Source organism: Aeromonas sp. s10 (assembly GCF_040907975.1).
GTDB lineage: Bacteria > Pseudomonadota > Gammaproteobacteria > Enterobacterales > Aeromonadaceae > Aeromonas > Aeromonas caviae.
The window spans coordinates 1-57,671 of record NZ_JBFOCV010000025.1 but is presented as its reverse complement, the minus strand read 5'-3'; the positions used below and the strand labels follow the sequence as shown (position 1 = coordinate 57,671).

47 protein-coding genes (1 of these 47 running past the window's edge) are annotated in these 57,671 nt (G+C 61.2%); 24 read left to right on the top strand and 23 right to left on the bottom strand.

Annotated features, from left to right (window positions below; translation table 11 throughout):
- Positions 1–2,005, top strand: partial view of an ATP-binding cassette domain-containing protein gene (locus tag AB5Y59_RS05840; RefSeq protein ID WP_368211647.1) — the 3' portion only. The gene continues 1,556 nt to the left of window position 1, outside the view; only the last 2,005 of its 3,561 coding nucleotides appear in the window; the start codon falls outside the window, past its left edge; it ends in the stop codon at positions 2,003–2,005.
- Between the two features lie 55 nt (positions 2,006–2,060).
- On the opposite strand, the gene AB5Y59_RS05835 is transcribed toward AB5Y59_RS05840, so the two are convergent.
- Complete coding sequence (locus AB5Y59_RS05835) at positions 2,061–2,267, bottom strand: YgdI/YgdR family lipoprotein (RefSeq protein ID WP_041215736.1); 207 nt, start codon at positions 2,265–2,267, stop codon at positions 2,061–2,063.
- Between the two features lie 879 nt (positions 2,268–3,146).
- Between AB5Y59_RS05835 and AB5Y59_RS05830 the strand changes: the two genes are divergently transcribed.
- The 6 genes from AB5Y59_RS05830 (at position 3,147) to AB5Y59_RS05805 (ending at position 10,591) form a co-directional block, all read left to right on the top strand.
- The gene (locus AB5Y59_RS05830) at positions 3,147–5,687 is read left to right on the top strand and encodes an SLBB domain-containing protein (protein ID WP_261999409.1); all 2,541 of its coding nucleotides are present in this window, start codon (positions 3,147–3,149) and stop codon (positions 5,685–5,687) included.
- 47 nt (positions 5,688–5,734) lie between these two features.
- Positions 5,735–6,694, top strand: coding sequence for a Wzz/FepE/Etk N-terminal domain-containing protein (locus AB5Y59_RS05825; RefSeq protein WP_261999410.1), 960 nt, complete (start codon positions 5,735–5,737; stop codon positions 6,692–6,694).
- A gap of 107 nt (positions 6,695–6,801) precedes the next feature.
- Entirely contained in the window at positions 6,802–7,047 is a 246-nt protein-coding gene (locus AB5Y59_RS05820; RefSeq protein ID WP_319859048.1) for a hypothetical protein, read from the top strand.
- A gap of 66 nt (positions 7,048–7,113) precedes the next feature.
- Positions 7,114–7,758 carry a YjbF family lipoprotein gene (locus AB5Y59_RS05815; protein ID WP_319859047.1) on the top strand — a complete coding sequence of 215 codons (645 nt, stop codon included), beginning with the start codon at positions 7,114–7,116 and terminating at the stop codon, positions 7,756–7,758.
- On the top strand, positions 7,755–8,504 hold the full coding sequence (locus AB5Y59_RS05810; protein ID WP_041212433.1) for a capsule biosynthesis GfcC family protein: 750 nt from the start codon (positions 7,755–7,757) through the stop codon (positions 8,502–8,504). The genes AB5Y59_RS05815 and AB5Y59_RS05810 overlap by 4 nt, the downstream gene beginning before the upstream one ends.
- Positions 8,504–10,591 (top strand): YjbH domain-containing protein, encoded by a 2,088-nt coding sequence (locus tag AB5Y59_RS05805; RefSeq protein ID WP_319859046.1) that lies wholly within the window; start codon positions 8,504–8,506, stop codon positions 10,589–10,591. The genes AB5Y59_RS05810 and AB5Y59_RS05805 overlap by 1 nt, the downstream gene beginning before the upstream one ends.
- An 82-nt stretch (positions 10,592–10,673) precedes the next feature.
- On the opposite strand, the gene AB5Y59_RS05800 is transcribed toward AB5Y59_RS05805, so the two are convergent.
- The 4 genes from AB5Y59_RS05800 to trmB all read right to left on the bottom strand — a co-directional run bounded on the left by AB5Y59_RS05800 (position 10,674) and on the right by trmB (position 14,085).
- Positions 10,674–11,966: a rhodanese-like domain-containing protein gene (locus AB5Y59_RS05800; RefSeq protein ID WP_319895454.1), complete on the bottom strand. Its 1,293-nt coding sequence runs from the start codon at positions 11,964–11,966 to the stop codon at positions 10,674–10,676.
- Positions 11,967–11,995: 29 nt separating this feature from the next.
- Complete coding sequence (gene glsB / locus AB5Y59_RS05795) at positions 11,996–12,916, bottom strand: glutaminase B (RefSeq protein ID WP_010675499.1); 921 nt, start codon at positions 12,914–12,916, stop codon at positions 11,996–11,998.
- A gap of 96 nt (positions 12,917–13,012) precedes the next feature.
- Positions 13,013–13,345: a YggL family protein gene (locus tag AB5Y59_RS05790; RefSeq protein WP_039040181.1), complete on the bottom strand. Its 333-nt coding sequence runs from the start codon at positions 13,343–13,345 to the stop codon at positions 13,013–13,015.
- A 26-nt stretch (positions 13,346–13,371) separates the two neighbouring features.
- The gene (trmB, locus tag AB5Y59_RS05785; RefSeq protein WP_010675501.1) at positions 13,372–14,085 is read right to left on the bottom strand and encodes a tRNA (guanosine(46)-N7)-methyltransferase TrmB; all 714 of its coding nucleotides are present in this window, start codon (positions 14,083–14,085) and stop codon (positions 13,372–13,374) included.
- 260 nt (positions 14,086–14,345) lie between these two features.
- Here trmB and AB5Y59_RS05780 point away from each other — a divergent pair, with 260 nt between their 5' ends.
- Both AB5Y59_RS05780 and AB5Y59_RS05775 read left to right on the top strand, forming a co-directional pair.
- Complete coding sequence (locus tag AB5Y59_RS05780; RefSeq protein WP_368211644.1) at positions 14,346–15,413, top strand: M28 family metallopeptidase; 1,068 nt, start codon at positions 14,346–14,348, stop codon at positions 15,411–15,413.
- Positions 15,414–15,612: 199 nt separating this feature from the next.
- Complete coding sequence (locus AB5Y59_RS05775; protein ID WP_041215746.1) at positions 15,613–16,794, top strand: PLP-dependent aminotransferase family protein; 1,182 nt, start codon at positions 15,613–15,615, stop codon at positions 16,792–16,794.
- Between the two features lie 66 nt (positions 16,795–16,860).
- Here AB5Y59_RS05775 and AB5Y59_RS05770 read toward each other — a convergent pair whose 3' ends face one another.
- Positions 16,861–18,402 (bottom strand): cyclic diguanylate phosphodiesterase, encoded by a 1,542-nt coding sequence (locus AB5Y59_RS05770; protein ID WP_139738017.1) that lies wholly within the window; start codon positions 18,400–18,402, stop codon positions 16,861–16,863.
- 245 nt (positions 18,403–18,647) lie between these two features.
- On the opposite strand from AB5Y59_RS05770, the gene AB5Y59_RS05765 reads away from it, so the two are divergent.
- Positions 18,648–19,553: a TIGR01777 family oxidoreductase gene (locus AB5Y59_RS05765; protein WP_368211641.1), complete on the top strand. Its 906-nt coding sequence runs from the start codon at positions 18,648–18,650 to the stop codon at positions 19,551–19,553.
- A 42-nt stretch (positions 19,554–19,595) separates the two neighbouring features.
- On the opposite strand, the gene AB5Y59_RS05760 is transcribed toward AB5Y59_RS05765, so the two are convergent.
- Together AB5Y59_RS05760 and AB5Y59_RS05755 are read right to left on the bottom strand one after the other, a co-directional pair.
- On the bottom strand, positions 19,596–22,037 hold the full coding sequence (locus tag AB5Y59_RS05760; protein WP_368211639.1) for an ABC transporter permease: 2,442 nt from the start codon (positions 22,035–22,037) through the stop codon (positions 19,596–19,598).
- 64 nt (positions 22,038–22,101) lie between these two features.
- Entirely contained in the window at positions 22,102–22,812 is a 711-nt protein-coding gene (locus AB5Y59_RS05755; protein ID WP_128297568.1) for an ABC transporter ATP-binding protein, read from the bottom strand.
- A 57-nt stretch (positions 22,813–22,869) separates the two neighbouring features.
- Between AB5Y59_RS05755 and AB5Y59_RS05750 the strand changes: the two genes are divergently transcribed.
- Positions 22,870–23,478, top strand: a complete 609-nt coding sequence (locus AB5Y59_RS05750; protein ID WP_039040186.1) for an arylesterase — start codon at positions 22,870–22,872, stop codon at positions 23,476–23,478.
- An 87-nt stretch (positions 23,479–23,565) separates the two neighbouring features.
- Here AB5Y59_RS05750 and AB5Y59_RS05745 read toward each other — a convergent pair whose 3' ends face one another.
- The 3 genes from AB5Y59_RS05745 to AB5Y59_RS05735 form a co-directional block, all read right to left on the bottom strand.
- A complete protein-coding gene (locus AB5Y59_RS05745; RefSeq protein WP_041212426.1) occupies positions 23,566–24,510 on the bottom strand; it encodes a chemotaxis protein CheV in 945 nt (314 codons plus the stop codon).
- A 322-nt stretch (positions 24,511–24,832) separates the two neighbouring features.
- A complete protein-coding gene (locus AB5Y59_RS05740; protein WP_029314791.1) occupies positions 24,833–25,933 on the bottom strand; it encodes a porin in 1,101 nt (366 codons plus the stop codon).
- Positions 25,934–26,260: 327 nt separating this feature from the next.
- Positions 26,261–26,671 carry a CBS domain-containing protein gene (locus tag AB5Y59_RS05735; protein WP_010675511.1) on the bottom strand — a complete coding sequence of 137 codons (411 nt, stop codon included), beginning with the start codon at positions 26,669–26,671 and terminating at the stop codon, positions 26,261–26,263.
- A gap of 147 nt (positions 26,672–26,818) precedes the next feature.
- Between AB5Y59_RS05735 and AB5Y59_RS05730 the strand changes: the two genes are divergently transcribed.
- The 3 genes from AB5Y59_RS05730 to AB5Y59_RS05720 are packed head-to-tail and all read left to right on the top strand — an operon-like array spanning position 26,819 to position 30,031.
- Positions 26,819–28,729: an ABC transporter ATP-binding protein gene (locus AB5Y59_RS05730; RefSeq protein ID WP_041215749.1), complete on the top strand. Its 1,911-nt coding sequence runs from the start codon at positions 26,819–26,821 to the stop codon at positions 28,727–28,729.
- On the top strand, positions 28,722–29,183 hold the full coding sequence (locus tag AB5Y59_RS05725; protein WP_039040190.1) for a DUF2390 domain-containing protein: 462 nt from the start codon (positions 28,722–28,724) through the stop codon (positions 29,181–29,183). The genes AB5Y59_RS05730 and AB5Y59_RS05725 overlap by 8 nt, the downstream gene beginning before the upstream one ends.
- Positions 29,177–30,031: a 23S rRNA (adenine(2030)-N(6))-methyltransferase RlmJ gene (locus AB5Y59_RS05720; RefSeq protein ID WP_042879855.1), complete on the top strand. Its 855-nt coding sequence runs from the start codon at positions 29,177–29,179 to the stop codon at positions 30,029–30,031. The genes AB5Y59_RS05725 and AB5Y59_RS05720 overlap by 7 nt, the downstream gene beginning before the upstream one ends.
- Positions 30,032–30,081: 50 nt before the next feature.
- Here AB5Y59_RS05720 and AB5Y59_RS05715 read toward each other — a convergent pair whose 3' ends face one another.
- Positions 30,082–31,011, bottom strand: a complete 930-nt coding sequence (locus AB5Y59_RS05715; RefSeq protein ID WP_042016054.1) for a LysR family transcriptional regulator — start codon at positions 31,009–31,011, stop codon at positions 30,082–30,084.
- A 109-nt stretch (positions 31,012–31,120) separates the two neighbouring features.
- Between AB5Y59_RS05715 and AB5Y59_RS05710 the strand changes: the two genes are divergently transcribed.
- Entirely contained in the window at positions 31,121–31,720 is a 600-nt protein-coding gene (locus AB5Y59_RS05710) for an NAD(P)H-dependent oxidoreductase (protein WP_323919984.1), read from the top strand.
- A 114-nt stretch (positions 31,721–31,834) separates the two neighbouring features.
- On the opposite strand, the gene AB5Y59_RS05705 is transcribed toward AB5Y59_RS05710, so the two are convergent.
- Entirely contained in the window at positions 31,835–32,056 is a 222-nt protein-coding gene (locus AB5Y59_RS05705) for a hypothetical protein (RefSeq protein WP_010675517.1), read from the bottom strand.
- Positions 32,057–32,236: 180 nt separating this feature from the next.
- Here AB5Y59_RS05705 and AB5Y59_RS05700 point away from each other — a divergent pair, with 180 nt between their 5' ends.
- The 7 genes from AB5Y59_RS05700 to AB5Y59_RS05670 all read left to right on the top strand — a co-directional run bounded on the left by AB5Y59_RS05700 (position 32,237) and on the right by AB5Y59_RS05670 (position 38,043).
- Positions 32,237–32,605, top strand: coding sequence for a DUF2061 domain-containing protein (locus AB5Y59_RS05700; RefSeq protein WP_041215753.1), 369 nt, complete (start codon positions 32,237–32,239; stop codon positions 32,603–32,605).
- Positions 32,606–32,715: 110 nt separating this feature from the next.
- The gene (locus tag AB5Y59_RS05695; RefSeq protein ID WP_041215754.1) at positions 32,716–33,309 is read left to right on the top strand and encodes an MliC family protein; all 594 of its coding nucleotides are present in this window, start codon (positions 32,716–32,718) and stop codon (positions 33,307–33,309) included.
- Positions 33,310–33,952: 643 nt separating this feature from the next.
- Positions 33,953–34,369, top strand: coding sequence for a hypothetical protein (locus AB5Y59_RS05690; RefSeq protein WP_324022312.1), 417 nt, complete (start codon positions 33,953–33,955; stop codon positions 34,367–34,369).
- 130 nt (positions 34,370–34,499) lie between these two features.
- Entirely contained in the window at positions 34,500–35,063 is a 564-nt protein-coding gene (locus tag AB5Y59_RS05685; RefSeq protein WP_127464682.1) for a hypothetical protein, read from the top strand.
- Positions 35,064–35,088: 25 nt separating this feature from the next.
- Positions 35,089–35,574, top strand: coding sequence for a hypothetical protein (locus AB5Y59_RS05680; protein ID WP_041215755.1), 486 nt, complete (start codon positions 35,089–35,091; stop codon positions 35,572–35,574).
- A gap of 1,377 nt (positions 35,575–36,951) precedes the next feature.
- A complete protein-coding gene (locus AB5Y59_RS05675; RefSeq protein WP_041215756.1) occupies positions 36,952–37,383 on the top strand; it encodes a MerR family transcriptional regulator in 432 nt (143 codons plus the stop codon).
- Between the two features lie 54 nt (positions 37,384–37,437).
- The gene (locus AB5Y59_RS05670) at positions 37,438–38,043 is read left to right on the top strand and encodes an NAD(P)H-dependent oxidoreductase (protein WP_041215757.1); all 606 of its coding nucleotides are present in this window, start codon (positions 37,438–37,440) and stop codon (positions 38,041–38,043) included.
- A gap of 71 nt (positions 38,044–38,114) precedes the next feature.
- Here the strand turns inward: AB5Y59_RS05670 and putP are convergent, their stop codons facing one another.
- From putP to AB5Y59_RS05630, 8 genes are all read right to left on the bottom strand, one after another.
- Positions 38,115–39,623, bottom strand: coding sequence for a sodium/proline symporter PutP (putP, locus tag AB5Y59_RS05665; protein ID WP_041215758.1), 1,509 nt, complete (start codon positions 39,621–39,623; stop codon positions 38,115–38,117).
- Positions 39,624–39,897: 274 nt separating this feature from the next.
- Positions 39,898–40,824, bottom strand: coding sequence for a L,D-transpeptidase family protein (locus AB5Y59_RS05660; RefSeq protein ID WP_010675523.1), 927 nt, complete (start codon positions 40,822–40,824; stop codon positions 39,898–39,900).
- A gap of 185 nt (positions 40,825–41,009) precedes the next feature.
- The gene (locus AB5Y59_RS05655) at positions 41,010–42,251 is read right to left on the bottom strand and encodes a mechanosensitive ion channel family protein (RefSeq protein WP_010675524.1); all 1,242 of its coding nucleotides are present in this window, start codon (positions 42,249–42,251) and stop codon (positions 41,010–41,012) included.
- A 131-nt stretch (positions 42,252–42,382) separates the two neighbouring features.
- Positions 42,383–43,582, bottom strand: coding sequence for an acetate kinase (locus AB5Y59_RS05650; RefSeq protein WP_368211636.1), 1,200 nt, complete (start codon positions 43,580–43,582; stop codon positions 42,383–42,385).
- Positions 43,583–43,800: 218 nt separating this feature from the next.
- Positions 43,801–44,271, bottom strand: a complete 471-nt coding sequence (locus AB5Y59_RS05645) for a YhcH/YjgK/YiaL family protein (protein WP_042016044.1) — start codon at positions 44,269–44,271, stop codon at positions 43,801–43,803.
- A gap of 309 nt (positions 44,272–44,580) precedes the next feature.
- A complete protein-coding gene (locus tag AB5Y59_RS05640; RefSeq protein WP_010675527.1) occupies positions 44,581–45,687 on the bottom strand; it encodes a 1-acyl-sn-glycerol-3-phosphate acyltransferase in 1,107 nt (368 codons plus the stop codon).
- 174 nt (positions 45,688–45,861) lie between these two features.
- Positions 45,862–46,416 carry a GNAT family N-acetyltransferase gene (locus AB5Y59_RS05635; RefSeq protein WP_201900627.1) on the bottom strand — a complete coding sequence of 185 codons (555 nt, stop codon included), beginning with the start codon at positions 46,414–46,416 and terminating at the stop codon, positions 45,862–45,864.
- A gap of 37 nt (positions 46,417–46,453) precedes the next feature.
- Positions 46,454–47,008 (bottom strand): GNAT family N-acetyltransferase, encoded by a 555-nt coding sequence (locus AB5Y59_RS05630; RefSeq protein WP_010675529.1) that lies wholly within the window; start codon positions 47,006–47,008, stop codon positions 46,454–46,456.
- 351 nt (positions 47,009–47,359) lie between these two features.
- On the opposite strand from AB5Y59_RS05630, the gene AB5Y59_RS05625 reads away from it, so the two are divergent.
- Complete coding sequence (locus tag AB5Y59_RS05625) at positions 47,360–49,132, top strand: M4 family metallopeptidase (RefSeq protein ID WP_368211634.1); 1,773 nt, start codon at positions 47,360–47,362, stop codon at positions 49,130–49,132.
- Between the two features lie 57 nt (positions 49,133–49,189).
- Here the strand turns inward: AB5Y59_RS05625 and AB5Y59_RS05620 are convergent, their stop codons facing one another.
- Entirely contained in the window at positions 49,190–50,089 is a 900-nt protein-coding gene (locus AB5Y59_RS05620) for a LysR family transcriptional regulator (RefSeq protein ID WP_029314793.1), read from the bottom strand.
- A 202-nt stretch (positions 50,090–50,291) separates the two neighbouring features.
- Between AB5Y59_RS05620 and mdtH the strand changes: the two genes are divergently transcribed.
- On the top strand, positions 50,292–51,485 hold the full coding sequence (mdtH, locus tag AB5Y59_RS05615; protein ID WP_029314794.1) for a multidrug efflux MFS transporter MdtH: 1,194 nt from the start codon (positions 50,292–50,294) through the stop codon (positions 51,483–51,485).
- A 168-nt stretch (positions 51,486–51,653) separates the two neighbouring features.
- Here mdtH and AB5Y59_RS05610 read toward each other — a convergent pair.
- A partial coding sequence (locus AB5Y59_RS05610) for an Ig-like domain-containing protein (protein WP_368211633.1) occupies positions 51,654–57,671 on the bottom strand: 6,018 nt, incomplete at its 5' end.

The following is a 57,671-nucleotide window of genomic DNA, read 5'->3' as shown; positions in this document are numbered from 1 at the left end:
GGTCGCCCTGGCTCGCGCCCTCTACGCCCGGGCCGATATCCTGCTGCTGGACAACCCCTTGTCTGCGCTCGACCCCATGGTCGCGGCCCAGGTACTGGAGCAGGGGCTCGCCTTCAAGCCGGGGCCAACTCGGCTCCTGGTAAGCCACGACCCGGATGTGCTGGCCAGGTGCGATCGGGTGATCCGCATCGAGCAGGGGCGCCTGGTGGAGCTCGATGCCCACCAGTTGGCGGATCTTGTCCAGCATCCCCAGCCCGCCCCGCCGGTGCCCCCTCAGGAGGCGGAGCAGTTCAGCGAGGAGAAAGTGGTGGAGGGCAAGGTGGACTGGGGGCTGTTTGGCTTCATGTGGCAGCGCCTCGCCGCCCCCGGTGCCATCCTGCTCGTCCTGCTGCTCACCCTGGGCCAGGAAGGGCTGCGCATCGCCTCGGATCTCTGGCTCGGCGGCAAGGCCGAGGTGAGCGACGTCAAGACCCTGCTCGGCATCTATGTGCTGCTGGGGGCGGGCTCCCTCGCCTGCATCATGGCGGTGCGGGTCATCAACTACAAACTCGGCCTCAAGCTGGCCTGGACCCTGTTTGACGGCATGCTGGGGCGCATCAGCCGCGCCCCCATGGCCTTCTTCGACAAGGTGCCCCAGGGGCGCATCCTCAACCGCTTCGACCGGGATCTGGGGGAGGCGCAAGAGATGCTGCTCTCCATGCTGGTGGGACTGTTCGGCATGCTGGTGTCCGTGGCCTTGCAGGTGGTGGTGATCGGCATCAATATTCCCCTGCTGCTGCTCATCGCCCCCCTGGTGGGATGGGCGCTCTATGTGTTGCAGCGCCGCTACCGGGCGGTGCAACTCAAGCTGCGGCGCCAGTCCTCGGTGCTGCGCTCCCCGCTCTACATCAGCATCAGCGAGACCATCCGCGGCGCCCCCGCACTGCGTCTGGCCGGGGCCGAACGCTTCGCACTGGATCAGGTGCTGCATCACTATGACAACAACTTGCGCAGCTGGTACACCACCACCTCCATCAACCGCTGGCTCGGCATGCACCAGACCCTGCTCTCCGCCGCCCTGGTGGGGGCCGTGGCGCTGATGGTGGCCTTTGGCAACAGCCCGCTGCTGGGGGCCGTGGCCATCACCTACGCCTTCACCGCCTCGGCCATGCTCAACTCCCTGATCCGTACCTTCGCGGAAGTGGAGCAGGTGATGAACGCGGTGGAGAGGGTACGGGAATACAGCGAGATAGAGAGCGAACGCCAGGATGGAGAGGCCCTCGCCACCCCTCACCCCGCAGTGCGCTTCGACAACCTGGGGCTGCGCTACCCCCAAACCAGCCAGTGGGCGCTGCACAAGGTGAACTTCGAGCTGGCCCCAAGTGAAAAGGTGGGTGTGTGCGGGCGTACCGGGGCAGGCAAAAGCTCCCTGCTGGGGGTATTGCAGGCCATGTATCCCGCCTCCCAGGGGGAGATCTTCTACGGCAATCAGCCACTGTCACGACTTGCACCGGAGGCGGTGCGTGATCTCTACGACACCGTCTCCCAGATCCCGCTCACCTTCTTCGGTACCCTGCGGGCCAATCTGGCGCCCCTGACCGAGCATGAGGACGCCGTGCTTGAGCAGGCGCTTGCCCGGGTGGGCCTCGCCGAGCGCTGCGCAGGGCGGCTGGATGAGGATCTCGACAGGCTGCAACTCTCCGCCGGCGAGACCCAGCTGCTGGTGATCGCCCGCATCCTGCTGTCGCGCCGACCGCTCATCGTGCTGGACGAGGCCACCTCGGACCTCGATCACGGCGGCATGCGCAAGATGGCCGAGCTGCTCTACCGCTACCGGCCGGAGGCCAGCTATCTGGTGATCGCCCACCACCTGGAGCCGCTCTTGTCGGTGGACAAGGTGGTGGTGATGGAGGCCGGCACCGTGGTGGAGCAGGGGTCGCCGGTGAGCCTGCTGGCCAACTCCCACTCCCGCTTCCACCAGCTGTTTGCCGGCCAGGTCAACCGTCAGGTGCCCCAGACGGCATGAGCACCAACAATAACAAGGGCTGCCCCCAGGCAGCCCTTGTTGCTTGAGGAGGGCCTCAACGCTCCATGATCTGGGTGATGTCGTCCTTGTTGATGTGCACTTCCCTCCCCTCTTCATCGTAATAGCGATACATGCCTGTGGTCTCGTCCAACCTGGGTTTGCTGTCGGTGGCAATCATCTTGCCATCCTTGGTGCTCATGATGTATTGGGAGCTGCACCCCGCCAATCCCAACAGACAAACCAGCATCATCACAGCTTTCATCACTCTCCCCTTCTTCACGCTCACCCTGGCGGTGATAGATGAAGCCTAGCTCAGGGTGAGTTTCAGACTGCAGCAACCACAAAATTAGAGCAAAAAGTCAACCCCACCAGACAAAATCCATACGACACCCCCGCACAGATACCAGAAACAAAGTCATTACGCCCTGCATGTTGAATTATCCACACACAGTCACATACCCGGTCATTTATTGTGCCTTCTGTTCAAAGAAAGGAATAATCCGAGATTGGTCATAGGAATTGTCTGATATATGTTGCAAAAAAATACACTTTTGATAAATTTCCGCGCGGAAAACAAATCTCATAGTCATTGCCAATACAATCAACTATTTGACGCTTTGACCATCGGGATACGACGCACACTGTCGTCCAACCTGAAAAAAATAACAAAAAATACACATTCCATGCCGATTTGCCCTTCGGATGCGGTAGCCATGTCTTTTTATCCCTGACCAGCATGGACGTTGTGACACGCATAATGAGTGAAGGCACAATGATTGCCGTACACAGGGCAGCACACTGACCCCAAGTTCCAATCATGCCACCCCTGCCCCTGCGGGTGGTTTGCTCCTCATGCTGACAGCGCTGGGCATACCCGGACCTTCCATTACCTGGGTACCTTGCATATAAAAACGTCACACAAGCATGTTCTAATATACGGGGCTTGTTATTTTTCACGGATATATAAAGAAAGTCTAATTTACTCGATGACCGAGTAAACACCCTATTTATTACCCACCATCTTCAGCAATCTGAACAAACACATTGCAAGGCTTTACCTAAAATGAAATTTATAACAGCGCCATGGATATTAGCTGCGATTAGTTTAAATGTATTCGCTGCGCCGCAAATCAGCCCGCAGATGATGGAACAATTCAAGCGCCTGCCCGCTGATCAGCAACAGGCTCTGGCCAAGCAATACGGTATTTCTGTCGACCAGTTCCAGAATACCAGCGCCATGACCCCTGTCATCCCGTCAACACCGGTAGCGGCGCCACGGGAGGTCGACTATAGCCAGGTATCCCAGCGCCCGTTGATCGCAGGGGTAGCCCAGCCAGGGGAGCTTCAACCATTCGGTTACAATGTGTTCGCCGGTGAACCCATTCTGGATGCCCCCGTGACCGACATGCCTGTTGCTGATGATTATGTCATTGGCCCGGGGGATGAAATCCATGTGCAGCTGTATGGCAAGGAAAACGCGGTCTATGACCTGAGCGTCGGTCGCGAAGGCTTCATCGACTTCCCCAGTCTCGGTCCTATCTCTGCCAGTGGACTGACCTTCCAGCAATTCAGAAGCGACCTTGAAACCCGGATCAAGGAGCAGATGATAGGCGTCAATTCCTTCATCAGCTTTGGTTCCATGCGTGCCATGCAGGTATTTGTGATGGGGGATGCCTATCGCCCCGGTGCCTACAATGTCAGCGGCATGGCGACCGTCACCCAGGTCTTGCAGGCGGCTGGCGGCATCGACACCGTCGGCTCCCTGCGCAAGATCCAGGTCAAGCGGGCCGGACAGAAAGTCATCGATGTGGATCTGTACAAGATGCTGGTCTGGGGGGATACCAGCCAGGATATTCGCTTGCAGGCGGGGGATACCGTCTTCGTCCCGGCCAAAGGCAGTGAAGTGTCCATCAGCGGACTGGTCAAGCGCCCCGCCATCTACGAATTGAGAAATTCGGCGCCCCTGGCGGACGTGCTCGCCCTGGCCGGTGGCGTAAAGGCGTCCGCCTTGCAGGAAGTCTCGGTAGAACGTCATACAGACACCGGTCTGAAGGTCTTCAACCTGACGCTGGCCAATGGCCATGATCGTCAGTTCAGCATCCGGGACGGTGACAAGATTTCGGTCAAACCGAGCAGCACCGAGTACAGCCAGGCCATCGTCGTCAAAGGGGCCGTGGTACGTGATGGCGTCTACAGCTATACCCCGGGCACCCGCATCAGCAACCTGCTCAAGAGCGTTCAGCGGGATCTCCTATCAGCGACCGACCTGAGCTATGCCCTGGTCGTCAGGGAAGTGGATTCCCAACGCAATATCAGCGTGATCCAGTTCAACCTGGGCAAGGCGCTGCAACAGCCGGGCAGCAAAGACGACGTGGTACTCCAGGCCAGGGACCAGGTACTGGTGTTCCGCAACGATGCCACTGACCGGCTCAGAGAGACCGCCGCAACCTCGACAAGAGTGAAAGATCTCAAGACCAAGACGAGAGAGCTGGACAACGCAGCCATGATGCGGACCGACGTCTCCACAGGCGCCGATGTCAAGACCGACGAGCTCAGCAATGACTCTCAGATCAAGCTCTCCTCCCTGTCCGACAAGACCGCCACGGACGCAGTGGTCGCCGATTCACGGCAAGCCCTTCTGGCGCCTGTCATCGAGCGCCTGAAGGCACAGTCTACCCTGGGTCAGCCGGTGAAGATCATGGAAGTGCGTGGCGAAGTGAAATACCCGGGCCTCTACCCGCTGACCGACAACAGCCGCATGTCCGATGCCATCCTGGCCGCCGGCGGATTCAACGAGCAGGCCAACGTGGTCGAACTCTCCCGCGTCAATGAGCGGGGCGACAGCATCCTGGTACAGAACGAGCGATTCTCGCTGGATACCGCCAACAGCCCTTACGGTTCACCGCTGCTGCAATCCAAGGACAACATCAACGTCCTGCCCCATCCCCAATGGCGGGAAGAGGCGACCGTCCAGGTCTTCGGTGAAGTGAAATTCCCGGGCACTTACACCGTGCGCCGGGGAGAAAGTCTGCACGATCTGATCGAGCGAGTGGGTGGCATCACGACCTACGCCAACCCCAACGGGGCCATCTTCGCCCGCAAGGCCCTGCGCAAGCAGGAGGAAGAGCGGCTGGTGATGCTGCGCGATGAACTTCGCCAGGAGATCTCGACCATGACCTTGCGCAGACAGAGCACCATTGCCAACTACAGCAGCTCCCCTGCCGAAGCCATGTCGGTGGTCAACCAGCTGGAAAACAGCAAGGCCATCGGACGCATGACCATCGACATGCCAGCCCTGCTGGCCGGAGAGAAGCAGTCAGACGTCCTGCTTGAGGATGGCGACAAACTCTATATCCCGACCATGCAGAACGTGGTCTCCATCGCGGGCATGGTGCAGTTCCCCTCTTCCCATATCTACAAAGAGGAGACCAGCATCAACGAGTACATCAGCCTGGCCGGTGGTACCAAGAAGCAAGCCGATACCGATCGCGTCTATGTCATCAAGGCCAACGGCAGCGTGATGCTGCCCAGTGACAGCTGGTTTGGCGGACGCAAGAGCCTGGAGCCGGGGGACACCATCATAGTGCCGGTGGATTCCGACTATCTGGACAACCTGAGCATCATGTCTTCGGCGACCCAGATCATGTATCAGTTGGGCGTCGCCTGGTCCGCCATCAAGTAACGCGCTGGACGCGTCCAGTCATATTCCATAGGACTCATCACATCATCATGGAAGCACAAAAAGCGAACGTCATTCCCTTGCCGAGGGATCTTGCTCCGGCAAGCGATGAAATCGACCTGCGAGAGCTGGCTATTGCCCTGTGGCAAGGCAAGTGGTGGCTCCTTGCCACCACATTGATCGCGACCTGTCTCGCCGTTGCCTTCGCACTGTGGAGTCCCAACATCTATCGTGCCGAAGCGCTCCTGACCCCCTCCCTTGAACAACAGGGGGGAGGACTCTCCGCGCTGGCCTCCCGCTTCGGCGGGCTGGCCAGTCTGGCCGGGGTCGATCTGGGCAACAAAGGAGGAGACAAGGCTTCCATCGCCATCGAGGTGGGCAAGTCGCGGCTGTTTCTCGGGGAGTTCATTCGCCGCCATCAACTGGCCGTCCCCCTGATCGCCGCCACCGGCATGGATAAAACCACGGGGGAGCTGCTCATCGACCCCAAAGTCTATGACACCCAAGCCCAACAGTGGGTCCGCGAGATGCCGCCCGGCAGGTCTCCCGAGCCCACTGACTGGGAGCTCATCAAGGCGTTCAGGAGCCTGGTCAATCTCAATAGCGACCCCAAGACAGGGCTGCTGACCGTCAGCGTCGACTTCTACTCCCCGCAACTGGCAAAACAGTGGGTGGACTGGTTGATCGACGATCTCAACAGCACCATGAAACAGCGGGATCAGGAGGAGTCAAAACGTAATATCGCCTATTTGACCGAACAACTCTCCAAGACTTCCGTTGCCGATATGCAGAAAGTCTTTTATCAATTGATAGAAGAGCAGACCAAAACCTTGATGCTCGCCGAAGTCAATCAGGAATATGTCTTTAAAGTGCTTGACCCTGCCGTTATCGCCGAAGAGAAAATAAAGCCGAAACGGGCACTCATCGTCGTATTGGGTGCCCTCTTGGGCGGCATGTTGGGGGTAATGATAATTTTGGTTCGATTTGCATTCCGTCATGATAAAAAATAATGGACGCAAATTGATCAAAAACGATGGCTTGCCATCACAATAGAGTAGAACGATCGTCGACTATTCTGATTTTATAAGGGAAATATATGAAGAAGAGTGTTTTGATTATGACTGCACTGCTGGCCCTGTCCAGCCCGACCATGGCTGCTGAAGAAACCGCTGCTGGCGCAGGCTCCAGCACTGGTGGCGCCGCTGCTGGTGCCGGTGCTGCTGGCAGTGCTGCTGTCGGTGGCATCACCGCTGGTGCCATCGCCGTTGGCGTAGCCGCTGCTGCTGCCATCGGTGTTGCCGTTGCCGTTGCCAGCAACAACAACGATGACAACTCCTCGACTGTCACCAGCACAGCTCGTTGATATAATGAAATAAAGACTGCCTCAGGGCAGTCTTTATTATTTCTCTATTTATTCAGTGATGCTTTCATGCTAATCAAGCGCATTCTTTTATTGCTATCAATGTTGTTGTTTGGCTGTGCAGACAGCAACGTTGATAGCTATCAACAGCTCAAATATATCTTCACTGCGGATAATGAGATAACCATTACCCCGGAAGCCATCGAGAAGCTGCCCTATGCCAGTGCATTGCTCACCATTGACGACAGACCCACTGTATTTCTCGTGCTTGCCTTTGCCGACGGAGATCGCCTCTCCTGGGTCAGCAGCGACAGAGGCTTGATAGTGACCGAACATGGTCGAATTACCAAGACGCTCAAGCTGGATAATGATCTTCGCTATTTCGCCGCCACCATGGCTGATCCCTTGAGTCAGGCCGTCATTCCGGGCGATGCCCAATTCAGTTATCTGGCCGAATGGGCGCAACTTCGCCACAGCGGAAGAAACCTCCACACCACCTTCAAACAGCTGGCTGATGAAAATCTGGATATCAATGGCGCCGTGCTGACGACCTCCCTCTACGAAGAGACGGTCCAGTCGGGGAAGGATGACCTGACGTGGCAAAATTATTACTGGCTGGACAAAAAGACGGGCCTGGTCAGAAAAACCATTCAGCACATCGGCCCTGACAACAGCACCATCGAGATGGTCTTCACCAAGCCCTATGCACCATGAAAAAAATCATACTCTCGCTTCTGATTGGCTATGCCCCATGGCTTCATGCCGACAGCATCACCCGGGTGATGGTCGGCCATGCCAGCAAGACCACCATTTCCCTCTCCGATAGCCAGCGTCTGGAACAACTGTTGAATGCGCCCGGCTTGCCCGGCGACGTCTACTGGCCTGCCGCCATCATCTCCTCCCCCGCCCAAGATGAGTCTGCACAGCAAGCCAAAGAACAGCTGCTCAGCGATCTGAAAGCCCTCCAGGTTTTCTGGATGAGAGCGCATCAGGGCGGTCTGGTTCAGGCCACCCAGCAACTGCTGCGCGAGCTGGATCAGCTCGATGTGGCCGGCCGGATTGACATCAAGCTGGATCCGGATCTCAGCAGAGTGGAGCCTGCAAACAACCCTCGTCTGTCTGGCGACTATTCTCTCTATCTCTCTCGCAGGCCATCCAGCCTCTACCTGCTGGGATTGATCAACAGTCGCAGGTCCATGCCCCATGAACCCGCCAAGGGGCTGGCTGAATATTGGCAGGGCCACAGTCTGCTACCCGGCGCCAACCCTGGCGAGGTCTATCTCATCCAGCCGGATGGCCGCGTCCAGTTGTCCCCCGTCGCGGTGTGGAACGAATACCATATCGAGCCCATGCCGGGTGCAACCCTGTTTGCCGGTTTCGATCCGGCGCTGTTGCCTGCCCAATTCAAGAACATCAATCTCCGTATTGCCGACATGATTGCTAATCGGATACCCGAGTAATGCTGACCAGAATCGCCACTCTCTCGCTGCTTGCCTCCCCCTTCGCGTTTGCCAACACGGACAGCTTCTTGCCTCTCCTCCCCACCCAGAGTGATTTTGGTGGCGTGGGCCTGCTCCAGATGCCGACGGCACGCATGGCTCCGGAAGGCGAGTTTTCATTCAACTACATGGATGACCAGGAATACCGGCGCTGGTCCATCTCCATGCAGCCATTCTCCTGGCTGGAAGCCACCCTGAGATACACCGACATTCGCACCCGGCTCTACAGCAATGACGAGAATTTCAGTGGCGACCAGACCTACAAGGACAAGGGGCTGGATGTCAAAGCCCGACTCTGGACCGAATCCACCTGGCGCCCACAGGTCTCTGTGGGCCTGCGCGATGTGATGGGGACCGGGCTCTTTGACAGCGAATACATCGTCGCCAGCAAACGCTACAAGAACCTTGATTTCACCCTGGGAATGGCGTGGGGAAACATGGGTCAGAGCGGCAACATCAAGAACCCCTTCTGTGAAGTCCGTGAAGGCTGGTGTCAGCGTGATGACGGCTTCTCGGGCAGCGGCGGCAAGTTTGAATTCGGCAGCCTGTTCCATGGCCCGGCGGCCCTCTATGGAGGGATAGAGTACCAGACCCCCTGGCAGCCCCTCAGGCTCAAGCTCGAATACGAGGGCAACGACTACAGTCACGAGTCGGCGGGGGCCATCGTTCAGAGCACTCCCATCAATGTGGGCATTGTCTACCAACCTTACGATGTGTTCGACATGCACCTCAGCTATCAGCGCGGCAATACCCTGATGTGGGGGCTGACATGGCATACCAACTTCAACGACCCCTCCCTGTCGCTGCCCAAGGTCATGGATCCCCCCGTTCCGGCCTATCAGGCCAGCCAGGTCGACTCCCTGGAGCAGGTCGACTGGTCGACGCTCTCTTCCCAGCTGGCCAGCAATGGGGGCTGGCAACAGACCTCACTCTACAGTGATAAGGAGACCCTGACGCTGGAGGCAGAGCAGACCCGATACAGGGATCAGGCCCAAAGCGAGCAGCGAGCCACCCTGCTGGCCGTCAATGCCCTGCCTTCCACGGTGAAAGAGCTGCGCATCATCGAGCAGAAGCAGGGGATGCCCCTGCAGGAGAGCCGAGTCGATCTCGACTCCGTGCGTCGTGCCAACAGCGATCTCCCCCTCGGCCAGACACAAGAGATCGAGGTCAGCCGCCAGCCACCGGCCCCCGTCGAAGGCACACTGCGCCATGGAGCCGAACTCCGCTCATGGGACTTCAAGATAGTGCCCAAGCTGAGCCAGTCCATCGGGGGAGCCGAGAGTTTCTACATGTACCAGCTCGGGTTGAATGCCAACACCGACTGGCACATGACCGAGCACGACTGGGTGAGCAGCACCGTCTTCGTCAACCTCGTCAACAACTATGACAAGTTCAATTACACCGAGCCGCCGCCCGATGGAGAGGCCCTGCCCCGGGTCCGTACCTGGGTGCGGGAGTACGTGACGTCATCGAATGTGCTGCTCAACAACCTGCAGCTCACCCACATGGACAAGTTTGCCGATGGCTGGTACGGCCAGGCCTATGGCGGTTATCTGGAGATGATGTATGCCGGTGTTGGCGGGGAGGCCCTGTATCGCCCCTTCAACCGCAACTGGGCCATCGGCGCCGATCTCAACCTGGTCAGGCAGCGGGACTGGGAGAACACCCTCCAGCTCGCCGATTACCAGATCGCCACCGGCCATGTCACCACCTACTGGCAACCGGCGTTTCTGGACAAGGTGACCGCCCAGATCTCGGTGGGTCGCTACCTCGCGGGGGACTATGGCGCCACGTTCAACTTCGCCAAGACCTTTGATTCTGGGATCAGCGCCGGTTTCTTTGCCACCTTCACCAATGTGTCGGCAGAAGAGTACGGCGAAGGGAGCTTCACCAAGGGCCTCTACATCACCATCCCGTTCGACCTGATGATGTTCAAGTCCACCATCGACAGCGCCAACATCAGCTGGGTCCCCCTGACCCGGGACGGCGGCCAGATGCTGTCGAGGAAGTACGGCCTCTACGACCAGACCAGCGTGGCCTCCTTCTGATCCCGGTTCACCATGCCTTGCAGACAAAAAAAGCACCTTCCATGAAGGTGCTTTTTTATTTCCGCTGCTCGGCATTGCCGTCTTAGTTGCCTGGCTTGCGCTCGCCGGTGACGGTGGGGTTGGCCGGATCCATGCTCCACTCGAACCATCCGCCGTCGTAGACGCTGATCCGCTTCCAGTCCATCAGCCAGGCGTAGAAGAACGCCTCGGAGGCGCGCCAGCCGGTCCCGCAGTAGAAGGCGGCCTGCTGGGTCGGCTCGATATTCCACTCGTCCCACATGGCGAGGATCTCGCGGGCGGGCTTCATGGTGCCGTCCGGGTTGTGGAAGTCGCTCATGCTGTTGGCATCCACCCCGCCATGACCCCATCTGGCCCCGGGAATGTCCCCCTTGGGTTTGATGTAGCTGTAGCCCGAGGTATTGCCCACGAACTCGTCCCAGGTGCGCACGCTGACCAGAGCGCCGTCCGGTTGCTTGAGCAGGGCCTTGGCCTGGTCAAGGGTGGTGTAGAACTCGGGACGGGCGGGGATGGCCACGCCAAACTCCCTGGCCGGTTTGAAGGTATTGGCCAGACCGGTCTCGGTGCGCAGATGCTGCACGAACCAGGCCTCCAGCCCGCCGTCCAGCAGCCGCACATCCTCGACCCCCGCATACATCATCAGATGGGCCGCACGGGCCGCCGCCATGGTGTTGCGGCCATAGAGGATGACGGTGGTGTCATGACGGATGCCGTTCTCCAGCAGCAGCGCCTTGAGCGCCTCGTCAGAGACCTTGTTCCACAGCGGCTCCCCTTCCAGCCGGTTGGTGTCGATGTAGCCGGCTCCCGGAATGTGGCTCAGCAGATAGGCCTTGGGGGATCCCCAGTCCACCTCGAACACCTTCCACTCCCCCTTGGGGGCGGCGATGACCGGCTTGCCTGCCTGCAAGTCTGCCAGCCAGAGCGGATGGACCAGCTGCTGCCAGCGTGCCAGATGCTCCCGGGGCGCCTCTTTCCATTCCTGCAGCTCGAACAGCTGCTTGATGCCCTGCTGGCGCAGCAGACGGGCCACCTCGGCCACCTCGCGAGGGGTGCCATAGAGGGCGACGGGTTTGTCGGCCTTCAGACCCTTGCTCGCAAGCGCCACAGGCCACTCCTCGTCACTGTATTTCCACTCTGCGGAGAGCAGCTCGGCACCGGCCACATGGCCCCCCTGCTTCTCCCCGTCCATGGGCCAGCCCTGATAGAAATAGCTCGGGCGGGTATCCAGGATCACCGCCTCCTTCCCCTTGGCATCCGCCAGGGAGAGCGGGGGCAGCTCAGCGGCCAGCGCGGGCCAGGCACACCAGAGCAGCAAGGCGGTCAGGCCGCTTCGCCACAGTCCAGTCATTCGTTTCATGATGTCGTCTCGATGCATAGTGAAAAGAGTTAAAAAATGGAGCGGCCCAGGCGCTCGGCCAGCAGCTCCAGTGCCGCCGTCCCGGCCAGGGAGTTGCCCGCCTTGTTGAGCTCGGGTGACCAGACGCAGATGGAAAGCTCTCCCGGGATCAGCGCCATGATGCCGCCCCCCACTCCGGATTTCCCCGGCATGCCGACCCGGTAGGCGAAGTCGCCCGCCTCGTCATAGAGGCCGCAGGTGGCGAGCAGGGCATTGACCTGCTTGGTGGTACGGGCCGGCAGCAGGGGCGTGCTCTCGCCAAGGGGGACGCCCCGGTTGGCCAGATAGACGAAGGCTCGTGCCAGATCGACGCAGCTCATGCGGATGGCGCAGGCATTGAAGTAGCTCTGCAATACCTTGTCCACCTCGTTCTCGAAGTTGCCATAGGCCTTCATCAGATAGGCGATGGCGGCATTGCGGGCGGAGTGCTGGTACTCGGAGCGCGCCACCACCTGATCCGCCATGATGGCCGGGTTGCCGCACAGGCGGCGCACCAGTTCCAGAGTGCGTTGGCGGGGAGCGGTGAGCCGGGTTTCCAGCAGATCGCTCACCACCAGGGCACCGGCGTTGATGAAGGGGTTGCGGGGAATGCCCTGCTCGAACTCCAGCTGGACGAGGGAGTTGAACGGCTGACCGGAGGGCTCCTTGCCCACCCGGGCCCAGATCTCCTCCTCCTGATAGAGGGTCAAGGCCAGCGTGAGGCTCAGGGCCTTGGAGATACTCTGGATGGAGAAGGGCTCGAAAGCGTCACCTGCGGTGAACAATTCTCCTTCAACGGTACAGACCGCGATCCCCAGCCGGTCGGCAGGCACCTGGGCCAGGGCGGGAATGTAATCGGCCACCTTCCCCTGCCCGAGCAGCGGACGCACCTCTTCCAGGATGCCGGCCAGTAATTCGGATGACAACACCATTGGCTATTCCATGACGTGAAACGAGGCGGGGCCAGCCCACCGACAAAAATCCCGCCGGCGGCGGGATTTTCTATCTGCCCGGGAGGCAGTCAGATATCAGGCCGGCTCGCCGTACCAGAGATCGAACAGCTCGGTGACCACCACGGCCTCCAGCCCTTTGCCTTGCAGCCAGGTCTGAACGGCGGAACGGTCTTCGTCGGTGCACTTGCCGAGCTGCTGGGTGCAGATCATCCCTTCCCAGGCCAGGTGACCCGAGCCGGCGAAGGCCAGCTTGCGAGGCTCAATCACCTCGTCGATCAGCGCATCGACCACGGCATCAATGGTCTCTTCGGCGGTGCCGACCGGGAAGTTGAAACTGATGTCGAACCCCATTTCCTGGAATTCATCGACGCGCAGTTTCTTGCGCAGACGGCGGCTACGGTTGGCCATGATAGCTCCTTAGTTGATACGTTGACTCAGTTGACTCGTTTGAAAATCAGATCCCAGACACCGTGGCCCAGACGATGGCCACGCTGCTCGAATTTGGTCAGGGGGCGCCAGTCGGGACGGGGCACCCAGTTGCCGGTGGCGGAGGTGTTCTCGTACCCCTCGGCGGCACTCATCACCTCCAGCATGTGCTCGGCGTAGTTCTCCCAGTCGGTGGCCATGTGGAAGACGCCACCGATGGCAAGCTTCTGGCGGATATCCTGGGCAAAGGCAGGCTGCACGATGCGACGCTTGTGGTGGCGGCTCTTGTGCCAGGGGTCCGGGAAGAAGAGCTGCAGGCAGGAGAGAGAACCGTTCGGGATCATGTGCTCCAGCACTTCCACCGCATCGTGGCAGATGACGCGCAGGTTGGTGACGCCCGCCTCCTGGGCGGTGCCAAGGCAGGCGCCCACACCCGGAGAGTGCACCTCGATGCCGATGAAGTTCTTCTCGGGGGCGTTCTTGGCCATCTCCACCAGGGAGGCGCCCATGCCGAACCCGATCTCCAGCACCACGGGTGCCTCGCGGCCAAACAGGGCCACCATGTCGAGCGGCTCTGGTGCGAAATCGATGCCCATGACCGGCCAGAGCTCTTCCAGGGCCTTCTCCTGCCCTTTGGTCAGGCGGCCTTCGCGACGGACGAAGCTGCGGATCTTGCGCATGAACTTGCCGTCTTCGTTAAACACATCTTGGGTCACAGACATAGTAAATTGCTCGTTATTGCATCGCTCTGGAACAGAGCCGACATAAATGGATCGCTCGTTATTGCATCAGTTCGCAAAAACAGGGGAGCGAATTATCCCAAGATAGGCACAAGGCGCAAGTGTTTCCCACAACAAATCCCCCGGGACTGCCCACTTCCACCGGCAAGGTTGACAAATGCCACCCCCTTCACAGAATCTGCCGGACGTCGGGTTCATCCTGACGCGGAAAAATAAAACCATATACAACAAAGGATTGCAGTATGAAGAAAACCCTGTTGGCCCTCGTCCTGCCTGCCTTGCTGGCCGGTTGCAACCCCTCTGACAACGACTCCCAACCCCCTGCCCCCGCCGCTCAGGCCCATGAGTTTCTGGTGCAACTGAGCTCTGGCGCAGAAGGGATAGGCGCTCGTCCCACGGGCACCGAGGCCGAAACCCGCGCCGCCGCCTGGATCCAGGATCACCTGGCCGGCTGGGGTTACGAAGTGCAGAACCAGCCATTCACCTACACCCGGGGCGGCACAGACCGAACCTCCCAGAACATCGTCGCCGAGCTCAAGGGTCAGAGCGACAAGGTGATCCTCATCGGTGCCCACTATGACAGCACCGGCGAGAAGAAAGGATCCGAAGGCGCCACCGACAACGGGGCCGGCGTCGCCGCCCTGCTGGCGGTTGCCGAGGCACTCAAGGGAGAGACCCTGCCCTACACGGTGCGCTTCGCCTTCTTCGGCGCCGAGGAAAACGGCCTCAACGGCTCCAGAGCCTATGCCGCCAGTCTCGACACCGACGCCGTCGCCAAGCTGCTGGCCATGGTGAACTACGACACCATCGCCGGGGGCGACATCGTCTATGTCCACTCGGCCCACTCCGACGTGGCCGAGTACAACTGCGCCGACCCGAGCCGCTACAGCTTCGATCCCAAGGTGCGCGATCGCCTGCTGACCATCTCCCAGCAGACCGCCACCCCGTTCGCCATCCACCCCAGCTACAGCGGCTACCCGGAAGGGGAGACCGGCAGCTGGTCCGATCATGCCCCCTTTGCCTGCCTGGGGGTGCCCATCGCCTACGTGGAGGCCACCAACTTCACCATCAACGGGGAAGATGGCTATGACGGCTACTCCCAGAGCACCAATCCGGCGCTGTGGGACTGCTACGACGACGCCACCAAGAGCGCCTGCGACCGGGACAGCGAGACCCAGTGGGGCAAGATTTGGCACACGGAGCATGATCGCCTCGACAAAATGGCCGAGCTCTTCCCGGGCCGGATCGAGCAGCAGCTCGGGGCCAATACCGACCTGATGATCCGCTTCCTCAAGGCGCCGGGGCTCTGAGCCCCATCCCGCCCGATGCCCCCCTGACAGGGGTTTTTGCGCCCCTGACCGGGGTCGGGACGATAAAATTCGGGCAGGTGCCAAACCTGCCCTTTTTTATGGATTTTTGTGACAGCCATTGCCTCATTTCTGAAATCTGATACAAACGGATAACCTGGCGGTTGAATGGAGCGACCGCCACCTAGTCAGAGAGAACCCTATGCAGCCGTTTTTTGCCCAGCGCTTCGAGAAGGTCGAGCCTTCCTTTATCCGCGAAATCCTCAAAGTTGCCGCCAATCCGGAGATCATCTCCTTCGCCGGCGGCCTGCCCAACCCCCATCTGTTCCCGGTCAAGGCCATCGAGCAAGCGTGCCAGGACGTGCTGCGCGAGCAGGGAGCCGCCGCGCTGCAATACGCCACCACCGAGGGCTTTGCCCCGCTGCGCCAGTTCATCGCCGATCGCTACCTGAGCCGCCACGGCATGGCCGTCAATCCTGACAACATCCTCATCACCAGCGGCTCCCAGCAGGCGCTGGATCTGCTGGGCAAGGTGCTGGTGAACGAGGGGCAGGATCTCATCATCGAAGAGCCGGGCTACCTTGGCGCCATCCAGGCGTTCTCCGTCTATCAACCGAATTTCAAGCCCATTACCCTGGCGGAAGAGGGGCTGGATCTGGCCGCGCTGGATGCGCTGCTGGAGCAGGGCTCCAGCGCCAGGCTGCTCTACGGCGTGCCCAACTTCCAGAATCCGAGCGGTGTTTCCTACAGCCGCGCCAACCGGGAGGCCCTGGCGGAGCGCCTGGTGCGCCACGATCTGCTGATGGTGGAAGACGACCCCTATGGCGAGCTGCGCTTCGAGGGGGAACACCTCCCTCCCATCGCCAAGCTGGCCCCCCACAACACCGTGCTGCTCGGGTCCTTCTCCAAGACGGTGGTGCCCGCCTTCCGCCTGGGCTGGATGGTGGTGCCGGACTGGCTGCGCAAGAAGGTCACCATCGCCAAGCAGGCCACCGACCTGCACAGCAACGCCTTCAGCCAGCAGGTGCTGCACCGCTTCCTGACCGACAACTCCCTCGACGCTCACCTGGAGAAGATCAAGGAGGTCTATGGTCGCCAGCGTGCCGCCATGGAAGCCGCCCTTGCGCGCCACTGTCCGCCCGGCGTCAGCTACACCCGTCCCGAAGGGGGCATGTTCCTCTGGCTGACCCTGCCGCCCAGCGTCAGTGCCATGGCCCTGTTCGACGAGGCCATCAAGGAGAAGGTTGCCTTCGTGCCCGGCGCCCCCTTCTATGTGCGCCCCGAGATCCAGAACACCCTGCGCCTGAGCTTCTCCTGTGTGGATGAGGCGACCACGGAAGAGGGGGTTCAGCGTCTGTGCCGCGCCCTGGCCCGCATGCTCTGAGCCATCCGGCCATAAAAAAACCAGCGACCCGGTCGCNGCTGGTTTTTTTTGCCTCGCGCTTGCCCCTCAGCGCCCCTGCCCGGCCAGCTGGCTGACAAACTCCTTCATGGGCATGGGCCTGCCAAACAGGTAGCCCTGCAGGAAGGTCACCTCGCGGGCCTTCAGATAGTCGGCCTGCACCTGATTCTCCACCCCTTCCGCCACCAGTTGCAGACCGAGCCGGGTCGCCAGATCGATGACGTTCTCCACGATGTGGCTGGAGAGCGCGTCCGACCCAATCATGCCGACGAAGCTCTGATCGATCTTGAGGAAGTCGACCTGGAAGGTCTGCAGGTAGGTCAGGCTGGAGTGGCCGGTGCCGAAATCGTCGATGGCGATGAAGACCCCGAGGGCATGCAGCTCGGCAAAGAGCCGGTCCGTCGTCTCGTCCGCCACGATGAGCTCGCGCTCGGTCAGCTCCAGCACCAGCTTGATGGGATTCCCCTTGAAGGCGTTGATGAAATCCCGGCAATCTTCCACCAGGCTCAGATCCTTGCAGTGGCTGGCGCTGATGTTGAAGCCGAAGTGGAACCCTCGCGGCAGATAGTGCGCCTTGCCCGCAAACTGTTCGCGCACCTGCGCCATCAACAGCCGGGTCATGGGCACGATGAGGCCACTGTCCTCTGCCAGGGGAATGAAGCGATCCGGCGAGATCATCCCCTGACGGGGGTGTTGCCAGCGCATCAGCACCTCGCAACCGCTCCATTGGCCGTCCTCCCCGTTCACCACGGGTTGCAGATAGGGGATGAACTCCTGCTGGGACAGTGCCCGTTTCAGCTCCTGGGCCGGCGAGGTCGAACGGCCCATCAGCCAGAAGACCGCCACCCCGAGCAGCAGGCTCAGCAGAGGATAAATAATGACGCCCACCTTGGAGTAGTCCCAGATGTGGGCACGGTACTCATCCACCGACACCGTGGTCACTACCTTGAACGGGTACCTGGTCGAGACCTGTTCGAGATAGCCACTGCGGTCCTTGGGGATCAGCTTGTCGGTGAGCTCGCTGTTTCGCAGCAGCATCTCGTTGCCGACCACCAGCCCCAGTGGGGAGTTGCGGCTCAGCATGTCCAGGATGTTGAGCAGGTAGTAGCCGTCGACCCCCACCAGCACGCTGAACTCGCCCACCTCTTCCCGGTAGGCGATGAGGGGGCGATTTGGGGTGACCGGGTTGCCCTTCATCAGGTCGAGCCTGCCCCCGACATAGTCATCCAGTTTGATGCCGCCATCGACCGGGCCATAGAGGGAAGAGCAGTAGATCCGATCCCCCCTGGCCAGGTTGACGCTGCGCACATCCGGCACCGTGGCCACCTGATCCCTGAGCCCCTGCACCACCTCGAGACAGGGCCTGCCCAGGCTGCCGGTGAGGGCCGACGCCGCCAACTGGGCATTGTCCAGAGTGCGGTCGAACATGACCCTGGCATGTTCCAGGCGCGCCACCGCATCCTGTTTCACGCCGGTGGCGGTCTGCCAGATGACGATGACGAGCCCAAGGAGCATGGGCAACAGACCGGCCAGCAAGGCACAGAGCAGCCGGACATAGAATTGACGCACCTTCAAACGTCGAAATGGCATAACGGCCCTCATGAACATGGCGAAAAAGCGCTCGAGTTTACCCGCTGGCGCCCGTTTGGCAAGCCGGAATGAGCCCCTGATACCGCCGCGCCACGGCGCCCCCCGTGGTCGCAAAGCCCTGCAACCCCGTGGACAAAGGGGGCGGCGTCTTGGGAGACAAAAATCATAATGCTCATAAAAACAGGAGCTTGTCCATCGGGCACCCAGGCTCTAGAGTAGACCCTAGAGCGTCAGGGAGGCAGGACATGAAGATACTGATCACGGGGGGCACGGGGTTTATCGGCCGCCGTCTGGTGGCACACCTCAAGGTGGTGCACGAAGTAGTCGTGCTGACCCGTCAGGGCAGCCGGGCCTACGAGCTGCTCGGCCACGATGTCACCCTGCTGGACAGCCTGGACAGGCTGGATCACCTCAATGACGTGGACATCGTCATCAACCTGGCCGGCGAACCCATCGCCGCCGGACGCTGGAGCGAGTCCCGCAAGCAGTTGCTCTGCAACAGCCGCTGGCTGCTGACCGAACAGCTGGTGGATCTCGTCAAACTCTCCAGCACGCCCCCCAGATTGCTGCTCAATGCCTCCGCCATCGGCTGGTATGGCCGCCAGGATGACGCCCCTCTGGATGAAACATGCCAGAACCCTCACGACGAATTCACCCACCGTCTCTGTCAGCAGTGGGAGCAGCTTGCCCAGCAGGCCCGCTCGGCCCAGACCCGGGTCTGCATCCTGCGCATCGGCCTGGTACTCGGCATGGAGGGGGGCGCCTTGCCCAGGATGCTGCCCCCTTACCGCCTCGGCCTCGGCGGCCCCATGGGCAGCGGCACCCAGATGATGAGCTGGATCCACGTGCAGGATCTGGTGCGGGCCATGCTGTTTCTCATCGAGCACGGCGAGTGTGACGGCATCTTCAACGGCACGGCCCCGCAACCGGTCAGCAATCGCCGGTTCAGCGAGACCCTGGCCGCCACGCTCCATCGCCCGCACCTCTTCTTCGTACCGGCACCCCTCCTGCGACTCCTGATGGGAGAGGCGGCGGATCTGCTGCTCACCGGACAGCAGGTACTGCCCGCCCGCTTGCAGCAGGCCGGTTTTCACTTCAGCTTCCCGGCCCTGCCCGGCGCTCTGGACAATCTGCTGCACTCACCCCGTTGACCCAATGACACATCCCGACCGAGGTCGGGATGTGTCGAGCCATCAGAGCAGCCCCTGCCCCAGTCCCCTGAGCCGGTCGCTCAGGGTACCCGCCAGCAGTTGGCGGCGCATGCCCTGTCCAGCCAGGGTCACCAGCACGGCCCCAAGCAGGGGGAGTGCAGCCCAGATGGCGCAGTGGAACTGCCACTGCGCCCCCTCCCACCACCACTGCAGGCCGAAGGAGCAGAGCTCCACCACCATGGCGGCGCAAAGCCCCGCCAGGGCACCGCTCGCCACCAGCTCCCAGCGCAGCATCTTCTCGAGCAGGGCGCTCCCCGCCCCCAAGGTGCGCATCAGCAGCAGCTCCCTGCGGCGATGGGCCATGCCGGCCTGGGTCTGGGTCAGCAGCACCAGCAGGGCGGCCACCGTCACCAGCCCGAGCATCAATCCCAGGGCGCGGCTCACCTGATCGGAGACCAGGGTGAGGCGCCCTATGAGATCCTCCACATCGATGAGGCTCACCGTGGGGTGGCGGCGGATGAGTTCCACCTCTGCCCCTCGCCCCTCAGGCGGCAGACGATAGCTGCCGAGCCAGGTCTGGGAGAAGGGGGCCAACACGTCCGGCGAGAAGATCATGTAGAAGTTCGGCCTCATGTTGTCCCACTTGATGGACCTCAGGCTGGTCACCCTGGCCTCGAACGCCCGCCCCTCTATGGTGAAGCCGAGCACGTCGCCGAGCGCGATGCCGAGCCGTCCCGCCAGTGCCTCGTCGACGGAGACCTCCCCCTTGCCGGCCAGCCATTGACCGGCAGTGACCTTGTTGTCGGCGGGCAGGGCCGATGTGGTGGTGAAGTTGAGCTCCCTGTCCACCCCCTCCCGCGCCGCATCCTCCCCCACCGCCTCACCGGCGATACGGGTCAGGCGCCCGCGCACCATGGGGTAGAAGTCCGAGGTGATGGCCCCGGCCTGGTGCAGATCGGCCAGGATCCCTTCCCGCTCGCTGTCCGCCACATTGACCAGGAAGCGGTTCGGGGCATCGGCAGGCAACCGGGTGGAAAAATCCTCCAGCAGATCGACCCGCGCTGCCCACAGCAGCCCGAACAGCATCAGGGCCAGGGCGAAACCCGCCAGCTGGAACAGACCACTACCCCGCTCACGGGAGAGGTGATTGATGGCCAGGCGCAGGGCATGGGGCCCCTTGAGCCGACTGCCAAGACGCAGCAGCACGGAGGCGAGCAGGGCCAGCAGCGCCATCAACACCCCCATGCCACCGATGAGCCCGCAGGCCAGCCTGATGTCGGCGGTAAAGCCCCACACCAGGGCAAACAGCCCGATGAGCCCCACGGGCACCGTCAGCCAGGGGGGGATCCCCGCCTCCAGTTCCCGGCGCAGCACCCGCAGCGGCGGTACCTTGAGCAGCCTCAGGAAGGGAACGAACGCCAGCATCAGGGTGATGAAGAAGGCGACCGCGAGGCCCAGGGCGAAGGGTCGCCAGGAGGGGGGCGGCAGATCCGCAGGCAGCAGATCCCCCAGCAGGTTCAGAGTCAGCCACTGCATGGCGCTGCCCGCCACCAGCCCCATCAGGGCCCCCACCAGGGTCAGGGAGAACAGCAGGGTGCCCATCAGTTGCCACAGGGTGCGCCGCGAGGCCCCCAGGGTCTTGAGCAGGGCCACCATGTTGGTCTGGCGCTCGGCGAAATGGCGCACCGCTATCCCCATGGCCAGGGCGCCGAGCAGCACGCCGGCAAGGGATGCCAGACGGAAGAAGCGCTCGGCATTGCCCAGGGATTTCCCCACCTGGGTACCCTGATCGTCGGGTTTGACGAGCTTCTGCCCGGCGCTCAGCCTGGGGTTGAGCCAGGCCTCATAGCGGGCGATGGCGTCACGGGGCCCCTTGACGAGATAGCGCCACTGCTGGCGACTGCCCGGCAGCAGGGCCCCGGTCGCCTCGATATCGGCGCTGTGGATCAAGGCCCTTGGCGCCATCTGGAAGGGACTGAACCCCTGATCCGGCTCCTGGCCCAGCTCCCCTGCCACCGTCAGCCGGGTGTTGCCGACCTCGAGTACCTCCCCCACCTTGGCGCCGAGCAGCTGCATCACCCTGGCGGAGAGCCAGATCTCGCCGGGCGCCGGGGCGCGCTGGGGAGTGAGCTCCAGCTTGCCGTAGAAGGGAAAATCCCCGGGCACGGCGCGGATGGAGGCCAGTTGCAGAGTATCACCGTGAAACAGCATGCTGTTGAAGCTGACCGTGGTCTGCACGGCCAGCCCCTCCTGATGCGCCTGCGCCAGCCACTCTGCCGGTACCGGCGTCGCGGAGCGCAGCACCCTGTCCCCTCCGATGAAATCCCGCCCGGAGGCCTTGAGCCCCGCATCCAGCCGATCCGCCACCAGAGCCACGCTGAGCACGCAGGCGACGCTCAGCGCCAGCGCCAGCACAAACCAGCGCAGCTCGCCGCTGAACCCTTCCCGGCGCAGCAGCTTCAATCCCAGTCGCCACTGACTCATGACGCCTCCCTCACCGTCCATGCTGCTGCCAGCGATCCCCTGGTGCAGCTCTGTCTCCACTGACTCATGACAGCTCTCCCACCCTGGCCGCCATGACAGTCTGTGCCTCCAGCCGCCCGGCTGACATCACCAGCTGTCGCTGGCAGCGCTGGGCCAGTTCATGGTCATGAGTCACCACCACCAGGGTGGTGTTGTGCTCGCGGTTGAGACGAAACAGCAGTTCGATCACCGTCTCCCCTGTCTTGCTGTCGAGGTTGCCGGTAGGCTCGTCCGCCAGCAGCAGGCTGGGGCGGGTCATGAAGGCACGGGCAATGGCGACCCGCTGCTGCTCGCCGCCAGAGAGGCGCGGCGGCAGGTGGTGCAACCGCTCTCCCAGACCGACCTGGGCCAGCAGCTCCCGGGCACGGGGCTCGCTGCCGGTCTCCCCCCGCAGCTCGGCCGGCAACATGACGTTTTCCAGGGCGCTCAGGGTGGGCAGCAGCAGGAACGACTGGAACACGAACCCCACCTGCTCGGCCCGCAGCCTGGCGCGTCCCTCCTCGTCCAGCCGGGTGAGGGAGTGGCCGAGGATCTCTATCTCGCCGCTGCTCGGCAGATCGAGACCGGCCAGCAAACCGAGCAAAGTGGACTTGCCGGAACCGGACGCACCGACCAGCGCCAGCGTCTCGCCGGTATTGACTTGCAGATCGATCCCTTCAAGGATGGTGAGGCTTTCCTGACCGAGGCGAACGGTTTTACCGAGCCCCCTGACGGCGATAATGGGCGTTGAACTCATCTTGGGTATCCTGTTTGCCTGAACCTGTAATGACAATAGAACGTGGGAGTTGACTGCATGATGCGTCTCTTGTTTGCCGTGAGTTGCCTGTGCTGCTGGGCAGCGTCCGTCCAGGCCCAGACCCTGCTGGTACTGGGCGACAGCCTGAGTGCCGGCTACCAGATGCAGGCCGAACAGAGCTGGCCTGCCCTGCTCAATGAAAAGTGGCAGCAGCAGGGGGGAGAACACACCCTCATCAATGCCAGCATCAGCGGTGAAACGACCCAGGGCGGCCTGGCCCGCCTGCCCGCCCTGCTCGAAACCCACAAACCGGACTGGGTGTTGATCGAACTCGGCGCCAACGACGGGCTGCGGGGCTTTGCTCCCGCCATCACCCGGGCCAACCTGACCAAGATGATCGAGCTCACCCGGGCGCACCAGGCGAAGACGGTGCTGACCCAGATCCTGCTGCCCCGCAACTATGGGGCGCGCTATCTGCAACAGTTCGAGCAGATCTTCCCGGATCTTGCGAAGGCCAACGACCTGCCGCTGATGCCCTTCTTTCTGGATGATATTGTGCTGCGCCCTGAACTCATGATGAACGATGGGCTGCACCCGACGGCCGCAGCCCAGCCCCGGATCCGCGACAAGGTCGCCCGCTTTGTCGAGCCTCTGCTGACACAATAGCCCGGTGGCCGGGCCCATGGCCCTTCCCCTTGCCCAGCAAAAAGCCCCCGCATGGCGGGGGCTTTTTCATGGTTCGGCGTGCCGGGTTCAACGGCCCAGGATCTGCCGCATCCGCTGCTGGGCCACGTCCACCAGCAAGTCGGGCTGGAATTTGGAGATGAAGCGATCACACCCCACCTTCTTGACCATGGCCTCGTTGAAGTTGCCGCTCAGGGAGGTATTGAGGGTGATGAAGAGATCGGACATGCGCGGATCGCTGCGCACCTCGTGAGTCAGGCGATAGCCATCCATCTCCGGCATCTCGGCATCCGTGATCATCAGCATGATCTCGTCGGTCACCTTCTTGCCCGCATCGCACCACCCCTTGAGCAGCTTGAGGGCCTGCAAGCCGTCCTGGCACTCGATGACCTCGAGCCCGAGCTGGGCGAGGGTCTCGCGCACCTGGTTGCGGGCCGTGCTGGAGTCATCGACGATGAGCACCCGGCGTCCCTGCATCTGGGGCAGGATCTCCTCGTCCAGCACCTCGGACGAGATGCGCACGTCATAGGTGATGATCTCCGCCAGCACCTTCTCCACATCGATGATCTCGACGATCTGGTCGACGCCCCCTTCCGGGATGCGGGTGATGGCGGTGAGGTAGTTGGCACGACCCGCCGAACGGGGCGGCGGCAGTATGTCCTTCCAGGTCATGTTGACGATGTGGGCCACCTGCCCCACCAGGAACCCCTGAATGGTGCGGTTGTACTCGGTGATGATGAGGTTGGACTCCTGATCGATGGCCATGGGACGCATCCCGATGGCACCGCGCAGGTTGATGACGGGGATGGAGACGCCGCGAATGTTGGCGACGCCGCTGATATTGTGGTGGGACCCCGGCATCTTGTTCAGATGAGGCAGCTTGACCACTTCCCGCACCTTGAAGACGTTGATCGCAAACAGTTGCTGGGCACCCAAACGGAACATCAGCAGTTCCAGGCGATTCTCCCCTACAAGCTGGGTACGTTGATCCACTGAATCCAATATGCTCGCCATATAACGCCCTTACGTCCATTTCCCGAAATTGCCCCGCACCGGAGCTGCGACATGCCAACCAGCCCCGCTTTCCCTGTCGGGACAACGCAAGCCTATATAGAAATAATGAAAAGCGTCGAGGAAAGATAGGATCTTGACCACGGGGCGTGATCATCCCCCCATCACTGCCTCATGGCAAGCACAGCCACGCACCGGCCCCGACAACAAGGGTATCGACCACACGGTGCCATTGCTGAACCCCGGCGTGCCGCTCTTGTCAGCCAGCAACGAAAAGACCGGCCACATGGGCCGGTCCTGGGATGTGCAGTGCGTCCGGGACGACTTAGAAGTTGTACTGCAGGGCCACGGCGACGATGTCGTCGGTGGACTTGTTCAGGCTGTTCTTGCCGGTGGAACCCACTTCGTCCAGCAGGTTGATCTTGTAGTCCACGTAGGCATTGAAGTTGTCGGTGAAGTTGTACCAGGCACCCACGGAGACGTATTCGGTCGCGGTGTCATCGATGCCGTGAGCGCTGTCCTTCACGTCGGTACGCAGGTAGGCCAGGGAGGGCTTGAACTTCGGCGTGATGTTGTACTGCACGACCGCTTCGTAGCCATCCATCTTCTCGGCGTAACCGCGCAGGGAGCCGGTGTCCACGAAGAGGTGATCTTCACCGTGGGAGTAGGTGGCGGCCATGTAGAGGTTGCCGACGGCATACTTGGCGCCCACCCCGAACAGCTTGGCGTCGTTGTCGCCGCCGAAGCTCACGTTCTCGGCCTGTTCGTCGGTCTTGCCAGCCTGGTTGTAGGCGGCCCCCAGGCTCAGGCCCATGTTGAAGTCATAGTTGGCAGAGAGGGCATAACCCTCGGAAGAACCTTTCGGGCTCCAGGTGCTGTTCGGGCCGACGCGCTCGCTGCGGCTCGCGTTCTGCGGGTCGTTGTTGCCGGTGAACTGGGCACCCAGGGTCAACCCCTGCCAGTTGTACATGTACTGAGCCAGGCCGTTGGTCCGACCGGTGCCGAACACCTCGGTGTCCTTGCCCAGACCATCACCACCCCACTCCGGCAGCACGTCGGTGTAGTTGTTGACCGCCTTGGTGAACAGACCGTCCTGACGGCCGTAGCTGAAGGCACCGAAGCGATCGTGCTTGATGCCCGCATAGGCGTAACGCAGCTCGTCGTTGTCAGAACCGGAGACCGGCAGGTTGTACTCGGCGAAGCCGAACGCGGTCAGATCCTCGTCAACCTTGGTTTCACCTGCGATGTGCAGACGCAGGTAGCTGGCATCGCCTTCGGTGGCGTTGTCATCGGTGCCGTAGTACATGCCGTTGACGCGGCCGCCGATGTCCAGTTTGGTACCATTCTGATCGTAAACGTTGGCGGCCTGTGCGCCACCGGCCAGCAGCAGGCTGGAGATGGCCATCGTCAATGCTGTCTTTTTCATTGTTCTTTCCTCAGGTGTAAGCACTCTCTGTCAGACCAGAGTTCGGTCGTGATGATCGGTTGATGTGCCGATGGCCTAAGGTAGATCCGGAAACCTTGATGGGAACTGAAGCGGCGAACGATTAATTATAAAAGCATCAATTCGAGCTGACACCGCGACATATAGTGTCACATGAAATGACAGCGGTAGAATTTATGACCATGAAAATCATTTTTGCAACACAAGCAATCTGAAAAATTTGATGAATGCAGTTTAATCTTTCATAAAAGCGAGAAGCTGGAAGCCCTGCCGGGCGACACGGACTCCCCGCTTATGTTCCCCGCCTCGTCAGACCGGCTGCCAGCCGCGCATGACCCTCAGCAGGTCCTTCCAGCTCACTATGCCCACCAGGGCGCCGTTTTCCAGCACAGGCAGACAGGAGATCTGGTGCTCCAGCATGAGGCCGGCGGCCTCTTTCAGGGAGCGTTCGGGGGAGACGGTGATGGGTTCACGGCTCATGATCTGGTGGGCGCGCCGGTTGAGGGTCTCGGTGTCCCGGTTCATCTCGGCATCCGTGTCCAGATAGGGGCTGATGGCACGCAGCAGATCCCGGTCCGAGATGACCCCCACCAGCTCCTCTTCTTCCACCACCAGGAGGTGGCGGAAATGGGCCTGCTCGAAGATCTCCTTGATGACGCTCAGCCTGTCATCCATGGAAACGGTCGCGACCCGGGTCGTCATGATCTCTTTAATCAACATGGTCAGCCTCCTGCCCCCCAGATGTCTCTGTTATGACACGTTTTTCCGGCGGCAGCCATCCCCCCCGCCCTCAAGTGCAAATTTGTGTCATTTCACGTAAGATCCGCGCCAGTTTCTCTCCTTCAATCGAGCCAAGCAGACCCATCCATGATAGTTGCCAGTCAAATCGAACTGATCCGCGGCGGCCGCACGCTGCTGGACAACGCGTCCGCCACCATACACCCCGGCCACAAGGTGGGCCTGGTGGGCAAGAACGGCTGTGGCAAGTCCACCTTCTTTGCGCTGGTGCGGGGCGAGCTGGCCATCGACAACGGCAGCTTCAGTCTGCCCGCCGGCTGGCAGATTGCCGGCGTGGCCCAGGAGACCCCGGCGCTGGACTGCTCCGCCCTGGAGTACGTGATCGACGGCGACAAGGAGTTCCGCGCCCTGGAGGCCGAGCTCGCCCGGGCCGAGGCGGATGACAACGGTCTGCTGGTGGCCGAGCTGCACGGCAAGCTCGATACCATAGGTGCCTACAGCATTCGCGCCCGCGCCGCCGAGCTGCTGCACGGTCTGGGTTTTGGCGGCGATCAGCTCGACTCGCCGGTCAGAAGCTTCTCCGGTGGCTGGCGCATGCGCCTGAACCTGGCCCAGGCGCTGCTCTGCCGTTCCGATCTGCTGCTGCTGGATGAACCGACCAACCACCTGGATCTCGACGCCGTCATCTGGCTGGAGAAGTGGCTCAAGGGCTATCAGGGCACGCTGGTGCTCATTTCTCACGACCGCGACTTCCTCGACTCCGTGGTGAATCGCATCATTCATATCGAGAACGGCAAGCTCAACGAATACAGCGGCGGCTACTCCGACTTCGAACTGCAACGGGCCGAGCACCTGGCCCAGCAGCAGTCCATGTACGAGAAGCAGCAGCGGGAGATGGCCCACATGCAATCCTATGTGGACCGCTTCCGCTACAAGGCCTCCAAGGCCCGTCAGGCCCAAAGCCGGCTCAAAGCCATGGAGCGGATGGAGAAGATCCTGCCCGCCCACGCCGACTCCGAGTTCAGCTTCGAGTTTCGCGAGCCCTCCGCTCTGCCGACCCCGCTCATCGCCATGGAGAACCTGTGCGCCGGTTACGGCGACAAGGTGATCCTGGAGAAGATCAAACTCAACCTGGTGCCGGGGTCGCGCATCGGCCTGCTCGGTCGCAACGGCGCGGGCAAGTCCACCTTCATCAAGATGCTGTCGGGCTCCAACCCGCCCCTCTCCGGCAAGCTGGAGGTGAGCGCCGGGGTGAGCATCGGCTACTTCGCCCAGCATCAGCTCGAGACCCTGCGCCTAGACGACAGCCCCCTCGATCACCTGGTGCGCCTGGCGCCGGACAAGACCGAACAGGAGCTTCGCAACTACCTCGGCAGCTTCGGTTTTCACGGCGACAAGGTACTCGACAAGGTGGCCCCCTTCTCCGGCGGTGAGAAAGCGCGTCTGGTGCTGGCCCTCATCACCTGGCAAAAACCCAACCTGCTGCTGCTGGATGAACCGACCAACCACCTGGATCTGGAGATGCGCCACGCCCTGACCATGGCCCTGCAAGGGTTCGAGGGAGCCATGGTGGTGGTCTCTCACGACCGTCACCTGCTGCGCACCACCACGGATGACTTCTATCTGGTCCACGGCGGCCGGGTCGAGCCCTTCGACGGGGATCTCGACGACTACCACAAGTGGCTCGGCGAGCAGGAGAAAGAGGCCAATGCCAAGCCGGCAGATGGCACCGTCTCCGCCAACTCGGCGGTGGCGCGCAAGGATCAGAAGCGCCTCGAAGCCCAGTTCCGGCAAGCGACCCGGCCGCTTCGCCAGAAGCTGGAAAAGCTCGAGGCCAACATGGAGAAGCTGCAAGGCAGGCTCGCCGACATCGAGCACCAGCTCGCCGATCCCGCCATCTATGAAGAGAGTGCCAAGGGCAAGCTCTCCGAGCTGCTCAAGTCCCAGGGTCCCCTCAAGGAGGAGCTGGAGCACGTCGAGCTGGAGTGGATGAGCCTCTCTGAAGAGCTGGAAACCATGGAGCAGGCCTTCTTTGCGTGATGAAGCCTTGATGGCCAGCGAGCGGGTCAGCCCCGACGCCCTGCCCACCCCTTCCGAGTTCTGGACATGGAGCACAGGCGCCTATGGCCAGCGCAGCCAGGACTGGCTCCACGTGCAAAGCATGGGGGGCAACGTCAACCTGGCGCTCCTGCTGCACCACCTCGACCTGCTCAGGATCCCGGTCGACCTCACGGACTTGCAACCGGCCCTGGTACAGACCGAGGCGGTGCTGCTCCCCTGGCGCACCCTGCGCCAGCAGGCCAAGTCACGGGTGGGGGCCGAGGAGTACCAGACCATGCTGGCCCACGAACTGGAGCTGGAGCGGCTGCAACAGGGGGTCTTGCTGCAGACCCTGCGCACCCTCGCCCTGTTTCGCGGCGACAGCCGCAACCTGTTTCACTATCTATCGTTACTGGGTGCCCAGCAGGGCCCCCTCAGAGATCTCATATGCTGAGCTACCGCCACGCCTTTCACGCCGGCAACCACGCCGATGTGCTCAAACACGCCGTCCAGGCCCTGATCATCGAGTCCCTCAAGAAGAAGGAGAAACCCTTCATCGTGCTGGACACCCATGCCGGTGGCGGTCTCTACGACCTGCGCGGCGACTGGTCCCAGAAGAAAGCGGAATACGCCGACGGGATCAAACGCCTGTGGGATGAGCGGGCCCAGTGGTCCGCCATGGCCCCCTATCTGGGTGTCATCGAGGAGATGAACAGCGATGGTCAGCTGCACTACTACCCCGGCTCGCCGGAGCTCTCCCGCCGCCTTATCCGCGATCAGGACAAGCTGGCGCTGATGGAGCTGCACAACAACGAGGTGGAGGATCTTCGCGCCAACATGGGGTACGACCCCCGCGTCGCCGTCCACCATCGCGACGGCTTCGAGGGGCTGGTGGCCCTGCTGCCCCCCACCCCGCGCCGTGGTCTGGTGCTGATCGATCCCCCCTATGAGCTCAAGGAAGATTACTTCGCCGTGGTCGATACCCTTAAAAAAGCGCAAAAGCGCTGGGCCACCGGCATCTACGCCCTCTGGTATCCCATCCTCGGGCAAGAGGCGGACAAGTCCCGCGACATGCTCAAAGCGATCAAGCGGGAGAACTTCGGCAACGTCCTGGTGGCGGAGCTGGAAGTGGCCGGCCAGACTGCCGATTGGGGCATGAACGGCTCCGGCATGCTCATCGTCAGCCCCCCCTGGATGCTGGACGAGCAGATCGAGGCCTTCTTGAAACCCCTGTGCGCCAAGCTGGCCCAGGGCGCCGGCGCCCAGTACAGGGTGGAGTGGCTGAACAAGGCCGAAGCCTGACCCTCGGAACCACAGAAAATGAAAAAGGGCCTGTCACAGCAGGCCCTTTTTCATTGGGGCTGATGACCCGGCACGTTCACGCTGGCCAGCTGCTCGGGCAGGCGGCTCGCCAGCCAGTCGATGGCAAGCCGGGTCTTGAGGGGCAGATGCGGACCATGGGGCCAGAGGGCGTTGATGGGATAGCGCCGACCCGGCAACCGGGCCAGCAGCTCGCGCAGCTCGCCCCGCTCAAGGTGGGGCCGCGCCAGCCAGGTCGGCAGCCAGGCGAGACCAAAGCCCGCGATGGCCGCCTGGGTGATGGCGTTGAGATCGTCCATCTGCAACCGCCCTCTGGGCTGGACTTCGCGCCATGCCTCGGCCTCCTGCCACCACCACGACAGCACCCGCCCCTGGCGCAGATAGGCAATGCACTCATGATCCGGTAGCTCAGCCAGGGTCACAGGTTCCCCCCGCTCGGCCAGATAGGCGGGCGAGGCGCAAAGCGTCATGCCGTGCTCCCCGAGCCTGCGTGCCGCCAGATCCAGGCTGTCCGGCGGCTCTGCGTTGCGGATCACCAGATCCACCCCCTCCTCCACCAGATCCACCTTGCGATCGCTGAACGACAGCTCCAGGGCCAACCCGGGATGCGCCTTCGCCAACGCCAGCAAAATGGGGGCCACGCACTGCTGGCCGAACAGCACCGGCATGGAGACCTTCAATCTGCCGTTGAGGGTGAGCTTGTTGCTGGCCAGCGCCGTTTCCCCAAGACGCACCTCCTCCAGCGCCCGCAGGCAGTGGCGATAGAAGAGCGCCCCCTCCTCGGTCAGGCTCTGGCTGCGGGTAGTGCGATGAAACAGTTGCACGCCGAGACGCAGCTCCAGCCGCGCCACCCCCTTGCCCACCGCCGAGCGGGTGAGGTGAAGCCGCTCCGCCGCCTGGGCGAAGCTGCCCGCCTCCACCACGGTGGCGAAGAGATCGATGCCGTTGAGCGTGTTTGCCATCTATTGCATACCTTTTGGAACCAATATGGCGAAATACTATCAGCACTGCGGAAAAAAATGACTGGTAAGCTCCCTTCATTCTTCACACGTTTCAGATGGAGTTCCCCTCATGAGCCAGATCCTGCTGCTGCAATCCAGCCTCAACGGCCCCGCATCCCGCACCAACCAGTTGATGGAGCGCTTCCTGCAAACACGCCGGGAGCAGGGCCACCAGGACCAGGTGGTGGTGCGCGACCTGACCGCCCTCGACTTGCCCGCCCTCGACAGCCCGTTGTTTCACGCCCTGCGGGGGGCGGAACCTGCCAATGAGGCCATCCGGCAGGCGGTGGCGCTGTCGGATCGGCTGATTGCCGAACTCAAGGCCGCCGACCTGCTGCTGATCGGCGCCCCCATGTACAACCTCAACGTGCCGACCCCCCTCAAGAACTGGTTCGATCTGGTGGCGCGGGCCAGGGTGACCTTCCGTTACACCGACACCTACCCCATGGGGCTGGTGGAGGGGGTCAACGCCCTGGTGTTCAGCAGCCGCGGCGGCGTGCATCAGGGACAGACGACGGATGCGGTCACCCCCTACCTCCAATCCGTGCTCGGCCTGATGGGCATCGCGGAGGTGGAATTCGTCTACGCAGAGGGGATGGATCTGCACCCCCACGGGGCGGAACAGGGAATGCGCGAAGCCCATGCTCGGATCGCTGGCCTCGGCAGGTAGGGCCATCACCCGATCTTGCCCCTTCCAACCAGCCACCTGCTGCGCGGGACATTCCAAGTAAAAAAGCCCCGCAAGGGGCTTTTCTATGACTGCGGCAGTGGCGGCTGAGGGGGACTAGGCTTGTCTGGCATCGGGGCCTGCGGGCATGTCCCGCCAGAGCGCCAGAATGAGCAGCGCCAGCAGGGCAAAGGGCGGCACCAGGCAGAGCAACACGCACAGGAAGGTGACAAGCCCCGGGTGGCGGCTCTTGCGCCGGGCCAGTCGCCAGGCCACCACGCCGACGACAATCATCAGCAGCAGCATGAAGAGAACAAACAGGTTGGAGTTGATGGTCATGAAAGCTCCTTTTTCATGGCAAAAGGCACACTCTAGCGCCGTTGCGGTCCCAGGCAACTCCCAATCTGGTGGTGCCTTCCCCGGTCGATAGGCATTTTCTATTTCGCCAATAGATGAGAATGGTTTTCATTTGATTAAGTTCTGGGTGATACTGCCATCATTGCCAGAGGAGACACCACCATGAAAAAGACCATCAGCTTCGCCATCCTGCACTTTTGTGTCGCCTTCACCGTGGCTTACCTGCTGACCGGCGAACTGCTCACCGCCAGCCTGATCGCCCTCATCGAGCCCGCCGTGAACACGGTCGCCTTCTACTTCCACGACCTTGGCTGGCACAAGCTCAAGCCTGAGCACAGCCTGCAGGCCAAGACCAGCAGCTTCGCCCTGGTCCACTTCTCGGTGGCCTTCGGTGTCGCCTACCTGCTGAGTGGCGAGCTGCTCACCGGCGGCGTGATGGCACTGATCGAACCTGCCATCAACACCGTCGTCTTCTTCTTCCACGAGCGGCTGTGGCGCAGCCGCCAGACCTTGGCGCTGGCCAGCGTCTGATTGCCATGCAGGGCCACCCGGCACCCAAAAACACGGGGTGCTCCTGCCTCCTTCGGGTGTAAAGTGTGCTCTGGTCACGGGGCATCATGCCCCCTGTTGGAGCCCTGTCGATGAACAAGATCTTGCTTGGAACCTTGCTGTTTTCCCCTCTGCTGGCTGCGGCGGCCACCCCGTCCTTCGAGTGCGCCAAGGCGAAAGGCGCCGCCGAAACCCTTATCTGCAAGGATGCCGGACTGGCTGCGCTGGATAACGAGCTGTCAGCCCTCTATCCCAAGGCGATTGCCGGGTTCTCCCCCGAGCAGCAGAAGAGCGAGCGCGCCATCCAGCGCGGCTGGATCAAGGGGCGCAACGACTGCTGGAAGGCGGGCGACCTGCGCCAGTGCGTGGAAGAGAGCTACCAGTTGCGGATCACCGAGTTGCAGATAAAAGGGGGCCAGCTGAGGGTGCCGACGCCGATCGATTATCAGTGCGGCAAGAGCGTCACCCTCTCCACCTACTTCTACAACGAGGCCAAGCGGCCCGCCGCCATGATCAATCTGAGCGAGGGTAACAACCAGCAGCAGGTGCTCGCCTATGAGACCCCCAGCGCCAGCGGCGCCCGGTACGAGGGGCAAAACCTCACCCTCTGGACCAAGGGGAGCGACGCCATGCTAGAGCGCTACGGTCAGCCCACCCTCAACTGCAACGAGATCCCGGGCAACTGATCCCCCCGCCCGGCCAGGTGCCGGGCGCCAACTCCCTCTGGGGTCAAGAGAAGGATCACCAGCTGGTGACTACCACGCCCCCTTTCCTCTATCCAGCCCGCGTACCATCCCTTATGGACAAGCATCCATTTGTTGATCTTGCCCGGCAATTAGCCATTTCCTCCTTTCCCTTCGCTGGCGCGCCGTTAATATAGCTAATTGGCAACACACGCCTCGTCGGAGTCTCCCCATGAACCATGCCAGCCTACCCGCAGGTAACAAGCAGCACACTGGAAGCTGAAATCCAGTGCGGTAGCCATGCCGGCGTTTGCCATGGCCAACGTCACACTGATTTTCTATACAGTCGTAATGGTTGTGAAAAAGAAGAGGACAAGCGAAGACAATCGGCTTCAGATGCAGGCAAGTAAGCCATTGATTTAAATTGTAATTTTAAATCAATGCTAAGAGACTGACAACGCACTACCACTAAACTCAAACACAACAACCGAAACCACCTCGGTTCAATGGGACTGGACTGGAATGGGACTGGAAACGCTACGCCTTAAAAGTCCCTCTTGAGGCGTTTGTTAGGCATTTTTTGTGGTGACATAAAAAACTGCCTGCATATAATATCAGAAAGACCACAATATAAAGACTTGAACAAATGACAAACCAGCACAAAGATACTCTAGATTCAACACCCGTAACACCCGTAACACCCGTAACACCCGTAACACCCGTAACACCCGTAACACCCGTAACACCCGTAGATCTTAATCTTTTAAGCCAACAAGCCAATCAACTTGAAGAAAAAATGAAGGCTGAAGGAATTGAAGAAATTAAGTTTCGTAACGGTCCGCATGCAACGCATAACGCAGACACAAATGTGACTATAGTTTCCGGTGACAATACAATTATTCATAAAACACCTACGATAACCACAATTCATGTAGTCAACCCCGGAGTTGATCCAAAAGAAGCACTTCCAGAACTACATAAGGCGGGCAACACTCAAAAGCAAATAGGCGCAGCAACTAATTCCTCACAACAACAAGTTTCTGTTGATCTAAATAAAAAATGATTCTTGATAAATTTGGGGAGGGAACTCCCCAGAATGGCTAAATATCTGAATAAAAGTGAAGCGGAGTTAGATAGAAGGCGGTATTTGTGTGTTAGTGCCGCCCTCTATCCAATTACCAAAAAGGCCACAAATGGAGCTCGATGAATTCTTCAAATATATGGGGGTAGCAGTTACTGGAATAGGCTCCATTTCGGGCTCCATTTGGGCCTTCCGAAAGTGGTGGGTGAGAGATGAACATTTCCCGCGAGTGGCATTTGATCTTAAAGTTAATTTCATCGATGAAGTTGATAGCCAGCACATTGTCGAAGTGATTGCTATTCTAGAGAACAAAGGTGTTGTTCCTCTGCGAATATGCAACTTCACTTGTGATATTCGCGGAATTAAGGAAGGCGAGAAATTACAAATGGGTGGTGAGGCTATACGGAACCAGCTAAACTTTAACGTTCCCCTTAGGTCAGGCTGGTTCATTCCAACTGGCTGGAAATATTCTTTTGTATACCCATCCGTAAAAACTGACTATAACTTCGTAACCACTGTTGCATCGGATACTAGATACGCATTGGTAAAATGCACATTCGAGTATTATCGTCACCTAAAAATATTCGGTAATAATCGGTCTCACCACGCAACTGTGGTGCTAAAAATCCCTAACAACTTCAGCAAACGGGACTCCGTAACCGGCTCCCCATCTTGAGGCGTTATATTTCAAGGATTGTCCAATGAGTAAGTCAAGAACCAGAAAGAGTACCCGCGTCGAGTACGACACGTTATCCGATGATGAAAAGGTGCTAAAGAATTGGAACAAGGCGCGCGGCCTCTATAGGCGCGGCGAGTGGTCGGTTGCGATCCTGCGGTGCGGTACATGCTTGGAGCTGGCCGTGAATCTCGCCATCCGCCAGGAGCTCGTAGAAGACCGCAAATTGCCATTGGCTTTTGTGAATCAGCTGCTTAAGAACGCCAACGGCATTCACAATAAGTATCAGAATATTTACTTACCAATAATGGGTGAATATCAGGAAGCTGACGATCTAAAGACGCTCTGGTCTCAAGCAGTTTCAAAGGTCAACAAGGAGCGCAATGATGTTGCGCACAAAGGGGCGTTTCGAAGCAGATCCACTGCTACCGAAGTAATGGAGAAAACACATAGCGCCTTGTTAACACTGTTTTACCTTCATGACGATAAGTCCAAAGTTAAGTCGTTTTAAACATAACAATTCATTCAAGCCGATGCTGCTTCGCGACGTGGCTTAACTCAGACGTTATGCATTTTAAGGAATGAAAGTGGCTACCATATTTTTTAAATAATTTTAAAAAAGAGACTGCGTAGAAGACCTCGTGATTGGTAATTTGTTCATGAATACCATTCACTAATTCAAATAGTACAAGGGTGAATCTGGTGAATTATACGGTAATGAATATGAGAGAAATGTAGCTCTATGACAGCCTGATAAATTAGGTGAAATCCGTTTTAGCGAGAAAATTATTCCCACTTCGGATTTGGCAGCACCTATAGTTGTGCACGGAGATCACCTGCTAGGGCATAATGTTTTCTGCATATATTCTCTTAACAGTCAAGATCATGAGAGCGCTTCACCAGAAACGCTATTGGATTTCAAAAACTCTTGTGCTGCATGACTCATGTTTTTGGTTGGGTATGTTTTGTGTTGTTATCCTGAACGCATCGCAGTTTATCTAACGCTGTAAATCTGCAATTGAAAATCTCAGTTTTCATGGAAAACTTGGATTAGTTTATTTTTCAATCAACATGAGTTTCACGGAAACATGCTAAAGGACAAGCTCGACTACCAAAAAGCGAGTTTTATTTTCTCATCAAGGCTAGTATAGGGTAGATATTGATACCAATCGTCTAGGACAAAGTCCCTATACATTGGAAGTAGGTGGCTTGAGCTATATCGCGATAATAACAACTCCAAAGGAATTCAACTCTCAGTTGAAGTTGTTATTATCGGATAGAAGACATGCATAACAAAGTGCTACTACGGAAAACTTATTCGCTAGTGCTCCTAAGTCTCCGAAGAGTGCGGCATTAGCTGCTATTCATCAAAATATGTTCAAATGTCAGCCCATTGATTCGATTCGAGAAACGTATTCATACCATCGCAAATAACCCAGCCACCGCATAAATAAGGACCGGGAAATCCCCTTGGAGGACCCTTTTCGGCCACCTACTGGCCCTGTCTGGTTCGCCAGAGTCACTATAAATGGAATTTATGGGTTTTCCGATAATGACCCAGCATTTGCTTATAGTGACGATCGCCAGTCCACCAGCACCTGTTGCGGCCCCATAGCGGGTCAGCACGGCCATTTCCCGGCCCGAAGGGCGGGCGAAACCCCGTCGAGGGCAAGGCCCTCGCATGCTATGGGGAAACGCCATATCCAGTGCGCGGCTGTGCAATGCACTGCGCCAGCGCCGTGCCAGGGGTGCGGCGATGCAGTCACAGAACCACACCGTTATCCTCCCTGCACTGCGCCAACGGCGCCCCCTCCCCCGTGGGGATGCATTCCCCCCTGCCACTGACCTATAGTGAGCCCCTACTCGAACAACCTTTGCGAGCTGCAATATGTATATCGGCGAATTTGCCCGGCTGGCGGGCACCACCCCAAAGGCGGTCCGCCTCTACGAGCAGCTCGGGCTGCTGCCCGAGCCCAGGCGGCGCGGCAAGTATCGCGTCTACCGGGCCGAGGATCTGGAGTGGGTCGGCTTTATCCGCGAGGCCCAGCGGCTTGGCTGCAAGCTCGGGGAGCTGGTTCCCCTGCTCGCGGGCGTCACCAGCCTCGACCACTTCCCCTGGCAGAAGGTGGAGCAGCTTATCGCGGACAAGCTGGCGCAGATCGAGGCGGAGGTCGCCAGGCTGCAACGCCAGCATCAGGGCTTGAGTCAGTGCGCCACGCTGCTGGCGCAGCACCCCTGCCGCTATGGCGCCCCGGCGAGGCAATTCCTCGACGGGCGGGATCATCCCGCCGCCGCAGATCGGGGGCACAAGGTGGCTTGACTCTGTCCCATGGGACAAGGGGTGTAATGGGGGCTCACTTCAAGGAGCCATACCATGACCCCCAACCTGCTTGTTCTCAACGGCAACCCCAAACCCGACAGCCTCTGCCACGCCCTCGCCCGGGAGTATGCCCGCAGTGCCGAGCAAGGGGGCGCGCGCGTCACCCTGCATCACGTGGGGGAGCTCGCCTTCGCGCCGGACCTGCACCATGGCTATGACGAGGCGCAACCCCTCGAGCCCGATCTGCAGGCAGTGCAACAGAGCCTGGTGCAGGCCCACCATCTGGTGATCGTCGCCCCCATCTGGTGGGGCCACCTGCCTGCCCGGCTCAAGGGGCTGCTGGATCGCACCCTGCTGCCGGGTTTCGCCTTTCGCTACCAGCCGGGGAAGGCGCACCCGGAGCAGTTGCTCGCCGGCAAGACGGCGCGCCTGCTGCTCACCATGGACAGCCCCCCCTGGTATTACCGCTGGTGGCAGGGTGCCCCCCTGGAGCGCACCCTGGACAAGCCGGTGCTGGGGCTGTGCGGCATCCGGCTGACCCACCGCCAGCATCTGGGGCCCGTCCACACCTCGGATGAGGGGGCCCGCCAGCGCTGGCTCAGCCAGGCCGGAGCCGCCGCCCGCCAGGATGTGCGGCGGCTGGGCAGGCGTCCTGCCTAATCCCTGCCATGGGCATGTTTTGCCCATTAAAAAGCCCCGCAGTTGCGGGGCTTTTGTCGTCGAGGCGGGGGCTATTTTGCCGCGATGGCGTCTACCATGGGGCTCTGGAACTCCTGCTCGGCTTCTGCGAAGCGATCCTGCATGGCCTTGGAGGGGGCCTTGTCCAACAGGCTGAACAGCACGATGCCCAGGGTGGCAAACAGGAAGCCCGGGATGATTTCGTACAGACCCAGCCAGCCGAACTGCTTCCAGATGATGACGGTCAGGGCACCGACCAGCATGCCCGCCAGGGCGCCGTTGCGGGTCATGCGGGACCAGAGCACGGAGAGCAGCACCACGGGGCCGAAGGCGGCACCGAAACCGGCCCAGGCGTAGCTCACCAGCCCCAGCACCCGGTTTTCCGGGTTGGTGGCGACGGCGATGGCCACCAGGGCGATCAGCAGCACCATGGCGCGGCCGACCCACACCAGCTCTTTCTGGGAGGCGTTCTTGCGCAGGAAGGGCTTGTAGAGATCCTCGGTGATGGCGCTGGAGCAGACCAGCAGCTGGCAACTGAGGGTACTCATGACCGCCGCCAGGATGGCGGAGAGCAGCACGCCGGCAATCCAGGGGTTGAACAGGATCTTGGAGAGCTCGATGAAGACGCGCTCCGGGTTGGTGGTCACGCCACCCGCCTGCTCGGTGAAGGTGGAGAAGTAGGAGAGGCCGAAGAAGCCAATGGCCACGGCGCCGCCCAGGCACAGCACCATCCAGGTCATGCTGATGCGACGGGCGCTGGCCATGGAGTGGTGGGAGTCCGCCGCCATGAAGCGCGCCAGGATATGGGGCTGACCGAAGTAGCCCAGGCCCCAGGCCATCAGGGAGATGATGGCGATGAAGTCCAGGTTCTTGAACATGTCGAGGTTGCTGGCGTTCTGCGCCGCCACCTGCACCATGGCGGTGTCGATGCCGCCCACGGCGATGATGACGAACACCGGGGTGAGGATGAGGGCGAAGATCATCAGGGTCGCCTGCACGGTGTCGGTCCAGCTTACCGCGAGGAAGCCGCCGAAGAAGGTGTAGGTGATGGTGGCCGCGGCACCGATCCAGAGGGCGGTGTCATAGCTCATGCCGAAGGTGCTCTCGAACAGGCGGGCACCGGCCACCACGCCGGAGGCGCAGTAGATGGTGAAGAACAGCAGGATCACCAGTGCGGAGAGGATGCGCAGCACCCGGCTCTTGTCTTCGAAGCGGTAGGTGAAGTAGTCCGGCAGGGTCAGGGCGTTGCGGTTCTTCTCGGTGTGAACCCGCAGCCGACCGGCCACCCAGCGCCAGTTGAAGTAGGCGCCGATGATGAGGCCGATGGCGATCCAGCTCTCGGAGATGCCGCCGATGAAGACGGCGCCAGGCAGGCCCATCAGGAGCCAGCCACTCATGTCGGAGGCTCCGGCGGAGAGGGCGGTCACCCAGCTCCCCATCCGGCGGCCGCCGAGAATGTAGTCGTCAAAGTTACGGGTGGCGCGATAGGCGATGAAGCCGATCAACACCATCCCGAGGATGTACACCAGAAAGGTGATGAGCATGGGGGTGCTAGCTGTCATTCAAAACTCCGTTATGTGACGTCTGTGCCCGTTCTTGCGACGGACTCTTCCTTAAAAAAACCGGCCTAGAGTAATCAGCAGATCGCCGGACCACAACCACTTTTAACAAATAAAAAACACATGGAAAACGTTTAACACCTAACCAAGCAACCACTCAATTGCAATAAGGCCGGATTTTATCCCGACCTGCCAAGGGTTTACCCTGATGATCCCCTCCCCCGCGCCATAAAAAAGCCCCGACAGTGGCCGGGGCTCGGAATACCGACGGGCGGGATCAGCGGTTGATGGCGATGGGCATGCCGCTGCGCTGCTCCAGGGCCTGCTTGACCAGCTGGGAGTCGCTGTCCGCGTGGGCGATGAAGCGGGTCACGGCGGTGGACATGGGCAGCGGGGCCGGCAGGCTGGAGTTGAACTCCTCCTGGTTGCGGGAGAGGGGCTGGTGCACTTCCAGGTAGCGGCGGCCATCCGGCTCGACAGAGGCCTTGATGGGCTGGTTCACGAACTGGACGCGGGTACCGACCGGGACCTGCTTGAACAGGTACTCGATGTCGTCGTTGCGCAGACGCACGCAGCCGTGGCTCACCCGCAGGCCGATGCCGAACTGGGCGTTGGTGCCGTGGATGGCGTACATCTTGCCGATGTAGAGCGCGAACAGCCCCATGGGGTTGTCCGGACCGGCCGGCCAGACCGCAGGCAGGGTCTCGCCACGGGCGGCGTACTCGGCGTGCATCTTCGCGGTCGGGGTCCAGGTCGGGCCCGCCTTCTTGCGCTGCACGCTGGTCACCCAGTCTTCCGGGGTGTCGGTGCCGAGCTGGCCGATGCCAATCGGCAACACTTCCACCACCTTCTTGCCTTTGGGGTAGTAGTAGAGGCGCATCTCGGCCACATTCAGCACGATGCCTTCACGGGGGGCATCCGGCAGGATCAGCTGATGCGGCACGACCAGCTTCTCGCCCGCCTGCAGCAGCAGGGGGTCTGCCTTGGGGTTGGCTTCCAGCATGTTGGTCAAGCCGAGCTGGAATCTGGCCGCTGCCGCTTCCAGGGGTTGGCCCGCCTCTTCCGGGGACACCACGTAGTCCAGGTTCTCCCCCACCAGGCGGCTGTTGGCTGCGGGCAGGGCATATTCGATGGCGAGGGCGGGCATGGCGGCCAGGATCAGGGAGCAGCACAGTGCGGCCGCCGTGTTGTGGAGGAGCTTCATAACTTTCCTGTGATAAAGGGGGTGGTTCAGCACTCTGGCCAGCGCGGAGGCGACGGACGCGCCCGGGGCGAAGAGAAGGCCGCCATTTTTCTCCTCTGCCATGCAAATTTCAACCGCCACGTGCTGACGGGTCGGTGATTAAATACGGTGCCGCGCTGCGCCACGGCACCTTGTCATAAGCGGGATCAGCCGTTTTTCCAACTGTGCATATCATAACCGGTTGGAGACTGATGCAAACGCAGATGGAATTGCTCAATTATCGCAAATATGTGGTCGAAAATATCAGCCTGTATCCCTTCATACTCGGCCCAGGCGGTGGTCGCCGTGAAGCAGTAGATCTCCAGCGGCAGGCCGTCCGTGGTCGGTGCCAACTGGCGCACCATCAGGGTCATGTCCTTGCGAATGCCCGCATGAGCCCGCAGGTAGGCGTCCAGATAGGCGCGCAGGGTGCCGAGGTTGGTGAGGTGGCGACCATTGATGGGGCAGCTGATGGCATCGCTGAGCTGCTGGTTGTAGCTGCTGAGCTCCTGCTCCTTGCGGCTGAGGTAGGGCGCCAGCAACCTGGCCTGCTTGAGCTGCAACTGCTCCTGCGAGGTGAGGAAGCGCACGCTGGTCATGTCGATGTTGACGCTGCGCTTGATGCGGCGCCCGCCGGATTCGGTCATCCCCTGCCAGTTCTTGAAGGAGTCGGAGATGAGGGCATAGGTGGGGATGGTGGTGATGGTCTTGTCCCAGTTCGACACCTTGACCGTGGTGAGGCCGATGTCGGTCACCTCGCCGTCCGCCCCGTACTTGTCCATCTGCAACCAGTCACCGACACTCAGCATGCGGTTGGCGGAGAGCTGGATGCCCGCCACCAGGCCGAGGATGGGGTCCTTGAACACCAGCATCAGGACTGCGGTCATGGCCCCCAGGCCGCTGAACAGGAAGAGCGGCGACTTGCCGAGCAGCAGGGCGATCATCAGGATGCCCACCAGGATGCTGGCCACCAGTTTCACCCCCTGGAAGATGCCGCGCAGGGGCAGATCCCGCCCAAGCCGGGTATGACGGCTCAGGGAGAGCAGACAGTCGAGCAGGGCGAACAGGGCCAGCAGCAGGAACAGCAGGATCCAGAGCTGGGCCAGCAACTCGATAAGCGCCAGGCTCTCGGACGCTTTGGGCAGCCAGATCTCCGCCTGACCGAGCAGCACGGCCCCCTGGAACACGAAGGCGAGCCGGTAGAAGAGGCGTTGCTGCAACTGGGGCGGCAGCCACATCTGCTTGGTCTTGCCAAGCAGCCCCACCAGGCGCACCAGCAGGATGCGGTGCAGCACCAGGTGCAGCACCATGGCGGTCAGCACGATGAACCCCAGGGCGATCACCAGGGCCATCATGGGGGTCACATCGACCCCCAGGCCTGACAACCAGTTGAAAAACATCTCTTTCATCGTTACCTCCGCAATATCACACAGCGGTCAGGGTACGCATCTGGTCCCCCATGTCAAATGACAGACCGATCACTATTGCCGAAACGACAGCGCCCGGCAGGGGCCGGGCGTTGTCATCACCAGAGGGTGCCTTAGCCGACCAGGCTCAGGGCATCACGGGCGATCACCAGCTCTTCGTTGGTGGGCATCACCAGGGCCAGACGACTGCCTTCGACGGTGATGGGGCCTTCACCGCCCAGTACGGCTGCGTTGTTGGCCTCCTTGTCGATCTTGAAGCCGAGCAGGGCCAGTCGGGCCAGCACCATCTCGCGCACCATGGCGGCGTTCTCGCCGATGCCGCCGGTGAACACCAGGGCGTCAAGGCGACCATCCATGGCGGCAGCATAGGCACCGACGTACTTGGCAACGCGATAGGTGAAGACGTCCAGCGCACGCTTGGCACCGGCGTCGGTGGCGTAGTTGCCGGTGACGTAGCGGCAGTCGCTGCTCTCCTCGGTCATGCCCAGCAGGCCGGATTCGCGGGTCAGCACCTGGTTGATCTTGTCCACGCTGTAACCCAGGTTGTCGTGCATGAAGAAGACGATGGCAGGGTCGATGTCACCGGAGCGGGTGCCCATCGCCAGCCCTTCCAGCGGGGTCAGCCCCATGGAGGTGTCGACGGACTCGCCGTTCTTGATGGCGCAGACGGAGGCACCGTTACCCAGGTGGCAATTGATGATGTTGAGCTCATGGAGCGGTTTGCCCAGCGCCTTGGCGGTCTCTTCGGCGATGAAGCGGTGGGAGGTGCCGTGGGCGCCGTAACGACGGATGCCGTTCTCGCGATAGAGCTTGTAGGGCAGCGCGTAGAGGTAGGCTTCCTCTGGCAGGGTCTGGTGGAAGGCGGTGTCGAACACGGCCACGTTCTTGTCGGCCAGGGCCGGGAACACCTTGAGGGCGGCACGGATGCCGATGAGGTGCGCCGGGTTGTGCAGGGGGGCAAACGGAATGGCGGCCTCGATGCCGGCGATCACGCCGTCATCGATGCGCACGGAACGGGAGAACTGCTCGCCGCCGTGCACGATGCGATGGCCGATGGCGACCAGCTGATCGGCCAGGGAGGGATCCTGGGGCAGGATGTGGCCCACGATGTGGTCGAGGGCTTCCTGGTGCGCGGCACCGGCGCCCAGCATGGCGTCGCCCTTGACCCCGTGGAGTTTCCATTTGATACGTGCGTCATCCAGATTGAAGCATTCGGCCAGGCCGGACAGCATGTCCTCGCCCGTTTCAGCGTCCATTACGGCAAATTTCAGGGAAGAGCTACCGCAGTTAAGGATCAATACCAACTTGCTCATGTTCTACATCTTCCTGTGCTTCGGCTTTACGCCGACAGTGTCGTGTCATCCAGCGATGGATGGGATTCCCCTGCCGGGGGCTTATGGTCGCAGGAGGGTGCGTCCAATTTTTCAAATCGTTGGGCGCAGACCGTTCGTCTGGCGCGCGCGTCGAATCAGCGATTCGCAACGGGCCTCTGTTGGCCCAATCACTCGGGACTCCAGGCCCCGAATGCCACTCAGGCGCCGGTCAGCAGCGACTGGTGAACCTTGACGACCAGCTTCTTGACCGGACCTGGGGTCGTCAGGGTGCAGAGGGGGCGATGCAGTTCTCCCGGCCAGAAGATGGCGAAGTCGCCGGGCTGCAACGCCAGATAACTGGTCTGCTCGTCATCGACGAACCAGAGATCGGGGTGAGGATGATCGGCACCGTCCCGGCTGTAGGCGTGAGGGCCCACGCCGATCCACTCCTCGCCGCGCAGCAGCAGCTGGATGTCCAGATACTGCTCATGAAACTCGCCCCGGCGCTCCGCCACCGGCTCTGTCAGATCCTCGCTCACCAGGCAGAACAGCGTGAGGCCGTAGACCTCCTGCTTGCCGAGGGGGGCGTGCAGCCAGCGTTCGACGCTTTGCACCACCTCGGCCACGATACGGTTCAGGGGGGCGGGTAAGGGGGTGCGTTGCAAGGTATCCAGACTGCCGGTGATCATGAGGTTCGCATCCTTAGGTATATCTGTGGTCTATCTTTGTGCACCAATGAAAAAGGACCATTGAAGGTCCTTTTATCGTCTCGTCTGCCATCCGTGCAGACGGGGGCACTGTCGCTTCCTAGCCGATGGCGCCGAGTCACTGTTGCATACTCGTCCGCCCCTGCCAAGAGATACTCGCCCATTCACCCGATGATCGTACCAGTTGAAACAATATTATTCACTACCCAATCTCCCCCGACTTTGACCAGACGCAAAAACGGGAGCATCTGCTCCCGTTTTTTTTCCATCACCCGCTCAAAGCGGTGCCATTCAAACCTTGCCAGCGTTTTCCACCGGCTTGGCGTACATGGCGCGCCAGATGGCTTTGTGCTCTTGTGGCACCTCGGACTGGCGAGTCAGGAAGGCACTCTGCTCTATGGTGCTGGCCTTGCCGGGCACATCCGCCGCGAGGTAGTTGCCCGGGAAGAGGCGATAGCTGCTCCAGATCGCCTTGTCGATGAGCGCCGCCAGCTCGTCCGGATCGCTGAAGCCCTCGGTGATGGGGGCGCCGAAGGAGACATGTACCCGCCCCTTCTGGCCGACGATGCCCGCGACGATACTCTCGATGTCCTCGAACTCGCCCTTCTCGTAGCTGCCGTTGACCGACTTCTCGTAGAGCTCGCGCGCCTTGGCCTTGTCGGTGGGATCCAGCTCGTAGCTAATGCTCACCGGCACGATGTTGAGGCTGCGCATGTAGTCGACGAACTCGATCTTCTGCTTCTTGCCGTCCACGTAGAACATCTTGAGGATGGCAGGATCCGTCTTGTCGTCCCCGTCCTTGGCGCGCCCCTCCTTCTGGGCGATCCAGATGGAGTGCCCCTCATGCACCGACTGGCCGATGTAGGCCGACAGCTCGCCGAGGGCCTTCATCATCTCCCGCGGCCCCTTGGCGGAGCGCTTGACGATGAAGCTCTTGTTGAGCTTCATCAGCTCGGTGGCGCAGGGCTTGCGCAGCAGATTGTCGCCGATGGCGATGCGCACGGTATCGAACCCGTGGGTGTGCAGCCCCCAGTTGACGAACGCCGGATCCATGGCGATGTCCCTGTGGTTGGAGACGAACAGGTAGCCCTGCTCCTTCTTGAGGTGTTCGAGCCCGGAGAAGCTCACCCCCTGGGTGGAGGTGGCGATCATCCGGGTCATGTAGCGGGTCACCCCCATCTGTACCTGATGGATGGTGCTGACCTTGGCCCACTTGTGGCGCAGGAACTGGCGGATCAGCGGGCGAATGGCCCAGCCCAGCCAGCTCATCAGGGAACCGAAGCGGTATTTGGCGATGGCGCCGATAAACTCGTCATCCTGGATCAGCCGCTCGATGGCAGCCGGTACTTCTTCATCGCGATAGGGGCGAATGTCCGCGAATCTATCTACTTCTGTCACAATGTCTGCCTTGCATGTATGGAGTCGCGGCCTGCGTCTGCCGGCCGGGAAAATTCAGGGCGCAATTTTACACGCTTTTATCCCCAGGGGTATGAGAGGCGTACAGATAGTGCGATCTTGCAGTGAAAAAGCGATGGCGGTCACCCGCCAGCCCCCCTTTCGACAACGGCTGCGCTAGCCAGCGGGATTGATGAGCGCGGTGAGGACGTGGTCCTCCCAGCGGCCGTTGATCATCAGATAGTCCCGAGCGTACCCCTCCTGCTCGAACCCCAGCCGTTCGAGGAGCGCGCCGCTTCGCAGGTTCGCGGGCATGTAGCTGGCCATGATGCGATGCAGGCCCCGCTCCCGGAACAGGTGATCGATGCCGGCGGCCACCACCTCCTGCATCAGGCCCTGCCCTTCGTGCTCCTTGTCGATGGCATAGCCCAGGTGGCACGCCTTGAACATGCCCATCACAATGTTCGTGAAATTGCAGGTGGCGAGCACCCGCTCCCCCCTGGGATCGAGCGCCACCAGTTGCACGGCACTGCCCTCGAAATAGTGGCCGTAACCGTCGCGCAAGCGGGTCTGCCAGTGGGCGAGGGTGTAGAAGCTCTCCTCCCGCCTGGGCTCCCAGGGGGCCAGGTGGGCGCGATTGCGCAGATAGAAATCCACCATCAGGCAGGCCCGCTCCGGGGTCAGCACGGTCAGCCGGGTGCGGGGGGTGACAATGTGGGGCAGCGTCGTCATCTCACCCTCTGGAGGTTGGAAGCAGACAGAAGGGTCATCAGAGATCCCTCAGCCTCAGCCACTCGTCCCGCAGCAGGCCGTAGTGCACATGATCCACCACCCTGTCCGCCAGCCGCTCCGCCCGCCGGGTGATCCCCTCCTGGGTCATTCCCAGCCGCTCGCACACGGCCCGGCTCGCCTCGTTCTCGAGGGCGGCGCTGATCTCCACCTTCTCCATCCCCATCTCCTCGAAGGCGTGATGGATCAGGGCCTGGCAGGCCCGGGTGATGATGCCGTGCCCCTGCCAGCGCTCCGCCAGCCAGTAACCGATGGTCACCTTGCCGAGATCCTGATCGATCTGGTTGTAACCGATGACGCCGACCACCTCCCCCTGATACTCGATGGCCGTGGTCAGCCCCTCCCCCCGGGCAAACTTCTCGATGGCGTGGCGAATGAAGGTGGCGCTGTCGGCGGGCTGCTGGATGTGGGGCACCCAGGGCAGCCACTGGGAGAGGTAGTCGCGGTTGCGCTGGCAGAGGCGAAACAGCTCGCTGGCCATGTCGGGTTGCAGGAACAGGAGCGCCAGCTCGTCATCCAGTTGCCATGAAAACATCGCCACTCCTCCCCGGTTCCGCTCCGGCCATCTGCCGGCATGGGAGCCAATGTAGTCAATCAATCCCTTGTTTGCCAAGGACTTTTCAACCGACTTCCCCGCTGGCAACCCCCATATGGCGATCCCCATGCGGGCACCTTGATCCCAAGGTCATCAATCACCCCTCACAGCGGTTCAACATGCTGCCATTACCAGTACTTGCGGATGATTGGCGCTGTAAAAGTGAATCGTGCTACCTGTTTTCGCTGCCCTGTGACAAATGACAGGCCGTTATTTTCCCCCTTCCCACTAGTGTAAGAGCGCCGGGCAACGGACCCGGCGTGTAATCTTCATCGACTAAGGAAAGACGAGATGAACAAAGTCTATTTGGCCGTCATGCTGGCCTGCTGGGGAAGCGCCGCCATGGCGGCAGAACAGGTGGAAGTGAACCAGGTCTCCGACCTGACCGGTGCGGTGAGCGGCGCCGCCAAGATTGGCGCCCTTGGCGCCGGGGATGGCGAGTTTCGCAAGGTACGGGCGGTGACGCTGCCCAATGGCCAGCAGCGGATACGCTATGAGCAGACCTGGCAGGGGATTCCGGTGTGGGGCCAGGTTCTGGTGGCCGATCAGGCGCTGGGGGGCCAGGTCAATCAGGTGTCCGGCACCATGCTGCGCAAGATCGATGCCGACCTGACGGGCCCGGCCGTTGCCCTCTCCGCCAGCGACGCCGCACGCCAGGCTCGCAGCGGTGCCAAGGGGAGCAACGAACAGGTCAAGCTGTTCGTGATGCAGGATGAGACCGGCCAGGCCAGACTGGTCTATCTGGTCTCCTGGCTCGCCGCCAGCAAGGAACCGAGCCGCCCCTTCGTGATGATCGACGCCCAGACCGGCAGCGAGCTCAAACGCTGGGAGGGGATCAACCACAAGGACGCCACCGGCCCGGGGGGCAACGTCAAGACCGGCAAGTATATCTACGGCGCCGACTTTGGCCCCCTGCAGGTAGATGACAACTGCCGCATGACGGGGACCAATGTGGACACCCTCAACATGAATCACGGCACCACGGGGGGCACCATCCACCAGTTCACCTGCCCGGAGAACACGGTCAAGGAGATCAACGGTGCCTATTCCCCTCTCAACGATGCCCACTACTTCGGCAACGTGGTGTTCGACATGTACCGCAACTGGTACAACACGGCGCCGCTGAGCTTCAAGCTCAAGATGCGGGTGCACTACAGCCGCAACTACGAGAACGCCTTCTGGGACGGCAGCCAGATGACCTTCGGCGACGGGGCCACCACCTTCTATCCGCTGGTGAGCCTGGATGTGGCGGCCCACGAGGTGAGCCATGGCTTCACCGAGCAGAACTCAGGACTGGTCTACTCCGGTCAGTCCGGTGGCATCAACGAGGCCTTCTCCGACATGGCGGGGGAAGCGGCCGAATACTACATGAAGGGCAGCAACGACTGGCTGGTGGGGGCCCAGATCTTCAAGGGCAACGGCTCCTTGCGCTACTTCGAGGACCCGGCCCGGGACGGCAAGTCCATCGGCCACGCCAGCGATTACTATGACGGCATCGACGTGCACCACAGTTCCGGGGTCTACAACCGCGCCTTCTACCTGCTGGCCAACACCAGCGGCTGGCAAACCCGCAAGGCGTTCGAGGTGTTCGTGCTGGCCAACCGCCTCTACTGGGGCCCCAACACCACCTTCGATCAGGGGGCGTGCGGGGTGACCAGGGCCGCCACGGATCTCGGCTACAGCGTGAGCGACGTGGCAGCCGCCTTCACCGCCGTCGGGGTCAATGCCACCTGCGGCGGCACCACGCCCCAACCGGGCAGCGTGCTGCAAAACGGGGTACCGGTGAGCAATCTCACCGCCGCCAAGGGGGGCAAGCTGAACTTCACCGTCGAGGTGCCCGCCGGCAGAAGCCAGCTGGTGGTGACCAGCAGCGGCGGCAGCGGGGATGCGGATCTCTACGTGAAATTCGGCAGCGCGCCGACCGCCAGCAGCTATGACTGCCGCCCCTACAAGAGCGGCAATGCCGAAACCTGTACCCTGAACGCCCCCAAGGCGGGGACCTGGCACGTGCAGCTGAGCGGGTTCAGCGCCTTCTCCGGCGTCACCCTCAAGGCCAGCTACTGAGTCTGAGCTGGCATCAAGGGGAATTAGCGAAGAGCGCCGGCCTGGTCCGGCGCTTTTTTATGTCCGCTTGCCCGACCAGCGCCGGGCCAGGGTACGGGCCGCCTCCAGCACCCGCTCCTTGGCGGGATTGGGGCGCTTGCCGCTGCGCCAGGCCATCATCACGTCCCAGTGATCCGGTGGCAGATCCACCACGTCCAGCTTCACCAGGCGACCGAACTCCAGATCCCGGGTGATGGCGAGCGCCGGCATCAGGGTGATGAAGCCGTGCTCCAGCGCCAGCTCCCGCGCCGCACTCGCTGGCTGGATGGCGTGCAGCGGACTCGCCACCTGGCGCAGCAGGCGCAGCTGCAGGATCAGCTCGTCGCAGCCCGTCCCCCACTGCTGGGGCGCCAGCCGCTCGTTGGCGATGTCCTGCAGGGTCAGCCCCTGCCGCCCGGCCAGCGGGTGGGTGGCGCAGGCCACGGCGATGATGGGGGAACGGTAAAGCAGTTCGAGCTGGATGCCCGCGATGGCAGGGCACTTGAGAATGAAGCCCACGTCGGTCTCGCCGGTCAGCAACTCCTGCATGATGATGCCAGAGTGATCCGTGTTGCAGCGGATCTCGAAGGTCTCGTCCACCAGGGCCAGCAGCAGGGGGCCGAACACCGCCGTGGTCAGAGAGGGGAGGCAGGAGAGCCGGATCCGCGGCAATGCAGGCGCCCCCTGCATCGCCAGCCGCCCCCCTTCCAGTGCGCTCAGGGCCGCGGTCGCGGCAGGCAGAAACTGCTCGCAGGCCGGGGTCGGGGTGGCCCCCCGACGATGGCGACGGAACAGAGACTGGCCCAGCTCCTGCTCCAGCACGGCAATGCGCTGGCTCACCATGGGTTGTGACCAGCCGCGAATGGCGGCCACCTTGCTGAAGCTGCCACGGTTGGCCACATCCAGCAGCAGTTGCAAATCGTCGAGGGTCATAGCCATAACCAAATCCAATATGAAATATAGCCAGTTGTCGGCTACCACTATATCTGGAGCCCCACCAGAATAGCAGCATCAATCGTCATGAACCGGCTGAACGCCACCGAGCCAGGGAGTTGTCATCCCCCTTGGCTCTGTTTGGTGACGGCGCCGTTCGGGCAAGAAAGACAACAATATCAGCGAAGCAAACAGAGGTATCAGGGTCATGGTGGATCGGGCGAGGCGGTTGGGGCGGTGGTTCTTGGCATTGGATTCCCTGCTGGTGATCCTGGGCTTCTTCGTGGTGATGCCCATGATCAGCCTGCGCTTCGTCGACCAACTGGGCTGGGCCGCCGGTGTGGTGGGACTGGCACTGGGGCTCCGTCAGCTTACCCAGCAAGGGCTGGGGGTCTTTGGCGGCTCCCTCGCCGACAAGTTCGGGGCGCGCCCCCTCATCGTCTGCGGCATGCTGCTGCGGGCGCTGGGGTTTGCCAGCCTGGCCTATGCCCAGAGCGGATTGGAACTGATCCTCTCCTGCATCATCTCGGGGCTGGGTGGCTGCCTGTTCGATCCCCCCCGCGCCGCCCTGGTGATCAAGTTCACCCGGCCACGGGAGCGGGGTCGCTACATCTCCCTGCTGATGATGCTGGAGAGCGCCGGCGCCGTGGTGGGAGCCCTGCTCGGCAGCTGGCTGCTCAACTTCGATTTTGAATATGTCTGCCTGCTGGGTGCCGGTCTCTTCGTCTGCGCCGCCCTGTGCAACCTGCTGATCCTGCCCCCCTACAAGCTTTCGGTGCGCCCGACGCCGATCCGGGACGGCCTCGGCCAGGTGCTGGCGGACAAGGCCTTCTGCCGACTGGTGCTGATCTTGAGCGGCTACTACGCGCTCTGGGTGCAGGTCATGCTGATCTTCCCCATTCTGGTCAAACAGATGGCGGGCAGCACCACGGCGGTGGGCTGGATGTACACCCTGGAGACGGCCATCTCCCTGGCCCTGCTCTACCCCCTTGCCCGGTTCGGCGAGCGCCACTTCAAGCTGGAGAACCGTCTGATGGCGGGGGTGCTGCTGATGACCACGGGGATCGGGCTGGTGGCCTTTGCCACCACCTTGCCCGCCGTCTTCCTGCTGCTCGCCTGCTTCTATCTCGGCATCGTCATCGCCGAGCCGGCGCGGGAAACCCTGATGACCAAGCTGGCACAACCGGGGGCGCGGGGCAGCTACATGGGCTTCAGCCGACTGGGACTGGCACTCGGGGGCATGACGGGTTACGTGGGGGGCGGCGCCCTGCACGACTACGCCATGGCCCAGGGGCAACCCTGGTTGCCCTGGCTGGTACTCGGCACCGTCGGTGTCACCACCTTGCTGCTGCTGGCCAACTGCTTCCAGCGCGGCTCCCGCCTGGCAGGGGTCAACGCCTGATCCTCTGGCAATCATCCCGTCTACCCCGGGCGCCCCTCTCTTGAAGGGCGCCCTTTTTTTACCTTCTCCTTGCATTGCCCTCCCCCTCGTCTGCGCCCATCCGCCCGAAAATCCCCCATAAAAAAAGCGGCAGATTGCTCTGCCGCTTTTGCCCAGCCCGCTTGGCTGTTACTTGTTGATATCCAACATGTTGTTTTGCAACATGAAATCGATCACCTGGTTGGCCGTCGTCCCTGAACCGCCCGTCAGAGTGTCGAAGGTGTGGTTCATCAGCACTATCTCCTGGGTCACCGGCGCAGCACTGCTCTCCTTGACCTGCAGGTGCACCCCTTCGCTGTCCTGGAACACCGAGAGCAGGCTCTTCAGGGAGCTCTCGCTCTTGCTGCCATCGCTGTCGAGCAAGTCGCTCAGATCCAGCTTGTCCCCTTCCGACTTGCTGAAATCGACGATGTAGTCCTTGGCCACCTTGCCAGCCTCGGTATCCCCCTTCAGCCAGGTGAAGGTATCGGCACCTGCATCCCCCATGAGGATGTCGTTGCCGGCCCCCCCGATCAGGATGTCGTTGCCCAGCCCGCCGCTCAATATGTCGTTGCCGGTACCGCCATAGAGGGTGTCGTTGCCACTGCCACCATAGAGGCGATCGTTGCCGCTCTCCCCATAGAGGGTGTCGTTGCCGCTACCACCGAACAGGGTGTCGTTGCCGGCACCGCCGTACAGGAAGTCATCACCCCCCTGACCGAACAGGATGTCATTGCCATCACCACCGAGGAGGGTGTCACCCTTGTCATTGGTCGACGACTGATCGAACTCGCTGGCGTGATCCGTGATGTAGGCGTGCACCTGGGCATCGGTCACCGACCCTGCCCCCAGCTTGCCGCTCACATACTGCTTGATGGCCGCATACCCTTCCCCGCTGATGCCGGTGAAGCGTACCGCGTCGCCAAACAGGATGTCGTCGCCCGCACCGCCATCCAGCCTGTCAGCGCCGGGCAGGTTGCTGACCGGCGTCCCCAGGATGGCATTGGCGAGATCGGAGGCAGACACATTGGACTGTACGACCTTGTCGCTATCAAACAGCTTGAGAATATCGCTCGATACCCCGCTGCCGATCCCGATGGCCGCCAGCACCACATTGTTTGCCTCCAGCAGCGGCAGCACATTCAATGCGTTGTCCCGTGCCGTGCTGTTGGTCGACCCCGAGGTATAACTGGTTGAGATCTCGAAGGTTCCATCCCCTTGCGCCTTGATCTTGCCGATGTTCTGGGAGTTCCAGTTACCATTTACGTTCTGTGACCACTGCTTGACGTTGCCGCTGGCATCCACAATCACCCGCTGGGTGCCCCCGATATTGGCGTAGAAAGCCGTACCCGGTACGTAGTTGTTGACGTTGACAAAGGTATCCAGACCTTCCTGGGTCTTGGTGTTCACCACCGGATTGATCTCTTCGTTGTAGAAGTAGGAGTTCGGAGCCCCATCGGTGATGAAATAGGCCTGATTCTTCGCATTGGTGTTGTTCTTGGCCAGGTCGCTGTTGAACCAGTTGGAGGTGACCTTGAGCGGATCCTCGTAGTTGGTCAGCCCCGAGGTACCATCCATGCTGGTCAGTACATCACCCAGCAGCTTCAACGCATTGGGATCTTTGAGATCCACGCTGACGGAACGATTGACCTGAGTATCAAAATCGATCAGGAAGACGTTGACCTTGCCCGCCGCCTCCTTGCCCGCACTCCCCTGGAGCTCTTTGAATACCTGGGTCAGTTGATCCCGGATGGTCTTCATCGCCGACGAACCGATACTGCTCGAGGTGTCGATCATGAAGGCGAGGTTGTAGTTCTGGCCCGGCAGCATCACGCTGCCATCCAGATCCCCCACCACGATATTGTGCTCGCTGCCATAGGTCCGATTCTGGTCCCCCGGCTCCCCTTCGGAGGCGTTGAAGTAGCTCAGGCGGATGCTGTCGTCATCGGTCGCGGTACTGGTCAGATCGGTCCCGACCTCCTTGGCGATGACATCGACCTTGAGATTGACCAGGCCCGCCTTGTCACCCGGTACCCGCAGTGTCAGGCCGCTCAGGTTCAGATCCAGTGCATTGCTGCTCCACAGCTTGTCCGACGCGGTGAAGGTCAGCTTGCCATCGTCCCCGACGGTACCCAGCAACTGGCTGCCCTTGTAGAGCTCGGAGCCTTTGGGCATGCCGCTCAGCACCAGGCTGTCAAACACCTCGCTGCCATCCCTGTCGGTGAGGGAGGCCGTCAGCTCGACCGGGTAATCCACCTTGGTCGGCGGAACCAGGGTCAGCTCACCCGTGGTCTGGTTGATCTGGTAGATGCCGTCTGCGAACTGGACATATTCCATGTCGTGCAGGGCCTTGGTCACCCCGACGCCCCGCTCGAACACGACGAAGTCGAACCACTTGTCGTTGTTCGAATAACCCTCGCCCTTCTTGATGGAGTAGTCGGCACGATTGCCGGGCAGCACGGCGATATCCGTGCCAGTCCCGCCATAGAGGCCGTCATTGCCAAGACCGGAAACCAGGATGTCGTTGCCTTCACCGCCGTAGAGGGAATCGCCCTGGATGGCATCGCTGCCCACCAGAATGTCATTCCCCTGGTTGCCGACCAGGCTGTCGCCACCACCCTTCTGGCTCACGATGTAGTCGTTGCCGCTGGTGCCATTGACCTGATCCTGCCCAGAAGAGCTATCGGTCAGGGTCTTGGTGATCCCGAGGGCCCCCTTGTCGAAGTTGCCGGACTGGAACTGGCCCGTGGTGATCCCCGCGCTCGGGAAGCTCAGGTTGTAAAGGGGAATACCGTTGCCCACCAGACTCAGGTTGACGGTCGGCTTGTCGGCCACCGCCGCCACGTCGATCACCAGCTTGCTGCCGTTGCTGAGGTTGGCACCGTCGCTTATCTGATAGCCGATGCTGGCATAGTCGCCCTTCATGTTGCCGACCACGGCGCCGTTGCCGTTGGCGGCATGGGTGCTCGATTCGTTCAGACCGGGCACGAAGCGCAGATGGCCTGCGTTCACCTCGGCATAGGAGATGAGGGATCCGGTTTGCACCGCAACCCACTGCCCAGCCGCATTGAGGTATTCGAGGGTACCGTTCAGCGGCAGGATGTTGATCTGCACCCCGAGATCGGTCGCGTCCTGATCATCGCTGGCACCGAACTGGGCCCAGGTCAGGACCTGGGGCTGATCTTCGGCACCGGTGCTGTGGCCGCCAGCCGCCGTCGGCGCCCGATCGTTGTCCACTATGGTACCGGTCCCGCTCTGACCACCGATGGTCACCGAGAGGGTCTCGTTCGTCTCGACCAGGCGATCGTTTACCGTCGGGATGGTCACCGTGAAGTCTGTCACGCCCGCCGGTACCGTGATCTTGCCGGAGGTGCTGTTGTAGGTCACGCCGTTGCTGAACTGGGCATTGCCCCAGTCCTGGTTGGAGGCGGGGTTGTTGCCCGATCCGCGAATGGCGAAATCGTATTCGGTCGCTTCCTGGGTCGCATCGGACAGGGTGACCTTGTGCAACAGGTTGCCCCCTTCAGTCACGCTCTCGCTGGAGACACCCTGAACCAGCGGCGTGAAGAGAGGCTTGGTGGCAAAGGAGCCAATGCTGGCGTCACCGTCACCATCCACCACCCGGATCTGGAAGTCGATGTCACCATCACCCAGGGGTTTGGACATGCGCTGGTACTGGAAGAACTCCCACTTGCCGGTGGCTGGCGTGAACTCCAGCTTGAAGACGAGGTTGCCGCCCGCATCATTCCCGAGCAGGGTATTGGCCCCGCTGGCGGTGATGGCGATGGCTGAGCCGGAAGCCGTCCGCAGACCATTCTCGAAGGTCGCCGGGTCCAGTACCAACCCGATGGAGCCCTTGCCGTCCGCCCCCCACTGCGGGGTCACGGTGCCGGAACCATAGGCGATGGCCTGCGCCGTGTTGGCACCGAGGAACTCGATGCTCTGTACGGTGAAGTCGCTGTTGTCGGAGGTATTGGTGTTGCCGTTGTTGGTCGCCTTGATCACCATGGTATCGAAGCCACCCTGCTGCACCTGGAAGTTCTGGTTGAACTCCCCACCCGATGCGTTGGAGTTGAATACCAGAGTGCTGATCAGCACACCACCGCGATAGAACTCCACGACCCCGCTCTCCAGCTCGCCGCCAAACATCTTGCTGAACTTGATGTTGGCGCCGTAGGCAACCTTGCCCGCATCCAGCCTGACGATCAGCTGCTCGGAGGCGGACGATCCGTCAGCAAAGTGACGGAAGTCAATCTCGTTGGCGAGGTTGTGGTAAGGCGCAGCACCGCTGGCCACCCCCAACCCCGAGCTGGAGCCGTTGACCTCCGCCGTTACCAGTGAGGAATCGGTTGCCGACTTGAAGCCCAGGGCGCTGATGGTAAAGCCCGCCATGTTCAGGGTGCTCTGGTTGCCACTGTACTTGGTCAGGTCGAAGAGCCCGGTCAGCACATTCGGAATATCGGTCTTCACCACGGAAACGGCATCGCTGTTGCCGGCAATGGGGGAATCGTCCTCGACGCTGACATCCAGCTTGCCCTTGGTGACGCCGCTGCCATCGGAGACCTCCACGTCCAGCTGGAACGACAACTTGTCTTCCGAGGTCGTATCCCCGTGGTCGAGGGGGCCCTTGAGGGTCACGTCATAGGTCCATTCTCCCTTGCCGCTGGCATTGGGTGCCGTCAGCTTGACCTCAACCACCGCCTTGTAATCGGCGCCGCCAATCGCCCCCGTGTAGCCGACCAGCGTCTTGCTGCCCGCATCCCAGCTCCACTGGACCTTGGCCCCACCGGACGTCAGCCCGGCCGGTCCGTTCAAGGAGATGCTGAGCGTGCTGCTGTCGATGTCGCCCACCGAGAGGGTACCGGACGCCTTGATGGCGTTGGTGGTATCCGGGTTGCCGACCGTGTCGGCAATACCGTTTGCCAGACCCTCTTCGGAGACGACAGCCCCATTGGAGATGGTCAGCGTCGGCAGATCGTTGACCGCATCCACCTTGATGGTCACGGTTGCGGGGCTCGCATCCACGGCGCCGTCGTTGTCTACCGCCGCATAGTTGAAGGTGGTGTTGCCGTTCCAGTTCGCATTCGGAGTGAAGGTGAGCTTGCCGGCGTCCGCCACCGCAATGCTCTGATCCACCGTCACAGCCACCCCGTTCAGATAGAGGATGCCGTTGGCAGGCAGGCTCTTGATGGTGAAACTCACCACGTTGCCATCGATGTCGCTGCCACTGAGGGTCGGAATGGCGATGCTGGCGGCATCTTCCTGACCGTTTGCCTGCTTGTTCGCCGTCTCCGGCGCTTCATTCAGGATCTGCGCGTTGTCGCTGCCCGGCAGGGAGACGTTGCCCGCCTTGTCGGTCTGGGTCGCCGTCACCGTCAACGACTTGCCGTTGGCCGGGGTCGTCTCCGTCCAGCTGATGGTGCCATTCTGATAGCCGTAGCTCTTGCCATTGCTTGCCAGCAGGGTGCCATCGGCTTTGAGCGTCAACTGGACAGTGCTGTTCACCCCGCCATTGTTGATGGTCAGCGTCACCTTGCCGCCCGCAACCAGGTCTGCGTGATTGATCCCGGCGCGTACCTGGATCTGATCATTGCCAATCTCGGCCTTGGTCAGCATCTGGTCGTTGTTGGCATCATCCACGATAACCACGGTCGGGGCATTGGGTGCCTGGGTGTCGGTGTCGGCGCTGTCGCTGCCGCCGGTCCCCTTGTTGCCCGCCAGGTCGGTGTAGCTGCCGTTGTTCACGGTCACGCTGGCGGTGCCTTCAAAGCCCTGCGTCGGGGTGAAGGTCGCCGTCCAGGTCTTGCCGCCATCGGAGGTGGTCAGCCCGGTCACGGTGCCGCCCACCACGGTCAGATCGTCCAGCTCGAACCCGGTCACCTTCTCGCTGAAGGTGAAGGTCACCGGACTGGTCTCACCCACGGTCAGCTTGTCGTCAACGATGTTGACTTCCACGCTCGGGGCCGCCGTGTCCACCGGGGCACGGTCGCTGCCGCCAGTGCCCGCATTGCCGTTCAGGTCGGTGTAGCTGCCAGGCTTGACGGTGACTGATGCCGTACCTTCAAAGCCCTGCGTCGGGGTGAAGGTACCGGTCCAGGTCTTGCCGCCATCGGAGCTGGTCAGCCCGGTCACGGTGCCGCCCACCACGGTCAAATCGCCCAGCTCGAA

Bases quoted from the DNA above. Each gene is read 5' to 3' on its own strand.
- AB5Y59_RS05750 (WP_039040186.1), top strand. From the start codon at position 22,870: ATGATGCGTCTCTTGTTTGCCGTGAGTTGCCTGTGCTGCTGGGCAGCG.
- AB5Y59_RS05625 (WP_368211634.1), top strand. From the start codon at position 47,360: ATGAACAAAGTCTATTTGGCCGTCATGCTGGCCTGCTGGGGAAGCGCC.
- AB5Y59_RS05695 (WP_041215754.1), top strand. From the start codon at position 32,716: ATGAACAAGATCTTGCTTGGAACCTTGCTGTTTTCCCCTCTGCTGGCT.
- AB5Y59_RS05835 (WP_041215736.1), bottom strand. From the start codon at position 2,267: ATGAAAGCTGTGATGATGCTGGTTTGTCTGTTGGGATTGGCGGGGTGC.
- AB5Y59_RS05800 (WP_319895454.1), bottom strand. From the start codon at position 11,966: ATGAAACGAATGACTGGACTGTGGCGAAGCGGCCTGACCGCCTTGCTG.
- AB5Y59_RS05775 (WP_041215746.1), top strand. From the start codon at position 15,613: ATGCAGCCGTTTTTTGCCCAGCGCTTCGAGAAGGTCGAGCCTTCCTTT.
- AB5Y59_RS05645 (WP_042016044.1), bottom strand. From the start codon at position 44,271: ATGATCACCGGCAGTCTGGATACCTTGCAACGCACCCCCTTACCCGCC.
- AB5Y59_RS05740 (WP_029314791.1), bottom strand. From the start codon at position 25,933: ATGAAAAAGACAGCATTGACGATGGCCATCTCCAGCCTGCTGCTGGCC.
- trmB (WP_010675501.1), bottom strand. From the start codon at position 14,085: ATGTCTGTGACCCAAGATGTGTTTAACGAAGACGGCAAGTTCATGCGC.
- AB5Y59_RS05710 (WP_323919984.1), top strand. From the start codon at position 31,121: ATGAGCCAGATCCTGCTGCTGCAATCCAGCCTCAACGGCCCCGCATCC.
- AB5Y59_RS05805 (WP_319859046.1), top strand. From the start codon at position 8,504: ATGCTGACCAGAATCGCCACTCTCTCGCTGCTTGCCTCCCCCTTCGCG.
- AB5Y59_RS05745 (WP_041212426.1), bottom strand. From the start codon at position 24,510: ATGGCGAGCATATTGGATTCAGTGGATCAACGTACCCAGCTTGTAGGG.
- AB5Y59_RS05650 (WP_368211636.1), bottom strand. From the start codon at position 43,582: ATGAGCAAGTTGGTATTGATCCTTAACTGCGGTAGCTCTTCCCTGAAA.
- AB5Y59_RS05630 (WP_010675529.1), bottom strand. From the start codon at position 47,008: ATGTTTTCATGGCAACTGGATGACGAGCTGGCGCTCCTGTTCCTGCAA.
- AB5Y59_RS05670 (WP_041215757.1), top strand. From the start codon at position 37,438: ATGACCCCCAACCTGCTTGTTCTCAACGGCAACCCCAAACCCGACAGC.
- AB5Y59_RS05830 (WP_261999409.1), top strand. From the start codon at position 3,147: ATGATGGAACAATTCAAGCGCCTGCCCGCTGATCAGCAACAGGCTCTG.
- AB5Y59_RS05715 (WP_042016054.1), bottom strand. From the start codon at position 31,011: ATGGCAAACACGCTCAACGGCATCGATCTCTTCGCCACCGTGGTGGAG.
- AB5Y59_RS05660 (WP_010675523.1), bottom strand. From the start codon at position 40,824: ATGAAGCTCCTCCACAACACGGCGGCCGCACTGTGCTGCTCCCTGATC.
- AB5Y59_RS05820 (WP_319859048.1), top strand. From the start codon at position 6,802: ATGACTGCACTGCTGGCCCTGTCCAGCCCGACCATGGCTGCTGAAGAA.
- AB5Y59_RS05720 (WP_042879855.1), top strand. From the start codon at position 29,177: ATGCTGAGCTACCGCCACGCCTTTCACGCCGGCAACCACGCCGATGTG.
- AB5Y59_RS05730 (WP_041215749.1), top strand. From the start codon at position 26,819: ATGATAGTTGCCAGTCAAATCGAACTGATCCGCGGCGGCCGCACGCTG.
- AB5Y59_RS05685 (WP_127464682.1), top strand. From the start codon at position 34,500: ATGGAGCTCGATGAATTCTTCAAATATATGGGGGTAGCAGTTACTGGA.
- AB5Y59_RS05735 (WP_010675511.1), bottom strand. From the start codon at position 26,671: ATGTTGATTAAAGAGATCATGACGACCCGGGTCGCGACCGTTTCCATG.
- AB5Y59_RS05755 (WP_128297568.1), bottom strand. From the start codon at position 22,812: ATGAGTTCAACGCCCATTATCGCCGTCAGGGGGCTCGGTAAAACCGTT.
- AB5Y59_RS05815 (WP_319859047.1), top strand. From the start codon at position 7,114: ATGCTAATCAAGCGCATTCTTTTATTGCTATCAATGTTGTTGTTTGGC.
- AB5Y59_RS05825 (WP_261999410.1), top strand. From the start codon at position 5,735: ATGGAAGCACAAAAAGCGAACGTCATTCCCTTGCCGAGGGATCTTGCT.
- AB5Y59_RS05635 (WP_201900627.1), bottom strand. From the start codon at position 46,416: ATGACGACGCTGCCCCACATTGTCACCCCCCGCACCCGGCTGACCGTG.
- AB5Y59_RS05790 (WP_039040181.1), bottom strand. From the start codon at position 13,345: ATGGCCAACCGTAGCCGCCGTCTGCGCAAGAAACTGCGCGTCGATGAA.
- AB5Y59_RS05810 (WP_041212433.1), top strand. From the start codon at position 7,755: ATGAAAAAAATCATACTCTCGCTTCTGATTGGCTATGCCCCATGGCTT.
- AB5Y59_RS05620 (WP_029314793.1), bottom strand. From the start codon at position 50,089: ATGGCTATGACCCTCGACGATTTGCAACTGCTGCTGGATGTGGCCAAC.
- AB5Y59_RS05680 (WP_041215755.1), top strand. From the start codon at position 35,089: ATGAGTAAGTCAAGAACCAGAAAGAGTACCCGCGTCGAGTACGACACG.
- AB5Y59_RS05765 (WP_368211641.1), top strand. From the start codon at position 18,648: ATGAAGATACTGATCACGGGGGGCACGGGGTTTATCGGCCGCCGTCTG.
- AB5Y59_RS05700 (WP_041215753.1), top strand. From the start codon at position 32,237: ATGAAAAAGACCATCAGCTTCGCCATCCTGCACTTTTGTGTCGCCTTC.
- AB5Y59_RS05780 (WP_368211644.1), top strand. From the start codon at position 14,346: ATGAAGAAAACCCTGTTGGCCCTCGTCCTGCCTGCCTTGCTGGCCGGT.
- AB5Y59_RS05760 (WP_368211639.1), bottom strand. From the start codon at position 22,037: ATGAGTCAGTGGCGACTGGGATTGAAGCTGCTGCGCCGGGAAGGGTTC.
- AB5Y59_RS05705 (WP_010675517.1), bottom strand. From the start codon at position 32,056: ATGACCATCAACTCCAACCTGTTTGTTCTCTTCATGCTGCTGCTGATG.
- glsB (WP_010675499.1), bottom strand. From the start codon at position 12,916: ATGGTGTTGTCATCCGAATTACTGGCCGGCATCCTGGAAGAGGTGCGT.
- AB5Y59_RS05655 (WP_010675524.1), bottom strand. From the start codon at position 42,251: ATGAAAGAGATGTTTTTCAACTGGTTGTCAGGCCTGGGGGTCGATGTG.
- AB5Y59_RS05770 (WP_139738017.1), bottom strand. From the start codon at position 18,402: ATGCCATTTCGACGTTTGAAGGTGCGTCAATTCTATGTCCGGCTGCTC.
- AB5Y59_RS05690 (WP_324022312.1), top strand. From the start codon at position 33,953: ATGACAAACCAGCACAAAGATACTCTAGATTCAACACCCGTAACACCC.
- AB5Y59_RS05675 (WP_041215756.1), top strand. From the start codon at position 36,952: ATGTATATCGGCGAATTTGCCCGGCTGGCGGGCACCACCCCAAAGGCG.
- putP (WP_041215758.1), bottom strand. From the start codon at position 39,623: ATGACAGCTAGCACCCCCATGCTCATCACCTTTCTGGTGTACATCCTC.
- mdtH (WP_029314794.1), top strand. From the start codon at position 50,292: ATGGTGGATCGGGCGAGGCGGTTGGGGCGGTGGTTCTTGGCATTGGAT.